Here is a 56786-nt window from a genome sequence, read left to right on the forward strand (position 1 = left end):
CCAGATACTCGAACTTGAACAGTTCCTGCGTCACGATCACGTCGCCTTCCATCCCGATCACCTCGGTGATGTTGGTGGTGCGGCGTGAACCGTCGCGCAGACGCTTTACCTGCACGATGAGATCGACCGATTCGGCGATCTGGCGGCTGATGGCTTCCTTGGGAATCTTGATGTCGCCCATCAGGATCATGTTTTCCATACGGCCAAGGCATTCGCGCGGGCTGTTGGCGTGGAGGGTACACATCGAACCATCGTGACCGGTGTTCATCGCCGCGAGGAGATCGAAACACTCCGCGCCGCGAATTTCCCCGAGGATGATCCGGTCCGGACGCATACGCAGAGCGTTCTTCACGAGGTCTCCGATGGTGATCGCGCCCTGGCCTTCAAGGTTCGGCGGGCGGGTTTCGAGCGGAAGCCAGTGCGGCTGCTGCAAGCGAAGTTCCGCCGCGTCTTCGATGGTCAGCACGCGCTCGCCCGGGTCGATCATCTTCGAAAGGGCGTTGAGCATGGTCGTCTTACCCGAACCGGTACCGCCCGAGATAACGATGTTCATCCGGCTCGCGCCCGCAATCTTGAGCGCGGTTGCCATCTTGTCCGACATCGAGCCGAAATCGCGCAGCATGTCGATGGTGATCGGCTTTTCGGAAAACTTACGAATCGAGATCGCGGTGCCGCGCAGGCTGAGCGGCGGCACGATCACGTTCACACGCGAACCGTCTTTCAAGCGGGCGTCGGCGAGCGGGGTGGTCTGGTCGACGCGGCGGCCGACCTGGTTCACGATCCGCTGCGCGATCTGAAACAGATGCTGTTCATCACGGAACCGGATCGGGGCGAGGGTCAGCTTGCCCTTCTTTTCGATGTAGGTCTGATCCGGGCCGTTGACCATGATATCGGTCACGTCGGGATCGTTCAGCAGCTCTTCGAGCGGGCCGAAGCCGAGCAACTCGTCGATCAGCACCTTTTCCAGCGCGAACTGTTCGCGCCGGTTGAGCGTGACCTTCAGCTCGGCCAGCACTTCCATGATGATCGGGCGGAATTCCTCGGACAGCTCCTCCTTCGAGAGGGTCGCCGCCGCTTCGGGATCGACACGTTCGAGCAGGCGCGGCAGCACCTGTTCCTTGATCTTGTGGACGCTGGCTTCAAAGCCGCCGACCTCGGAGTCGCCCGTATTGACGGCCGCCATGCGCTCGTTGAGGCGCTCCATCGCCTCGGCCGTGGACGTGGGTTTGGCAAGCGAAGGCGCCGGTGCCGGACGCGGGGGAGGGGCTTCACCCGGGATGGGCGGGAACTGTTCGCCCCCGCGCGGACCTGCGCCCGCACCCTTCATAGGCCGCGCGACACCGAAGGCGGGCCGTGAGCCCGGCTTCATTCCGCCAGCATTGCCCTTTTTTCCGAATGCGCTCATTCTCAGCCCCCGAGGCTCTCTAAAACCCTGCGCACCTCGCCTGAAGGAAGCGAAGGCTGCGTCTCGAAAAATGGTGAATAAGCAGGAAAGGTTGTTTTTTTCCTAAGCTCGCCCGGACTGCGCAATCGGGGGGCTTGCTGTTCACTTTAGGGCAGCTAGAGCGGCGGAAACGACAGCGAGGGAACAGCCAGGCAATGTGCGGCATTATCGGGATCGTGGGAAGTGCCAGCGTCGCTGACCGGCTGGTCGACGGGCTGAAGCGGATGGAATACCGGGGCTATGACAGCTCGGGGATTTGCACGCTGCATGACGGCGCCCTTGTGCGGAGGCGCGCGGAGGGGCGGCTTGGCAATCTGGTGACAGTGCTCGCCAACGATCCGGCACCCGGGGACGTCGGCATAGCGCACACGCGGTGGGCCACCCACGGGGCGCCGACAGCGGCCAATGCCCACCCGCACGCGACCGCCGAAGTCGCGATCGTTCACAACGGCATCATCGAAAACTTCAAGGAATTGCGCGCCGAACTCGCCGCCAAGGGCCGCGTGTTCGAGAGCGAGACCGACAGCGAGGTGGTTGCGCACCTGATCTCTGCCGAGGTCGAAGCCGGGGCCGACCCGGTCGCCGCCGTGCGCACTGTCTTGCCGCGCCTGCGCGGTGCCTTTGCCCTGGCGATTGCGTTCCGTGCGCATCCTGAGCTGCTGATCGGCGCGCGATTGGGTTCGCCGCTGGTGCTGGGCTATGGGCCGGAAGGCGAGGACGCAGAGATGTATCTCGGTTCCGACGCGCTGGCGCTCGCCCCGCTGACGCAGCGTATCACCTATCTCGAAGAAGGTGACTGGGTGGTGCTCCGGCGCGACGGCGCGCAGATCTATGACGTCCAGAACACCCCCGTCGCCCGCGAGATCCGCCCCTCGGGCGCTTCGGCGGCGGCGGTGGAGAAGGGCAATTACCGCCACTTCATGCAGAAGGAGATCTTCGAGCAGCCCACCGTGGTGGCCCAGACGCTCGCTTCCTATCTGCGGCGCTCGGACAATTCGGTGGCGCTGCCGCAGATCGACTTCGATCTGTCGAGCATCCGCCGCCTGACCATCGTGGCCTGCGGCACGTCCTACTATGCCGGGATGGTGGCGAAGTACTGGTTCGAGCAGTTTGCCCGCGTCCCGGTCGACATCGATGTCGCGTCGGAATTCCGTTACCGTGACCCCGTGCTGGAAGACGGCGGGCTGGCGCTGTTCATCTCGCAGAGCGGAGAGACGGCGGACACGCTGGCCGCGCTGCGTCACTGCAAGGCCAACGGGCAGACCATCGGCGTGGTCGTCAACGTGCCGACCAGCACGATGGCGCGCGAGGCTGATTTGCTGCTGCCGACCCACGCCGGGCCGGAAATTGGTGTCGCCTCGACCAAGGCCTTCACCTGCCAGCTGGCCGTATTGGCCGCGCTGGCGGCGCATATGGCGGTGAAGAAGGGCCGTCTCAGCCGCGATCAGGAATCCGAGATCGTGCGCCACCTGCTGGAAGCGCCCGCTGCGCTGAACGCGGCGCTCGATCATGATGATGATATTGCCGCTATGGCGCACCTGATCGCCCCGGCGCGCGATGTGCTCTATCTGGGCCGCGGGCAGGATTATCCGCTGGCGCTGGAAGGCGCGCTGAAGCTCAAGGAAATCAGTTACATCCATGCCGAAGGCTATGCCGCGGGCGAAATGAAGCACGGGCCGATCGCGCTGATCGACGATGCGGTGCCCGTGGTGGTGATCGCGCCTTCAGGCCCGCTGTTCGAAAAGACCGTCTCCAATATGGAAGAGGTGCGCGCGCGCGGCGGGCAGGTGGTGCTGATCTCTGACGCCAAAGGCATTGCCGAGGCGGGCGAGGGCTGTATCGCCACGATCGAGATGCCTGTCGTCCACCCGCTGATTGTGCCGATGGTCTATGCCGTTCCGGTGCAGCTGCTGGCCTACCATGTCGCTGTGGTCAAAGGCACGGATGTCGATCAGCCCCGCAACCTCGCCAAATCGGTGACGGTCGAATAGCCCCCTGCAAGGGCACAGGTGCGAGCGGCGGGTTAACTATTGTCAGGCGGCGGCTTCTCGCGCTCCTTTACCGCAATCTAACCATTGGCCGTTAAGCCTGCTGTCAGTGGCCAAGCAATCCGCCTCCTTATCGCCGCCTCCAGCGGTCGAATTGCCGATGTCCGATATTCTCGGATTATCGAGCAATCCGGCGTTCGATCCCACGCGCCTGCGGGGCGACGAATATGCCGAACTGGCGAAAGCGAGCCGTAACCGGATGCTCGCCAATGCGCTGGTGGTGGCGTTTGTCGCTTCGATCTTCGCGCCGCTGATCGGCTTGCTGATTGTCACACCTTGGGCGGCGCTGCTCGCCTTCATCCTCTACCGGTCGCGGCAGACCGATCTGCTGCTGGTCGATCCGACATACCGCGCCGGTCCCGCCGCCATTGCGCGCACGCAGAACGTCAACGCCATTGCCTCAGCCTTCTGCTGGGTGGCCGCACTTATCGCCTTTCCGCTGCTGGCCGATGGGGCCCAGGCGACCGCGATGCTGCTGATCGTGATGGTGATGATGGTCTCTTCGACCTTCGTTTTCTCAACCTCGCCGCTCAGCGTGCTGATCTACATCGGCATTCTCGGGGTCGGAGCGATTGTTTCGCTTGCTTTGCAAGGTGAGTGGCAGGCTGTCTGCGCGGCGATCCTGTTCACGATTGCGAACCTCGTGGCGACGGTTCAGATCCGTTCGACCTTCGTCAAGGCGCGGCTGGCCGAGGCGGCGGTGATCGAGAAAGAAGCCGTGGTTTCCTTGCTGCTGCGCGAGTTCGAAGAGAACGAGGCCGACTGGCTGTGGGAAGTCGATCCAGCGCGCCGTCTTCGCTCGGTTTCGCCGCGCTTCGCCTTCGCGCTGGGCCGCTCGCAGCCTGATGTCGAAGGCAAGCCGCTGCTTGAGATGATCTCGGGCCGCAACTGGGAAAGCGGGCAATTCCCGGCAAGCCTCCACGATCTGGCCGAGCGGCTGAAGAACCGCGAGAACTTCTCGAACATGCTGGTGCAGGTGTTGATCCTCGGCGAGGAGCGCTGGTGGGAGCTGTCCGGCACGCCGATGCGCGACGAGCAGGGGCGCTTCACCGGCTTCCGGGGCGTTGGCTCGGACGTGACCGAACAGCGCAAGTCCTCTGAAAAGATCGCCTATCTGGCGCGTTACGACACGCTGACGCAGCTGCCCAATCGCCTGCACCTGACCGAAGCGTTGGGCGAGGCGCTGCGTTACTCGGTGCAGTGGCGCACCCGCTGCGCGCTGCTGATGGTCGACCTCGACCGGTTCAAGGCGATCAATGATTCGCTCGGCCACATGACCGGTGACAAGCTGCTCGGCCAGGTCTCGGCCCGCCTGCAAGCCCTGATGGGCGAGAACCAGATGTGCGGGCGACTGGGCGGGGATGAATTCGCGATCGTGATCCGCGATGCGAGCACACCGGGCGTGATTCGCAATCTTGCCCGGCAGGTGATCGATCGCCTGTCCGAACCCTATCAGGTCGACCACCATACGCTCTATGTCGGCGCCAGCGTCGGTTCCGCCGAGGGGCCGCGCGATGGCAACAGCGTTGAGGAAATGATGCGCAACGCCGACCTTGCGCTCTACCGCGCGAAGGACATGGGCGGGGGCGAACATTGCCGGTTCGAGCAGGAGCTCCACGCCTCGGCTGAGGAACGCCGCTCGCTCGAAGCGTCGCTGCGCAAGGCCCTGGGCCGCGACGAGATGATCCTGCATTATCAGCCTGTGGTCGACGCCCGCAGCGAGAAGGTGGTCGGCTTCGAGGCTCTGGTGCGCTGGAACAGTGCCGAGCATGGCTTTGTCAGCCCGGGCAAGTTCATTCCGCTCGCCGAGGACACCCGCCTGATCGTGCCCATCGGGCAGTGGGTGATGCGACAGGCCTGCCACGAAGCGCGCAACTGGCCCGAGGACATCAAGGTCAACGTCAACGTTTCGCCCGAGCAGCTGCTTGAGCCCGGCTTCCATGAGGAAGTGGTGCAGGCGCTGGCGGTGACCGGCCTCCGCCCTGAACGGCTCGAGATCGAAGTGACTGAAAGCATCTTCCTGCGCGATGCCAGCGTGGCTCGCAACGCGCTCGAACAGGTGATGGCGCTGGGCTGTTCGGTCGCGCTGGACGATTTCGGGACCGGCTATTCCTCACTGGGCTACCTGCGCAAACTGCGCTTCTCGACCATCAAGGTTGATCGCACTTTCGTGCAGGGCGCAGCGCAGGGCAGTGCGGAAAGCCTCGCGATCATCAACGCGGTGGTGGCGATGGCCCAGAGCCTCAAGATGACCACGACCGCAGAGGGCGTAGAGACGGTCGAAGAGGCCGAACTCATCCGCAATCTCGGCTGCGACAAGATCCAGGGCTTCTACTTCGGCCGACCGATGACCGCAGACGATGCGCGCGGGCTGTTCCGCCAAATCAGCGAGCGCCGCGCCTGAGGCACGGCGTTACGCGGTGGCGAAGTTCGCCAGAATGTTCTCGAACAGGCGCCGCCCGTCAGCCCCGCCCAGCGCCGCCACGGCCGCAGGTTCGATCGCACGTTCGGGGTGGGGCATCATGCCGAGCACGCGGCCATTGGCGCTAAGCACCCCGGCAATATCGCGCGCCGATCCGTTGACAGCCTCGGCATAGCGGAAGGCGACGCGGCCTTCGCTCTCCAACTGATCGAGTGTTTCAGCGTCGGCGAAGTAATTGCCGTCATGGTGGGCGACGGGCACGCGGATCGTCTCACCCGCAGCAAAGCCCGCGGTGAAGGGCGAGGCAGTGTTCTCTACCGTCAAGGCCACGGTGCGGCAGACGAACCGCTGGCCGGCATTGCGCAGCAGAGCGCCCGGCAGCAGGCCGGCTTCGGTCAACACTTGGAAGCCGTTGCATACGCCGAGCACCGGCACGCCGCGCTCTGCCGCCGTAATGACCGCCCGCATGATCGGGCTGGTTGCCGCCATCGCGCCCGAACGCAGATAGTCGCCATAGGAAAAACCGCCCGGCAGCGCGATCAGATCGAGCCGGTCCGGCAGATCGGCATCGGCATGCCACACCCGCAGCGCGGGCTGGCCCGACACCGCTTCGAGTGCGCTGGCCATGTCCCGGTCGCAGTTGGAGCCGGGGAAGGTGATGACCGCCGCCCGGAACGCCATCAGCCTTGCGCTCCTGCGGTTTCGATCGTGAAGCTCTCAATCACAGTGTTGGCGAGCAGCTTTTCACACATCGCCTTGATCGTATCGTGATCGGTGCCGTCGGCCACATCGAGTTCGATCAACCGGCCGATCCGCACATCCTCCACCCCGGCAAAGCCGAGGCCTTCGAGTGCGTGATGCACGGCACGGCCTTGCGGATCGAGCACGCCGGGCTTCAATCGGACGAGGACGCGCACTTGCATGGCTGATGCTCCAATATGGGGGGCTGTCTTGGCGCCGCTATAGCGTTCCAGCCCGCACACGCAATCGCACTGATCGTGCTTGTGCACTACGCGCAGGGGCGAATCCCTGTCACAAGCCGGTCGTCAATAGCCTAGGATTGTAACCTTGGTGCAACATCTCGTCAGAGAACGCCTCGCGAGCGTCGTTTTGACGCAACATTGATGGCCACTCGCCTCGCGCGAATCGGACAAAAATGTCACGGGCAAGTCACCCACTCTCCATCCGATTACACCAAAAAGGGGGCCGTCTGATGTCTCACCGTTACTCCGCATTTCGTGCTGTCTGGGCCGGTTCGACCGCGCTCGCTGCCGCCGCTACTGTCAGCATTGCCGCTCCTGCCGCCGCGCAGGACAGCGAAACCGCCGAGGCCACCGAAGGCCAGCTGGCGACCATCATCGTCACCGCCAACCGCCGCGAGGAAAACCTCCAGGACGTGCCCGTATCTGCCGACATTCTGGATCAGGAACGCATCGGTGCGATCTTTAGCGGGGCGGGTGACATCACCGCGCTGGCCGGCACCGCGCCGGGCCTCAACGTCGAAAGCTCGAACGGCCGCGTCGCGCCGCGCTTCTACATCCGCGGCCTTGGCAACACCGATTTCGATCTCGCCGCCTCGCAGCCCGTGTCGGTGCTGCTTGACGATGTCGTGATGGAAAACGTCACCCTCAAGAGCTTCCCGATCTTCGATGTCGAGCGGGTTGAAGTCCTGCGCGGGCCGCAGGGCACGCTGTTCGGCCGCAACACCCCGGCGGGGATCGTCAAGATCGATTCGATCAAGCCGAGCCACGACACCAGCGTCGTTGCCGGCCTGTCGTTCGGCAGCCTCGATACGATCTCGCTCAATGGCGCGGTCGGCGGATCGATCGTCAAGGACGTGCTGGCGTTTCGCGTCGCAGCGCAGATGCAGAAGCGGGGCGATTGGATCAGCAACGGCTTCACCAATCAGGACAACGCGCTGGGCGGCTATGCCGATTTCGCGGTGCGCGGCCAGTTGCTGTTCACGCCGAACGACCGGACGAGCATCAATGCCGCGGTCAATTTCCGCGACCTTCAGGGTTCCTCGACCTTCTTCCGCGCCAATATTCTTGGCCCGGGCAACAACAAGCTGAACGCCAATTACGACCGTGACACGGTGTTCTATGATGCAGGCGGCGGCAACGAGGCGGATTACCAGCAGTTCGGTGCCACGCTGACTGCGGCCTATGAATTTGACGGCGCGACGCTGACCTCGATCACCAGCCACTGGACCAGCGAAGGCTCAAGCCGGGGCGATGTCGATGGCGGCTTCGGTGCGGTGTTTCTGCCGGGCGGGGGTGGCCCCGGCCTGATCCCGTTCCCCTCGGACACGCAGGATTCGATCGACCTCAAGCAGACAACCCAGGAAATCCGCCTCGCCTCGACCGGCGAAGGTCCGCTGAGCTGGCAGGTCGGCGGCTTCTACTTCGAAAGCGATTTCGATGTGACAACCGTCGGCTTCACCTTCCCGCCGCCGGTCACGGTCAACCACACCAACGAAGCCTGGGCGCTGTTCGGGCAGGTCGGCTATCAGCTGACCGAAAAGCTGCGCGTCACCGGCGGCCTGCGCTACACCGATGACCAGAAGGATTTCTTCGTCCGTTCGGGCGCGGCCCCGCAGCCGCGCAGTGTGGGTGACGACCAGTTCGATTGGGATATCAGCATCTTCGGCGATGTGTCCGAAGATGCCAGCGTCTATGCCAAGATCGCCAACTCGTTCCGCGGGCCGACGATTCAGGGCCGCGATGTCGCCTTCTTCAACCCGCCCTCGGTCGCGCAGTCGGAGAACATCACCTCCTACGAAGTCGGCTTCAAGAGCGAACTGGCGGATCGTACCGTGCGCCTCAACGGTGCGGCCTATTACTACACGGTTGAAGACCCTCAGTTCACCGCTGTGGGCGGTGCGGGCAACCTTGTGCAGTTGATCAACGCCAACAAGGGCGAGGCCTGGGGCCTTGAATTCGACGGTGCCTTCCAGGTGTCGCCGCAGTTCCTCGTGACCCTCGGCGTGGCTTACAACAACACCGCGATCAAGGATTCGACCCTTGCCGTCGGCATCTGTGCGCAGTGCACCGTCACCGATCCCACTCGTGTGATCAGCGGCAGCACCCGCGCGCTGATCAACAACAACCCCTTCCCCAACGCACCGGAGTGGAGCGGCGATTTCACCGCCCGCTACAGCATCCCGGTGGGCAATACGGGTGAGTTCTTCATCTTCACTGACTGGGTATTCCTCGGCGATACCAACTTCCTGCTTTACGAAAGCCGCGAATTCAACGCCAAGAGCCGCATCGAAGGCGGTCTCAAGGTCGGCTATTCGGGTGACGATGGCCAGTGGGAAGTCGCCGCCTTCGCGCGCAACATCACCGATGAAGACAACGTCCTTGGCGTGGTCGACTTCAACAACAACACCGCCTTCGTCAACGATCCGCGCATCATCGGCGTGATGTTCGGCGTGAAGTACTGACAGGCCTCGCGTCCCCGCCGCGCGCGGGGACCTCGCTGAACATGAAGGGGCTGGCAGGCGATGACCTGTCAGCCCCTTTTTTCATTCCGCGGCCACTGATGCTTCGGGCACGACCACGAACTCGACCGCGCCCTCGGGGACGAGGTATTTCAGGGCCATCTGGTGGATGTCTTCGGGTGTGATGGCCCCCATGATCCCCGGCGCGTTGAAGTAATCATCCAGCTCCGCCGGGTCGCTCTGGGCGTCTGCTGCCAAGGCCAGCCAGCCTCCCAGGTCTTTCAGGTAATTATTATAGGCCTCGAAATACGGCTTGCGGGCGCGCTCGATGATGTCGGCATCAAGCGGGGCCTGACGCAAGTCAGCCACCAGCTGTTTCAGCGCTTCGCGGCTGGGTTCGACCTGATCGACCGCCACTGACGTGCTGATCGTGAACGTCCCGAACCCGGGATAGTCGTCGCTGGTGTCGGACGCGGCCGAGGGCGAATAGGCCTGACCAAGCTTTTCGCGCAGACGGTCGGTCAGTTCGAGCCGCACGATTCGCGCCAAAAGGTTCAGTCGCATCGATTCGGCCAGGTCACTGTCATCGGTTGTTGGCCAGACCCAGTGGAGCAATGCCTGATCGGGCTCACCCTTGTGGGTCAGCACCCGCTGACCGCGTTCGGCGGTGAATGTCACCACCCGCGCTTCGTCACGAGGATTGAATTCAGCCTCGCGCGCGGGGAGGGCGCCGAAGGTTGAGGCGACCGCCGCAATCGCTTCCGCCTCGTCCAGATCGCCGACCAGCGCGATCTCGATCGCGCCGGATGCCAGACGGTCTCCGATCACATCGCGCAACTGCTGGAAATCGAGCGCGAAGAACGCCTCCTTGGGCTGGAGGGCGAAGCGCGGGTCATTTTCGTGAATGATGCCGCCCTGCGCTGCGGCGAGCGCGCGGCCCGGCGTGGAATCGAGCGTCTTGTAGAAATTCTCGATGCCCTTGCGGAACTGCTCGACCGCCTCAGGGCGGTATCCCGGGTCGGTGATCAGCGCGGCCATCACCTGCATCTGAAGCGTCAGGTCGCGCGGGGTGGTGACGGCGGATGCTGTGAAGGCATCGATGCCGCGCCCCAATCCGAACGCAACGCTGCGACCGGCAAGCATGGTGGTGAGCTCGTCCCGGCTGTGCTTGCCCAAACCGCCGGCTTCCAGCGACCCGGCCAGATAGGTGCGCAGCGGCGCTTCCTTGGTGTTCATCAGGTTGCCGCCGTCGAGCGCGAAGGAAAAGGCGATGCGATCCTTGCGCACATCGGTCTTTTTGAGCGTCAGCCTGACACCGTTGGCGAAACGGATTTGGCGCAGGCCGAGCCGCGGCTCGACGGTATCGGACACCACAGTCCCGGCGGGCCCGAAGTCGGTGTAGCCAAAGGCCAGCGGCCCTTTGTCGACCGGTGCGGTGATCGGCTGGGCCATCCCTTCTGCAAAGGCCATGCGCAACGCCGCCTCACCGCCTTCGGGTGCGGTGCGGCCCTCGAAGCGGATCAGCGGATCGGCCAGCGGTGCAGCATCGGCTGTCACCGCTTGCCACAGGGCCTGCGGGGTCATTTCCGGGGCAACACGCTCGAATTCGGCGAGCTGCCATTCGGGCGTGGTTGGCACGCGCTCATCGCTGGCCAGCGCCAGCGCCGCGCCAGCGAAGACGGCATTGCTGCGGGTGTCAGCGGACTTGACCCCATTCTCCAGCGATGTGCGGATATTGGCGAGCTGTTCGTCAACCTCGGCCTGCGTGAAGCCATAGGTGAGCGCCTGATTGACCTCGCGGGTGGCGGCAAGCACGCCCTTCTTCCACTCGCCATCAACGCTGCTGACGCTGAGGCTGGTGATCCGCGCCTCTTCGAAGATATCGCCCGAGCCGAAGCTGGCGCCCCGAAATGGCGCGTCGGCGCTGCGGGTCAGCCGCGCGAGCCGGCGGTTGATGATGGCGTAGCCGACGCCGCGCAGGAACGCTGCCTTGCGATTGGCGATCGTGTCGGGCTCGTCGCGCCACGGGGCGAGGCGGCTGATGGTGACGCTCTCGCTCAAGGCCGGATCGAGATGGATGTCGGTGATCCCCTTGCGGGTCACATCGATGGGCCCTGCCTCGGGCTCAGCCGGGGCGGGGGCAGGGGCCCAATCAGAAAAGCGGGTGCGGATCGCGGCCTCGACCACCTCGACCGGAAAGTCGCCGACCAACACCAATACGGTGTTCGATGGCCTGTATGTGCGTTGGTAGAGCGCGCGGATCTGGTCTGCGGTCGCGCCTTCCAGCACCTCAAGCGTGCCGATCGGGATGCGATCGCCATAGCGCGCCTCGGGGGCGAGGAAGGCGACATTGTCCTCGAAATTGCGCTGCTGGAATCCCGCGCGGTCACGCCGTTCAGCCAGGATCACCCCGCGTTCGCGCTCCACCGCGTCTTGCGAAATGGTCAGCTCGCTTGCCGTTTCGCGCATCAGCATCAGGGCCGTGCCAAGCAGCGCTTCATCATTGCGCGGCAGATTGAGCATGTAGGTGATATTGTCGAACCCGGTCGAAGCATTGGTGTCAGCGCCGAAGGCAAGGCCTTCGCGTTCGAGCAGCTTGATCATCTCGCCTTCGGGGATGCCCTTCGACCCATTGAAGGCCATATGTTCGAGATAGTGGGACAACCCGCGCTCGGTATCGGTCTCCTCCAGCGCGCCGGAATCGATCCGCATCCGCACCAGCGCGGTGCCGGCGGGCGTTGCGTTCTGGCGGATGATGTAGCGCATCCCGTTGGGAAGCTGACCGAAGGTGTATCCGGTGTCGACCGGGACGTCGCTGTCCTCGAAGGCCCAGACAGGCGCGGGCGCTTGAGTGGTGGCTTCGGCAGCGGGGGCATCCTGCGCGGCGAGCGCGGTGGTGAAGGCAAGCGGCGACAGCGCCAGCAAGAGGCTGGCAGCAAGGGGGAAATTCCGCATGGAAATCAGGCGTCTCTCTCAGGTCATTTGCGACGTCTGAGAGACTAGCGCGTCAATCCGGGCTGTCAGCCTATTTCTTGAGTGGCTTACTTCTTGAGTGGTGGCGGCCCACGCAGGCGCGAGCGGGCGTGGGACAGGTCGAACACTTCGCCCGGGCTATTGTCCTCACCATTGAGCAGGCCAAGCCGGCGCGCGACTTCGCGGTAGGCTTCTTCCTCACCGCCCAGATCGCGGCGGAAGCGGTCCTTGTCGAGCTTTTCGCCCGTCGCCATGTCCCACAACCGGCAGCCATCGGGGCTGATCTCGTCGGCGAGGATCACGCGGCTGTAATCGCCATCGTAAAGCCGCCCGAATTCGAGCTTGAAGTCCACCAGACGGATGTCGATCGCGGCGAACATCCCGCACAGGAAATCATTGATGCGGATCGCCATCGAGGAAATGTCATGCATCTCCTCGTTCGACGCCCAGTTGAAGCAGGCGATGTGCTCTTCGGCGACCAGCGGATCGCCCAGGGCATCGTCCTTGTAGTAATATTCGATCAGAGTATGCGGCAGCGGCTCGCCTTCCTCGATGCCGAGGCGCTTGCTGATGGAACCGGCGGCGACATTGCGCAGCACCACTTCGAGCGGAATGATGTCGACCTGCCGGATCAGCTGCTCGCGCATGTTGAGGCGGCGGATAAAATGGGTCGGGATGCCGATATGGGCGAGGCGGGTGAACACATGCTCGCTGATGCGATTGTTGATCACGCCCTTGCCGTTGATCGTGCCCTTCTTCTCGGCATTGAAGGCCGTCGCGTCATCCTTGAAATACTGGATAAGCGTGCCCGGTTCAGGACCCTCATAGAGGATCTTGGCCTTGCCTTCGTAGATCTTGGTGCGGCGGGACATCAGGTCGGCACTCCCAGCTCGCCTTTAGGCCTTTAGCGAATGGTGCCCGGGGGCGGATTTGAACCACCGACACGCGGATTTTCAATCCGCTGCTCTACCCCTGAGCTACCCGGGCATTCGCTGCGAGCGACGGGATCGAGCCATGTGGCTGCCCCGGCGAGCAAATGAGAGCGGCCCTATGGCGAAGGCGGCGGGGGTTGGCAAGTAGGTTTTGTGAAAGCCGCGCAGGATTATTGCGCCGCCATCAATCCTGCTCGCGCCAGTCTTCGGACGCCAGCGTTTCCGGGTCGGCTGGCGCACCGGGCAGGGCGTAGGAATCGGAGAACCAACGCGCCAGATCGCGGTCCTTGCAGCGCTGCGAGCAGAAGGGGTGGAACGTCTCCGACCGCGGCTTGCGGCAGATCGGGCAGGGCTTGCTGGCAGAGAAGGTCATCGCACGATAAGCTGGGCATTGGCGGCCTCGATGGCAAGAGCCGGATCGACCGCAATCTCCACCAGCCGCCCGGTGCGGCGGGCAAGTTCGTCGAGCCATTCGGGCTTGAGCTTGGCCTTGAGCGCCGGGTGCACGGTCAGTTGCAGGACCCGGCCCGTGCCGTCATCCGCTGCCAGCTCCGCGCGCCGCAGCGCCATGCGGGCCGCTGCCCCGAGCCGCGCGGTGGCAAAGCGGTGGAGCAGCGAGGGGCCTTCGAGCCGTGCGACCAGTTGCACGAAGCCGAATCCATTCATCGCGGTGCGTTCATGCGGCCAGCCTGCCAGTGCGGCCTCCAGCGCTTCATCGACCGCGCGGCGATCGGCCTTGGCGGCGAGCGTGGGGAAGTCGATCCCGATATTCCCGCCGATCTCAAACCACGCCAATGCGCGGGCAATCGCGGGCACTGCCGCGAGGGCCACGTCGCGCGGCGAGCCGATGCCGTCGATGTCGATCACGGTCATGGCCGGGGTGACGCTGACCAGCACCTCGCCGTTCGGAAAGTCGAAGCTGGCAGAGGAAGCCGCCTGCCACACCTCTTCCCACAGCCCGGTCGGCAAGCGGCGGACAGTGCGGCCTTCTGCGAGTGGTAAGGGCAAGGCGATGTTGTGCGCTCCCGCCACCCGGGCCTGCGCGCGCTTCAACCGGCCCCGTTCGGCGAGGGGCGCGCGAGTGATCACGAGGTCGAGCATCTGTCCTTCGGTGACGGCTGGCGGCAAATGATCGACCAGCGCCTCCCCGCCGCTTTCAAGCAGCGCCACACCGCGGCGGGAACCTTTGAGTTTGGCGGTAAGCTTGCCGCGCGCAGGCTGCCCGGCCCGCAACTCGCCCGGCCAGATCATTTTCGCTGCCAGCACCTGCTCGCCTGCGATCAGCAAGGCACGGGTTTCGCCGATGCCATCCTCGATCAGCCACTCGGGCGATGCTGGCCTAGCCAATGGCAAACCCGGCGGCTTTCAGCAGCGCGCGCGTTTCATGGAGCGGCAGGCCCATGACACCGGAATGGCTGCCTCTGATCCACTCGATCAGGCCCTCAGCCGCGCCCTGGATGGCATAGCCACCCGCCTTGCCCTGCCATTCACCTCCGGCGAGGTAGGCGGCGGTTTCCTCGGCGGAGAGGCGTTTGAAATGCACCACGGTCTCGGACAATCGCTCCCGCACCGAGCCATCGGGCGCCCGCAGCACAACGCTGGTGAGCACCTGATGCCGCCGCCCGCTCATCAGATCGAGGCAGGCGCGCGCTTCGGCTTCGGATTCGGTCTTGGGCAGGATGCGCCGCCCTACCGCCACCACCGTATCGCCCGCCAGCACATGGCCCGGTGCAACCACCGCCAGCGCTTTCTCCCGTCCCATACGCAAGGCATAGGCGCGGGGGAGTTCGCCCTTCAGCGGGGTCTCGTCGATATCGGCAGGGGTGACAGCGTCAGGCGCAAGCCCGAGCCGCCCGAGCAACTCGCGCCGCCGGGGCGATGCCGAAGCCAGGGTGAGGTGAAGCGTGCCCATCAGGGCCGCCCGCAATTATTGCGGGCCGGGGCCGCCGCGACCCGGCATGAAGCGATAGGTGATGCGTGCCTTGGTCAGATCGTAGGGCGTCAGCTCGCACAGCACTTCGTCACCCACCAGCACGCGGATGCGATTCTTGCGCATCTTGCCTGCGGTGTGGCCGAGCACTTCATGGCCGTTTTCAAGCTCCACCCGGAACATCGCATTGGGCAGCAACTCAACCACGCGCCCGCGCATTTCGAGGAGTTCTTCCTTGGCCATGTAATTCCTTTTGTCCGTTGCGGCGCACAATACGCCCGTCGATGTGGGGCTGCGCTTTAGCGATGCGGGAACCAAAAGGGAAGGCTCGTGCGTTAGGCCCTCGAACTTCGGGAATTTGCAGGTTCGGTTCAGGGTGTGTCGCGCATCCCTGGGCCGATCGACTGCGTAGTCAGTCTGCCCCCAAGGGAGCGGTAACAAGCCGCCCCGTCACAAGAATTGTCATTAAAGGGACTCCATGAACCTCTCCCCGCTTTCCCGCGCCGGCCTGCGCGCTGGCACCTGCGCTCTTGCCCTTGCCTTGACCCTGCCGCTGGCAGCCAAGGAAACGGCGACCGCGCAGCCGCAGCCCGAACCGGCCGCCCAGCCCGAACAGGAAGACCTCGACAGCGCCAGCGACACGACCACGGATGGTGGCGAGATCGTTGTGCGTTCGGGGCGACTGCGGGGGCAGCTGTTCGTCGATCAGGCCCCGCTGCTTGAGCTGGATGAAACCGCGATTGCTTCTGAGGGCGTCACCTCCATCACCGACCTGATCGCCCAGATCAGCGCGCGCACCGGTTCGGCGCGCGGGCGTGGCGGCGGCGGGCAGCCGGTGATTCTCGTCAACGGCATCCGGATCGGAAGCTTCCGTGAATTTGCCAACTATCCTCCAGAAGCCCTTGCCCGGGTTGAGGTCTTTCCCGAAGAAGTCGCCCAGCGCTTCGGCTTTCCGCCTGATCGCCGGGTGATCAATCTCATCCTCAAGGACAATTATTCCAACCGTCAGGTCGATCTGGAATATGAGATGCCGTCGCGCGGCGGCTATGCCCGCAACGAACAGCAGCTCGGCATCCTCAAGATCGCCAATGGCGGCCGGATCAACGCCAATATCGAGGTTCAGGACACTTCGATTCTGACCGAAGCCGAGCGCAACATCGAGCAGACCGATGGCTCGCAGTCCCTGGTCGCGGGCGATCCCGATCAGGCCGAATTCCGCAGCCTGCTGGCTGACACCTTCGGGATCGACGCCAATGTCTCGTGGGCCAAGGCGATTGTCGAAAGCGGGACGTCGCTCAGCGCCAACCTCAATTACGCTCGCAACGAAAGCCGCAGCCTCGACGGGCTCAACACCGTCACGCTGACCTCGCCGACGGGCACCAGCGCGCTGCGCACGTTCGGCGCGGACACTCCGCTCGCCCGGCGCTCCGCGAGCGACACGGTCTCGGCTGCCGGATCGATCAACCAGCCGATCAATGCCTTCCGGCTCACCACCACCTTCGACGGCTCCTTCAGCGAGACCGAGACCGAGATCGACCGGCGGCTGGGGACCGCGCAGCTCCAGGCCTTCCGCGATGCCGCGGCGGCAGGCACGCTGGCGATCACCGGTCCGCTGCCGACCAGCGCCGACAACGGCTTCGATGTCGCGCTGCGCCGGACGATTACCACGGAGACCCTGGCGACGCTCGAGGGCCCGCTCGCCGAGCTGCCTGCGGGCGAGGTGCTAGCGACCTTTGACCTCGGTCTCGACTGGCGCAGGATCGAAAGCAGCGACACGCGCTCGCTGACGGGCGCCGAGCTGACCCGCCGCCGCCTGTCGACCGGTGCCAATCTGGTGGTGCCGCTGACCAGTGTGCGCGAGGAATTCCTCGACGGATTGGGCGACTTCACCCTGAACCTTCAGGCCGGGCTCGAGGACCTCAGCGATTTTGGCCTTCTCGGTGACTGGAACGCCGGGATCACATGGAAGCCCACTGACGGTCTTGACCTGTCGGCGACCTATATCTTGCGCGAGGTTGCGCCCTCGCTCTCGGCGCTGGGCGATCCGCAGGTCACCAATTTCAACGTCCCCGTGTTCGATTTCGTGCGCGGCGAGACGGTGTTGGCCGAGGTGTTGACCGGGGGCAATCCGACCCTGCCGCCTGAGACCCAGCGCGACTGGAAGTTCTCGGCCAATTGGGAACTGCCGTTCTGGGAGAATTCGCGGCTGACGGTCGATTACATCATGAACCGCTCGGATGACGTGGTGAGCAGCTTCCCGCAGATCACTGCCGAGACCGAGGCCGCCTTCCCCGGCCGGGTGACGCGCGATGCGAGCGGCCGCGTGCTGCGGGTCGACCGTCGCTCGGTGAGCTTTGCCGAGACGCGGGCGGACCGGATCCAGTTCACCTTCTCGACAAATGGCAGCATCGGCGCCCCGGCTGAAGGCGCAGGCGGTCGTGGTGGTGGCGGCGGTGGTCGCTTTGGCGGTGGCGGCGGTGCGCCTCCTGCCGCTGCGCCAGCTGCGCCAACCACAGGTCCGGCCCCGCAAGCAGGCGCGGGCGGCCCTCCGGCGGGCGGCTTCGCTGCGCCGACAGCCGAACAGCGTGAGCAGTTCATGGCCTTCCGTGCGCGCCTGTGCGCCGACGATGGTCAGGCCTTCCTCGAAAAGCTCGTGGCGGCGATTGATAGCGGTGCGGATATCTCGGCGGAGTTCCCCGGCATTGACCCGGCGCGGCTTGCCCCGATGCTGGCGCGCATCCGCGGTGCGGACGGTAAAGTCGATCCGGCGCGGCTGGCGCAGTTCCGCACGCGGATCTGTAGCATCGATCCTGCCATGATGGGCGGCGGTGCACCGGGCGCTCCGGCAGGCACGGTTTCAGCGGCCATCCCGCCGCAGCTCGCCGCTTTCCGTGAGCGCGCTTGCGGCCCGGACGGTACGACTGCGATTGCCGAACTGGTCGCCAAGATCGAACGCGGCGAAGATGTTTCGGCCGAGCTGCCGGGCGTCGATCCCGCCTTCATCAAGATGGCACTCGACCGGTCGCGCCTCCCCGATGGTACCATCCCGCCTGAGGCGCTGGCGCAGTTCCAGCAGCGCTTCTGCGCGGCGGCTCCCCCCGCTCAGACTCCGGGCGGCGCTCCCGCGTCGGCTGGCGGTGCGCCTGCGGGTGGCCCGGCCTTCAATCCGCTGGGAGGGCGCAACTTCCAGGGCTGGCGGTACTTCTTCAACCTGACCCACACGATCGAGCTCGCCAATGAGATCCTGATCGCCCCCGGCCTGCAACCGCTCGACCAGCTTGACGGTCAGGCGACAGGCGCCTTCGGCCAGCCCCGCCATTCGAGCCGCCTCGAAGCGGGCCTGTTCGGCAAGGGCCTCGGCTTCCGCCTGTCGGGCATCTACACCGGGACAACCCGCCTCGACGGGGCCGTCGGCACCAGCGATCTGTTTTTCGACGACATTGCCACCTTCAACCTGCGCATCTTTGCCAATCTCGGAGAAGTGACGGGCAAGAACGAAGGCCTGCTCAAGGACTTCCGCGTGAGCTTGGTCGCCGACAACGTGTTCGACGCGCAGCGCAAGGTGCGCGATTCGGCGGGTGAGACGCCGATCAACTACCAGCCCTTCGTGATCGACCCGCTGGGGCTGTATCTCGGGATCGATCTGCGAAAGTTGTTCTAGGATCGCGCTTGGGCGAGCGCTTCGGCGCAGGCATAACCGCTCGCCCAAGCCCATTGGAAGTTATAGCCGCCGAGCCACCCGGTGACGTCCACGGCTTCGCCAATGGCGTAGAGGCCGGGGACCTTGCTCGCCTCCATCGTCCGGCTGGAAAGTTCCGCCGTGGCGATGCCGCCAGCGGTGACTTCGGCTTTGGCGAGACCCTCGGTGCCGTTGGGGGCAAAGCGCCAATCGCCCAGCTTTGTCTGCGCGGCGCGCAGGTCCTTGTCCGACAGATTCCCCAATTCCCGCTCCAGCGCCAACCGATCCGCGAGCGCATCCGCCAACCGTGCGGGCAGGCGTTCGCGCAGCAGGGTGCGCAGGTGCGTGCGGGGGCGATCGCGCTTGGCCTCGACCAGCCAGTCACTGGCAGCATCGGGCAGAAAGGTGATGCCGACCTCCTCGCCATGCCGCCAATAGCTTGAGACTTGCAGGATCGCGGGGCCGGAGAGACCCTTGTGGGTGAACAGCGCGGCCTCGGCGAATTCGGCCTTGCCTTTGCCGCTGCCAGCCCGCGCGCGGACCGGCGCGGCGACGCCGGACAGTTCACGGAACAGCGCATCCTCGCCCCCCAGCGTCAGCGGGACGAGGGCAGGGCGCGGCTCAACCACCTTCAGCCCGAATTGCCGTGCCAGACCGTAGGCGAAGTCGCTCGCCCCCATCTTGGGGATAGAGGGCCCGCCCGTGGCAATCACCAGCGCGGGCGCGCGCCACGCGCGGCCATCACCGGCCGTGACGCTGAACACGCCGTCCTCACCGCGCGCAACGCTCGCCACCTCGACCTCGCAGGTGAGGGTGACCTTATCAGGCGGGCATTCGTCCAGCAGCATCGCCACGATCTGCTTGGCCGAACCGTCGCAGAACAATTGCCCCAGCGTCTTTTCGTGCCACGCGATCCCGTAGCGTTCCACCAACGCAATGAAATCGGCAGGCGTGTAGCGCGCCAAAGCGCTCTTCGCGAAATGTGGGTTGGCCGAGAGGTAATTCGCTGGCCCCGCGCCCAGATTGGTGAAGTTGCAGCGCCCCCCGCCCGAGATCAGGATCTTCTTCCCCGGCGCCTCCGCCTTCTCCAGCAGCGCCACGCGCAATCCGCGTTGCCCCGCCTGACCTGCGCAAAACAGCCCGGCCGCGCCCGCGCCGAGAATGATGACGTCATGCTGATCCATCCCGGTGCGGATAGGCGTGCTTGCGGCAATTGCCAATCGCCCCCCGCAGTCCCTATCTGCACCTGATGTCAAAGACCCCCGCAGGCACCCCCCACGATCCGCGCGGTGGCGATCGCTTCAATGAGGAGCGCGCCGCCTACACCGTGTCGAGCGCCAAGCCCGATCTGGAAGGCGGGGTGCAGGCGATCCGTGAGGTGGTGAAGGTGCTGAAGCCTTCGCCGGGCGTCTACCGGATGCTCGATGCGCGCGGCGAGGTGCTCTATGTCGGCAAGGCGCGGAGCCTGAAAGCGCGGGTCGCGAATTACACGCAGATCGCGGGGCTATCGGGTCGCTTGCAGCGCATGGTCAGCCAGACCCGCAGCATGGAAATCATCACCACCAATTCCGAGGCCGAGGCGCTGCTGCTGGAAGCGCAGCTGATCAAGCGCTTCCGTCCGCCGTTCAACGTGCTGCTGCGTGATGACAAGAGCTTCCCCTTCATCCTGCTGCGCGCCGATCACGCCTTCCCGCGTATTCAGAAGCACCGTGGCGCGCGGCGGGCGAAGGGCAACTACTACGGGCCCTTCGCCAGCGCTGGCAGCGTCAACACCACATTGAACGCGCTGCAAAAACTGTTCCTGCTGCGGAGCTGCACCGACAGCTTCTTCAACAACCGCGACCGGCCCTGCCTGCTGTATCAGATCAAGCGCTGCTCGGCCCCCTGTGTCGGGCGGGTCAGCGAGGCGGATTATGACGCGCTCGTCAGGCAGGCCAAGGACTTCCTCTCGGGAAAGTCGGGCGCGGTGCAGGCCGATCTTGAGCGGCAGATGGCCGAGGCGGCGGACAACCTGCAATTCGAGACCGCGGCGATGCTGCGGGACCGGCTGCGGGCGGCGACCTTCATTCAGGGTTCGCAGGCGATCAATGCGCAAGGGCTTGGCGATGCGGATATCTTCGCGCTGGCGTCCAAGAACGGGCAGATGAGCGTCCAGTCCTTCTTTATTCGCGGGGGGCAGAACTGGGGCCACCGCGCGCTGTTCCCGCGCCACACCAATGATGTGGAAGAGGCGCAGGTGCTCGCCGATGTGATGCTGCAATTCTACGAGGAAGTCCCGCCGCCGGCCACGATCCTCGTCGACCGCGAGCTGCCCGAAACCGAGTTGATGGAAGCGGCGCTGTCCGAAGTCGCGGGCCGCAAGGTGCGCATTTCCGTTCCCGAACGCGGTGATCGGCGCAAGCTGATGGCACAGGCGCAGCGCAATGCGATCGAGGCGTTGGAGCGCAGGCTGGCCGAGACCGGCACCAAGGCCAAGCTCAACCGCGAGTTGGCCGAGTTTCTGGAACTCGACGCGGCGCCGCAGCGGATCGAGGTCTATGACAACAGCCACATTCAGGGCACCAAGGCCGTTGGTGCGATGGTGGTCGCCGGGCCGGATGGGTTCGAGAAGGGCCAATACCGCAAGTTCAACATCCGCGAGGCGCAGACCAATGATGACTTCGCGATGATGCGCGAGGTGATGGCGCGGCGGTTCCGCAACTTTGCGGATGGCGAGGAGAACCCGGAGGCCAAGCCGGGCGGGCACGAAACCGTGCTCCCCGATCTGATCCTGATCGATGGCGGGAAGGGGCAACTGTCCAGCGTCATGCGCGTGCTGACGGAGATCGGCATCGCCGACGAGATTGCCGTCGTCGGTGTCGCCAAGGGTCCGCATCACGGGCGCGATGGGCGGGAGGTGTTCCACTTCCCGGACGGGCGCGAGAAGATGCTGCCGGTCAATTCACCGCTCCTGTTCCACTTGCAGAACCTGCGCGACGAAGTGCACCGCTATGTCATCGGCGCGCACCGGGCCAAGCGCTCCAAGGCGATCACCGCCTCGCCGTTGGACGAGATCGCGGGTATCGGCCCGGCGCGGAAGCGTGCGCTGCTGCTGCATTTCGGCACGGCATCGAAGGTGCGTGCGGCATCACTGGAAGACCTTCAGCGTGCCCCCGGCGTCAGCGCCACGGTGGCGCGCAAGGTCTATGATTTCTATCATGCGGGCGGCTAGAGAGAGAGGGCATGATCCTCCCCGATGCCTCCATCACGGTCGAACGGCTGGGCCGTGAGGGCGAGCCGCTTGTGATCATCGACAACTTTACCGGCCAGCCCGAGCGGCTGCGCGCAATGGGGATGGCGGCGCAGTATCATCCCGCGGGGGTCGATTATCCGGGCCGACGCGCGCTGGCTGATCCGTCCTATCTCAGTCTCAGGCGCGAGTTGATGATGCAGGTTATGGGGCGGGTGTTCGGCCTGACGCACACAATCAGTTGCGAAATCGCCGCGTTCTCGCTGGTGACCCTGCCGCCGGAGCGACTCTCACCCCGCCAGCGCATCCCGCATCACGATCATTCAGACGCGGGGCGGGTGGCGATCATGCATTATCTCGACGGGCCGAAGAGCGGCGGCACCGCGTTCTACCGTCACCGCCGCACCGGGTTTGAAGCCATCACGCCTGAGCGTGAGGCCGCCTATGCCGCGGCGCTGGCTGAGGACGAACGCGAATATGGTCCGCCGCCGCCAGGCTACCCCTTGGGGGACAGTGATGCGTTCGAGCAGATCGGCGCGGTCGAGGCGCGGCCTGACCGAATGGCGCTGTATCGCGGGCGGCAGCTGCATTCGGGCATCATTCCCGATCCCGCGGCCCTGTCTGATGATCCGGCGCAGGGGCGGCTGACGGTCAACATGTTCCTCTACGGGCAGTAAGGGGCAGACCAGCGAAGGCCTGCCCCTTTGCGCACCTCTTACTGGCCGTCGAGCGCCTTGCTCACCAGCACGTTGACCGACACGCGGCGGTTCTGCGCGCGGCCGGCGGCGGTGGTGTTGTCGGCAGCTGGATCAGACGTGGCCATGCCCGTCGGGGTCAGCATCCGGTAGGGCTTCCACTTGCAGACCTGCTGAAGGTGGTTGACCACCGCCGCTGCGCGCTTTTCCGACAGCGTCTGGTTCACTTCCTGCGACCCGGTCGAGTCGGTGTAGCCCAGCACCAGCATCAGCGAGTTTTCGTTGGCGCCTGCGGTTTGCGCTGCGGCGCAGAGTTCCGACTTGGCACCGGGCGTCAGCACGGACTTGCCGGTGTCGAAATAGACGTTGGTGGTGCTCTTGAGGTTGTACTTGTCGATATCGCCAAGGCGGCCGCGCAGGGCTTCGGTGGCGGCGGCGTTCTGCTTGATCGCAGCGCCCTGTTCGCCGAACTGCTGTTGGGTGCCGCCGCGGATCATCGCTGCGATCTGGCGATCATCGCTGGTGAAGCGGACTTCGCTGGCCACCAGACCTTCGCCGTACTGGCCGGTCTTCACGATCACCGGCAGGCCGTTGATCAGCGCGCTCTGATCGAACGCCTTGTTGCCGATGCCGAGGAACCCGCCGCGGGTGCGGATTTCGGTTTCGGGGTGGAGCGTGATCATGGTGGTCGTGCCATCGTCAGCCGTCACTTGCAGACGCGAACCCTTGCGCGCCGAGATGATGCCGGTGACCTTGGGCCCCTCGGTCATTTCGGCAAGCGGGGGCAGCGAGCCATAGACGGTGGTCAACACCTCGCCCTGGTCTTCGACGGGTACCTGCGTCTGGGCGGCAAGGCCGGTGGCAGATACAGCGCCCAAAAGGGCGATCAGCGCGAGGTTACGCGCCTTATGCTTAGTGGTGGTCACAGTGGTATTGCTCCTGTGGTGCGGGCCGCGATCCCGTGCGATGCCCTTGTTGAATTAAGTGCGCGAGGCGTGGTTGTTCAGCCACACCTTGCTCGCAGGTTAACGTCAATTCCCCGGCTGCCACAGGAGCGGGCAACCGGGGATAGGATGCGGTGAGTTGAGGCGCGAGGGGCTCCCGCGCGCTCGATCACTTACCGGATTGGGCGGTGATCCAGCGGTCGATCTTGGCTTCAAGCACCGCCAGCGGCAGGCCGCCGGTGTTCAGAACCTGCTCGTGGAAGGCCTTGATGTCGAACTTACTGCCCAGCGTGGTTTCGGCCCGCTGGCGCAGTTTCTGGATTGTCAGCGCCCCGATCTTGTAGGCGAGCGCCTGCGAAGGGATGGCGATGTAACGATCCACCTCGGCCACGACTTCGGTGCGGGTCATGCCCGAATTGTCCATCATGAAGGCAATCGCCTGATCCCGGGTCCAGCCCTTGGCATGGATGCCGGTGTCCACCACCAGCCGCATCGCGCGCAGCTGTTCGTCCTGCAAGGTGCCGTAACGGTTCCACGGGTCCTTGTAGAAGCCCATCTCGTAACCCAGCGTCTCGGCATAGAGCGCCCAGCCTTCGACATAGGCGGTCGTCCCGCCATAGCGCATGAAGGCGGGCAGCGCCTCGTTCTCCTGCGCCAGGCTGATCTGGAAGTGGTGCCCCGGTGCGCCTTCATGCAGGTACAGCGTGACATTGCCCGGCGTCAGGCGGCTCGGCAGGTCATAGGCGTTGAAGTAGAACACGCCCGGACGCGCCCCGTCAGCTGAGCCGGACTGGTACGACCCGCCCGCTTCGAACTCCTCGGTCGAAGGATCATAGGGACGGATTTCCAGCGGCGACTTGGGGATCAGCGAGAAGTAGTCGCCGATCTTGGCATCGACCTGCTTGCCGATGTCGTAATAGGACTGCGTCAGCGCTTCGCGGGTCTTGGGCTGGAACTTGGGGTCGGTGCGGACATAGTCGAAGAACTGGGTCAGCGTGCCCTTGAACTTCACTTCCTTCTTGAGCTTTTCCAGATCGGCCTTGATCCGTGCGACTTCCGACAGGCCGAGCTGGTGGATCGTCTCGGGGTCCATCGGCAGGGTGGTCGAATCCTCGACCAGACGGGCGTAAAGCTTGTCGCCGCCCTTCATCTGGGACAGGCCGATGCTGTCGCGCGCGGCGGGGAGATATTCGTCGCGCAGGAAATCGCGCAGCCGCGTGTTGGCGGCATAGAGTTCGGCGGTCTTGGCCGCGTAGGCTGCGGTGAGGCGGGTGCGGTCAGCCTCGGCAATAGTGTCGGGGAAGGCCTTAGTCGGGGCCATGAACATCGAGTCTGCCAGCGGGGTCTTCAGCTGCGTGTCGAGCTGGGTGACCATGATGCCGACGGTCAGCTTGGTTTCCACCACGCCGCTCGCCATGCCTTCGCGGAACTTGGCAATCGCGCGGTCGATGAAGTCGATATAGTCATTGTGGCGTGAGAGGTTGTCCTCGTAATTCGCGAGCGTCTTGAACGGGGCGACCCCGGTGCCGCTGGCGAATTGCGGGTAGAAGGTGTGCAGGCCGAAGAAGTGGTTGAGCGGGCGCACTTCGGTCAGCGCGCGCATTTCGTCACTGACGCCGTCAAGCGCGCGCTGCTGCGTGTACTGGAACACGTCATAGGCGAGCTGGTCGGTCTCGGACAATTTGCTGCGGTCGATCTGGGCCAGCAGCGCGAGGTTCAGCTTGATGTCGGTGCGGCTGGCGAGAAAGCTGGAATCGGTCAGCAGGTCGCCAAGCCGCCCGGCATTTTCTTCCTCACCCCGGAACAGGCGGCTGAGCGGATTGAGCGCCAGCTCGCGCGCGTCGGCATCCGCGAACAGCGCGAACAGCTTGTCGTGTTCGGACTGCTCGGCAGAGGTGGTGGCTGCGGCGGGTGCAGCAGCCGTCTGAGCGAGCGCCGGGGCAGCCGTCAGGAACAGCGCGGTCGAGGCGGCAAGAGCAAGGCGAAAGGTCATATGAAAAGTCCCCGGGAACGATAGTCCAAGCCCGGGGCGCTAGGCGTGGGGGCGGTCAGGCGCAAGCGCGCGCGCGACGAGCGTTCAAGTCACCTCGACCGGTGACGTCATGCCGCCGCGAAACGCTGCGCGTGGAACGCCGCGTCGGAGCGCAGTTGAGCGTGTTCGACCCACACCGAGTGCGTCCCTGAACAGATCTTGTGCGGCAGCGCGAGGCGGCAGATCGGGCCCTTGGTCACGTCGCTCGCATCCATGATCGCACATTCGGAGGTGCCGGTGTTCTCGTCGATCAGGAAGGTGACGAGGTAGCCATCATCCTCCGACGTTGCACCCTTTCTCGGGATCATCGGGCTTTCGCTGGCATAGACACCCTCGGGAAGCTGGAACACCTGCTCCTCGCCCGTCTCAGTGTCGTGCCGGACATAGCCGTTGAACAGGAACCAGCCGGGGCGGGTGGTGGTGGACCAGACGTAGCGGCTCTTGCGCATGGCGTATTGCGGGTTGATCATCCCGAATTCGACGATGCGGTCGGTCAGCCGCTCCTCGCGCGTCTCGCCGGTCTTTAAGTTGAAGCGCCAGCGGTGCAGGCGGGACTGGAACGAGTGTTCGTCCACATAGGCCATCATGTGGCTGTAGCGGCCCATTTCCTCCAAGGGATCGGGCATCGGCTTGGCCTGATGATAGCCTTCGAGGATCACCTCGTCCCCTTCTTCCCAGGCATTGGTCCAGTGGAGCACATAGGTCGGCGCGGCCTCGAACCAGCGGATGTCCTGCGGTTGCCCGTGACGCGGGATCAGGGCGAAGCGGGTCGGTACGCCATCGTGAATGCGCGCCGCATGGATGTTCCGCCCGAGCAATTCTTCGTCCCAATAGAGCGGCATGTCGTTGAGGATCGACCAGTTGGGCGTGATCGCCATGTCATGCGGCAGGCGCGGGCCGGGCAGGGGGATGGGAACGTAATGCACCAGCTGACCGGTGCGATCGACCACGCCGTAATGCATGAACGGGGCGTGCTTGGAGTAGTTGAAGAACATCAACTCGCCGGTCGCCTCGTCCACCTTGGGATGGGCCGAAATGCCGTCGAGCGGCACCCACGGCGCCTTGCCCCGGCTGCCGAGCGTGACGGGGTCGAGCATCCACGCCTCGCCGCATTGGTAGAGCGTGGCATAGGCCGTCCCGGCATGAACGATGATGTCGGTCGAGCCGGTATCCTTCAGCCCGCCATGCGCGCCAAAGCCGGGCCGTACGCTGGTGCCCCACGGGTCCATCAGCCCGCCCCATAGCGAACGCCCGGCAATCTGCTCGGCCTCGAAACAATGGGTGCGCACGAAGCGGTTGCGATAGCTCGCCTTGCCGCCGGAGATATTGACCTGATGGATCATCGCGTCGCCATCGAAGGGGTGATGCCGACCCAATGGCTGGTGAACCTGGTTCTCGGTGTTGCGCAGGTAAATGCCGTCAATGTCTGCCGGAATCGCGCCCTCAATCACCGGCAGTTCGGCGACGTCGGTCTCTTCGTGCAGCGGCGTCCACGGCCCGGTGAGGTAGGGGTGGTTCGACGGTTCCAGCGACGTCTTCACCGGCGGATGGCGCGTGATCTGCATGATGGTCTCTCCCTGTCCGCAGAATGAGCGCGCGCTCTGGTTAAGGCAAGATGCTATGGAGACCGCAGGGGCGCGGGCGAGAAATTGATCTCTGTCAAAGCCAGTTCCGATGATCGGGGCGATTATCCGCATCATGAATGGGAGACACGCCATGAAATCGATTTTGCTGCACATTGACCATGACCGCGCCATGACGGCGCGCCTGCAAGTGGCGCTCGATATTGCCCGCGCAACCAACGGTCACCTCACCTGCCTTCAGGCGGTCAGTTACGAGGTCTTCGCGCCGGGCGATTTCTATGGCTCGGCGATCGCGGCCGCGATGCCCGTAATCAAGGAAAACGCCGAGAACCTGCGCGCGCAGATCGAGAAGGAATTGGAGCATGAAGGCGTGCCGTGGGACTGGCGCTTTGTCTATGGCATCGCCCCGCACCGCCTGTTGGAAGCGTCCCCACTGGCCGATATCGTGATCCTCGGCCCGGCTGAGGCTGGCACGGATGGGCGCGGGCCTTCGGCCTTGGTGGGCGATGTGGTGATGAAGGCGCCGGTGCCGGTGCTGGTGGTGCCGGAGGGCGCCAAGAGCTTCGATATCGGCGCGCCGATGCTGGTGGCGTGGAACGGGTCGTCCGAAGGCGCCCACGCATTGCGCGCGGCGGTGCCGCTGCTCGCCTGTTCGTGCAAGGTGACGCTGGCGAGCGTCGTCGAAGAAGCGGACAAGGCGCGCTTTGACCTGCCTTCGACCGACGGAGCCAAATACCTCAGCCGCCACGGGATCGAATGCGAGATCGTCGAACTTCCCCGCGGGGAGGCCAGCATCGCCGACACGCTGTTTTCAGCGGCGCAGATGCGCGATTGTTCGCTGATGGTGATGGGCGCCTATGGCCACTCGCGCCTTGCTGAGCTGCTGCTGGGCGGGGTCACGCGCCGGATGCTAAGCGAACCGCAGATGCCGGTGTTTCTGGCTCACTAGCCTTGTCATTGCGAGGTGCGTAGCGACGCGGCATTCCATGGAGGAACGTCACCGCACGCGGATGGCTCGGTTCATGGATTGCTTCGCTACGCTCGCAATGACGACGGGGTGGTTTAACCCTTCACCCTTTTCCGCATCATCCCCTCTTGCGCGACGCTGGCCACCAGCTTGCCGGAGAGGTTGAAGATCCGCCCGCGGTTGAACCCGCGCCCGCCGCCGCTCCAAGGCGCGTCGGTGGCGTAGAGCAGCCATTCGTCAGCGCGCGCATCGCGGTGGAACCACAGCGCGTGATCGAGGCTCGCGCCGACCAGTTCGTTGCGCATCCAGCTGAGCCCATGCGGGAGCGCGCTGGTGCCGAGCAGGGTGTAGTCGCTGGCATAGGTGATGATCGCGCGGTGGAGTTCGGGCGTATCGTCCGCGCCGGTGATCGGTGCGCAGACCCGGAACCACGAATGCGCGCGCGGTTCGCGCGGTTCGCTGCTCATCCAATGAAGGCGATCAGTGGTGCGCATCTCGATCGGACGCGGGCGCAGCATCATACGGCGTTGCTGATCGTTCAAACGGTCGGCCCATGCCTCGGCAATTTCCCGGCGCTGCTCCCTGTCAGAGCGCAGATCATCGGGGAAGGGCACATCCGGCATCGGCGAATCGATATGCTCAAGGCCATCTTCCGGTTGTTGGAAGCTGGCGGTGAGGTTGAAGATCGGCACCGCGATGCCGTCTTCATTCTCCTGCGCAGCGACCACCCTGCGGTTGGCGAAGCTGCGCCCATCAAAGTCGCGCTCAATGCGATATTCGATCGGCACACCCTCACGCCCACCGCGCAGGAAATAGGCGTGGAGCGAGTGCGCGCGCTTGCCATCGGTGACGCTGGCCTGCGCCGCCTGAAGCGCCTGGGCGAGCACCTGCCCGCCAAACACGCGCCCGATGCCATCAGCCTGAGGCGGCCCGGCGTAAACGTCTGCGGCGCGTTTTTCGACGGTCAGCAGCCGGATCAGGCTGGCGACCAGTTCTTCAGGGGTTGGTGTCTCACTCATGGCGCAGGGCCATGCGAGGCGCTTACGAACCCGTCAAGCCAAGCTTGCGCATGATGCGGAAGGCATAGGCCTTGCCATAATTCTGATGCGGCCAGCGACCGGGGGCGGCAGGCTTGAACCCGCGCTCCCGCAGGATCGCGTTGAAGATGCGCGCGTCGCTTTCGCGGTAGCTCCATTCTGAGCGCCAGGTGATCGACAGCGAGACCGACGGGGCGGGGCCGTTCTTCACGAAATGCGGCGCCATTACCGGCACAAACAATGCCTCGCCGGGGTTGAGCGGGAATTCGCGCCCGTGGGCCAGGAAGCTGTCATCCCACTTCAATTCGCGCGGACCGCCCGAATGGTAGGTCTCGTGGGCTTCATCGGGCACGAAGCGGGTGTCGCCGGCCGGGAACTGCGTCATCACCTTGCTGCCCCGGATCTGGAGCAGGATGTTGTGTTCCGGATCGAAATGATAGGGCGTGACCGAATTGGGGCTGGAGACGAAGATGAAGCCCTGCGGGGTCAGCATCGCGCCGGTCGCGGCTTCGATTTCGGGGCGGATTTCTTCCAGCAAGCCATGCAGCAGGTCTTCATAGGCCGGCACCTGCTCGATATTCTTGAGCACCGCCCAGCTTTCCGCCTCGGCTACGCGGCGGATGGTTTCGGCGATGGTCAGCCCGTTGGAACCGGGTTTGCCATCGACCCCGATCGGCAGGTCGCCGCGGTTGTATTCGACGCTGGTGATCGGCAGTCGCTCGGCCAGCTGCGCCAACGCCTCGATTTCCAGCAGCGGGTGGCTGGTGAGGCTGTGGGCGAGGATATGCGGCTGTTCGGGATAATGCGCGGCAAAGCGAGTGCGCGATGCTTGCGCGAACACGGGTGCGGACAGCGCGTCGGCAAAGTGGGCGGGGGCGTTCATGAAGACCTCCTCGGGCGGGTTTCGTAAGCCATCAGCAGGCGGAACAGGCCGCGCCGCATCGGTCCGCCAATGGCGATGTTGCGGCTGATCATGCGGCGCTTGTCGCGCCACAGGCGTTCGATCATCGGGTGGCCTTCCACCGCGCAGCTATCGGCCCATTGGATTGCAGGCCGTTCCAGCAGCGCGAGATTTTCGAGCTGCAACAGCATCCCGGGCGAAAAGCGCGCGTAATCCTCGTCAAAGGCGGTCTTGAAGCTGTAGGCGCCCGGGGCGGTGACGAAGTTCACCAGCATCGCAATCGCCCGGCCATCGAGCCGGAGCGCAAGCCGTTCCAGACGCCCCGCCGCCGCAGCGCCTGTCAGCGATTGTTCGAACAGGCTGCGCGTGTCCGGCGCGCTGGAGAGGGCCGAACCAGCCTCGCCCTTCCATCCGGCCGCTTCCAGCGCGAGGAATTCTGCGGTCCATTCTGCGAGGCCGGCGTCGTCTTCCAACCGTTCAAAGACGAGAGCACCTTCCTCGGCCAAACGGTTGTGCTGGCGGCGCAATTCCTTGCGCTTCTTGGCGCTCATCGCGGCTGCGAGATAGGCTTCGGCCGAGGTCTCGCCGGTCAGGAGCGCACGATTTTCCTCGGTGACGGTGTAATGCGCGCGGGGCCAGGCCGCGAGCACGCGGTCAAGCGCGGCGTTGGCAGGGTCATCGGCGGGCAGCAGCGGCAGGTGCAGGAACAGGGCCCGCCGCGCCCGGCGGTCGAAATGGGCGAGCATGTCGCGCCAGAAAGCCTCCTCGTTCCCCGCCGCAATCAGGGGCACGCCGCAGAAGGCATTGTCGTGGAGCCACCCGGTCGCATGGGTGATGATGTGGCTGTAATACTTGGCGCTGCGGACCACGGGCAGCAGGCCTGCAAGCCGTCCGTCGTGGAACCACGCCTTGGTGACAACCCGGTCCGTTCCGCCCCACTGGCGCAGGGCTGGCAGCAGGAACCACGGTTCGAAGAAGGGATTGGGCTCAGCGGCGCGGGCGACGAGGCGCTCCCACGCGGTGAGGAAGGCGGGATCGGCCAGTTCCTCGGTGGTCAGCAGTTGCAATCGGCCATGCGGAAGCGCGGCGGGCGCAGAGCCGGTTTCGCCGGTGCGAAAGCTGTCCGCACGTGCCATGTCCATTGCCGTTAACCCTGCCTTGCCGCGCCGATCCGGGCGCTGTGGCAGGGTCATGCCACAGGGCCGTTAAGAAAGCCTCAGCGCGAGGCGCGGCTGTCCGATGCAGGGACAGGGCGCCGGGCAAAATTAAACCCCGCCGGAATTGCTCCCGGCGGGGTTTGTGATCTTCAACGATTAGGCTGGATCAGGTTCAGCCCGCCGCCAAAGCCGCCAGCAGCAGCAGGGCGACGATATTGGTGATCTTGATCATCGGGTTGACCGCCGGGCCAGCGGTGTCCTTGTAGGGATCGCCGACCGTATCGCCTGTCACCGCCGCCTTGTGCGCGTCGGAACCCTTGCCACCGTGATGGCCGTCCTCGATGTACTTCTTGGCATTGTCCCATGCGCCGCCACCCGAGGTCATCGAGATCGCGACGAACAGCCCGCCGACGATCACGCCGAGCAGCAGGGCGCCCAGCGCGGCAAAGCCGTTGGCCTGCCCCGCAACAGCAGTGATCACGAAATACACCACGATCGGTGCCGCCACCGGCAGCAGCGAGGGGATGATCATCTCCTTGATCGCCGCCTTGGTGACGAGATCGACGGTACGGGCGTAGTCGGGCTTGACCTCATAGGTCATGATGCCCGGGTTCTTGGCGAACTGGTCGCGCACGTCCTTCACCACTTCGCCCGCAGCCCGGCCCACTGCCGTCATGCCCATCGCGCCGAACAGGTACGGCAGCAAGGCGCCGAGCAGCAGCCCGACGATGACGTAGGGGTTTTCGAGGCTGAAATCGACCGTTACACCCTCGAACAGCTCGCGCAGGTCGGCGGTGTAGGTGGCGAACAGCACGAGTGCGGCAAGGCCCGCCGATCCAATGGCATAGCCCTTGGTCACGGCCTTGGTGGTGTTGCCCACGGCGTCGAGCGCATCGGTCTTTTCGCGCACGCTTTCGTCCAGCCCCGCCATTTCGGCGATGCCGCCGGCATTGTCGGTGACCGGGCCATAGGCGTCGAGCGCCACGACCATGCCCGCCAGCGCCAGCATCGACGTGGCCGCATAGGCGATCCCCATCAGCCCAGCGAGTTGGAAGGCGATGATGATGCCGCCGCAGATCACCAGCGTCGGCAGTGCGGTCGATTCCATGCTGATCGCAAGGCCCTGGATCACGTTGGTGCCGTGGCCCGTTTCCGAAGCCTTGGCGATCGAGCGCACCGGGCGGTAGTTGGTGCCGGTGTAGTACTCGGTGATCCAGATGATGAGGCCCGTGATGACGAGGCCCAGGAACCCGCAATAGAACAGGGTGCGGCCATTATAGGCCTGCTCTGCAATCGCGCTCTCCATATCGCCCAGCGTGGCGCTGATCGCGAACCAGATCGCCGGAACCGAAAGGACGGCGGTGACAAGGAAGCCCTTGTACATCGCGCCCATGATGTTGGTCCCGCCGCCGAGGCGCACGAAGTATGTTCCGATGATCGAGGTGACGATGCACACGCCGCCAATCAGCAGCGGCAGCACCATCAGCGCGAAGAGGTTCTCAGCCCCGCTCAGCAGCAGTGCGGTCAGCACCATCGTAGCGCCGACGGTGACGACGTAGGTTTCGAACAGGTCGGCCGCCATCCCGGCGCAGTCGCCGACATTGTCACCGACGTTGTCGGCAATCACGGCGGGGTTGCGCGGGTCATCTTCGGGGATGCCTGCCTCGACCTTGCCGACAAGGTCGGCACCGACGTCAGCCGCCTTGGTGAAAATCCCGCCGCCGAGGCGTGCGAAGATCGACACCAGCGAAGCGCCGAGCGCCAGCGCGGTGAGGCCGATCACCACCGGACGGCTATCAGCCGCAAGGCCCGCAGGGCCGGTGAGATACCAGAAGAAGCACGCAATCGCGAGGAGCGCGAGGCCAGCCACCAGCATTCCGGTGATCGCCCCGGCGCGGAACGCCAGCGTCAGGCCCTCTTGCAGCCCCTTCATCGCGGCGGCCGCTGTGCGAACGTTGGAGCGCACCGACACGTTCATGCCGATAAAGCCCGCCACGCCCGAAAGCACCGCGCCGATCACAAAGCCCACCGCCGGGATCGCGCCCAGCGTGACGGCGACGATCACCGCGACAATCACGCCGACAATCGCAATCGCGGTATATTGGCGCTTAAGATAAGCCTGCGCGCCTTCCTGAATGGCGGCGGCAATTTCCTGCATTTTGGCATTCCCGGCGTCTGCGCCGAGCACCTGCCGACTGGTGATGAAGCCATACACAATGGCAAGCAGCCCCAGCCCAATTGAAATGAGCAATAGATTCACGAGCAATCCCCTCTCGTCTTATGTTGCTTCCCCTTGCGGGGCGCGTGCGCCTCGTTTTGATCCCGCGGGCGCAGGGGTGCCAGTCATAGGCGCTCGCAGGGTGCTGGCAAGCCTCCCGCCCGCCGGAGGCGCGGTTTTGCGCCGCTTTCAGCAGTTTTGGCAGGCAGAGCGGGGTGTCAGCCGTGCTGGTAGCCGAGGGAGGCGGGGTCGCGGAGCGGCTCATCGCCCAGCACCAGCGGCGCATCAGCGCGTTCGATGACGGTGCCGATGCGGTGCACTGCAACCGGCAAGCGGACAGCGGGCGGGGCGGTGAACAACAGCTCGTAATCATCGCCCCAGCGAATGCAGGCATCGCGCTGGGCAGGATCAGCGACCGGGATGGAGGCCGGTTCAAGCGCGAAGGTCACGCCGCTCGCCTGCGCCATGCGCCAGCTATCGAGCAGCAGCCCGTCCGACACATCCATCATCGCGCTGACATGGGGAGCGAGGGCTTGTCCTTCGGCACAGCGCGGCTGTGGGCGATTGAAGGCAGCGAGGTGCTCGGCATCGCCTGTGAAGCCCAGCATCGCGCGTCCGACCGGGCCGGTGAGGTAGATGGAGTCGCCCGGTCGCGCGCCTGATCGCGACGGGAGAGGCTGGCAGGTCGCCCGCCCGATTGCGGTGAGGCCGAAACTGCGCGCGCCTTGCGCCGCGACCGTATCCCCGCCGAACAGCGGCGCGCCAAAGGCAGCGAGCGCCTCATGCAGTCCTGCCAGAAAGCGCGCATCATCGCGGCCCAGCATATGCCCGAGCAATACGCCGACCGGCTCTGCTCCCTTGGCAGCAAGGTCCGAAAGGTTAGAAGCGACCAGCTTCCACGCGACATCGGCCATGTCAGCGTCGGCACGGAAATGCGTGCCCTCGGCCATCATGTCGTGGGTGATGACCAGCGTTTCGCTTCCGATGGTCAGCACCGCGCAATCATCCGCCAGCTCCCGCGCACCGGGGTGGAGCGGGAGCAAGCGCAGGGCGGCAATGAAGTCGGGTTCGTTCATCAAAGTCCCTCACCGTTGCGCAGCAATGGGGAGGTGGCAGCCCGCAGGGCTGACGGAGGGGTGTGCGGAGAAGGCCTAACCCCTCCGACCGCGCTCACGCGCGGCCACCTCCCCATTCGTTCCGAACGGAGAGGGACGTTACCGCGCATCCCTCGCCACAGCATCCAGAATGCCATTGACAAACTTCGCCTGCCCATCATCGAAGAACGCCTTGGCGACCTCGACATATTCGTTGATCGTCACCGCTGCGGGCACATCGACGCGGGCGATCAGTTCATAGGTGCCGGCGCGCAGCACTTGCAGCATGGTCTTGTCGAGCCGCGCGATGCTCCATCCGGCGGCCAGCTTGTCCGCCACCAGCGCGTCGATCTCGTCCTTCCGGGCGTCCACACCGCGCACGACATCATCGAAGAACGGCACTTCGGCGTCGGCATATTCGGCATCGTCGAAGTCGTCATCGTCGATGGTGCGGCCCAGCCGGTGCTGGTGGAATTCGTCGAGCAGCCGCACCACTGCGGTGCCTTCCATATGCTGCTGATACAGCGCCTGCACGGCGGCGAGACGCGCAGCCGAGCGGGCTTTTGAACGGGCGGGATGGTTCATGTGATCCTCAGTTCCACGGACTTGGCGTGGGCAGGCAGCCCCTCGGCATGGGCGAGGGTTGCGGCGGCGGGGCCAATCGCAGCGAAAGACGCCGCATCAAGCCCCAGAAAGCTGGTGCGTTTCATGAAATCGAGCACCGACAGCCCGCTGGAAAAGCGCGCGCGGCGCCCGGTCGGCAGCACGTGGTTCGGCCCGGCGACATAGTCGCCCACGGCTTCGGGCGTCATCCGGCCGAGGAAGATGCTCCCGGCGTGACGGATCGCCTTGAGGTAGGGCTCGGGATCATCGACCGCGATCTCGACGTGTTCGGCAGCAAGGCGGTTGGCGAGGGCGGGGGCTTCCGCCAGCAGATCATTGACCACGATCATCACGCCGTGCGCATCCCAGCTGGCGCGCGCGGTCTTGGCGGTCGAAAGCTGGCCGATCTGCAAATCGATGCAGTCCTCCACCTGCCGCGCAAACCCGGCATCATCAGTGATCAGGATCGACTGCGAGGTCGGGTCGTGTTCAGCCTGGCTGAGCAGGTCGGCGGCGATCCAATCGGGATCGTTCTTGCCGTCTGCGATCACGAGAATTTCGGAAGGCCCGGCGACCATGTCGATCCCGACGACGCCGTAAAGCTGGCGCTTGGCTTCGGCCACCCAGGCATTGCCGGGCCCGGTGATGACATCGACCGGGCGAATACGCTTGGTGCCATAGGCGAGGGCACCCACGGCCTGCGCCCCGCCGACGCGCCAAATCTCGTCCACGCCGGCGATGTGGGCGGCGGCGAGCACCATCGGGTTCGACTGGCCCTTGGGCGTCGGAGTGACGACCACCAACCGCTCGACGCCGGCAACCCGCGCGGGGATCGCGTTCATCAGCAGCGAGGAGGGATAGGCCGCGCGGCCGCCGGGAACATACAGCCCCGCTGCATCCACCGGCCGCCAGATCGCCCCAAGCCTGACGCCTGCGGCATCCACATAGTCGCGGTCCTCGGGCAGCTGCGCCTCGTGATAGGCGCGGATGCGCGCCGCCGCGAGTTCGAGCGCGTCGCGCAGATCGGGGGCGAGTTCGTGATAGGCCTGCTCGCATCGCTCGCGCGTGATCAGCCAGTCACCATCGTCCGCCAGCGTATAGCCATCGAAGCGCTGGGTGTAATCCGACAGCGCTGCATCGCCGCGCAGCTTCACCGTCTGGAGAATATCGGCGACCTGCCCTGCGACTTCGCTGTCGGATTCGCGGCGGGCATCGACGATGCGGTCGAACACCTTTGCGAAATCGGGCTGGAGGGTGGAAAGGATCGGGATCATGCGGCGGCGGCCTTGTCAGTACGGTCCTGCGCCTCGCGCCGGAACGCGTCGACCAGCGCGGCCACGCGGGCGTCGGTCTTGAGCGCGGTGCGGTTGACGATCAGGCGGGCCGAAATGTCGAGGATCACATCGGTTTCGACCAGCCCGTTTTCCTTCAGCGTCTTGCCGGTGGAAACAAGGTCAACGATCTGCCGCGCCAATCCGAGCGAGGGGGCAAGCTCCATCGCACCGTTGAGCTTGACGCATTCGGCCTGCACCCCGGCAGCTTCGAAATGGCGGCGGGTAAGGCTGGGATACTTGGTCGCGACCCGAAGGTGGCTGGCGCTGCCCGGCTCATCAAGGTCCGAAGCGAGGCGGGCGACCGACAGGCGGCACAGGCCGATGCCAAGATCGACCGGCGCGTAGAGATCGGCGTAGTCGAACTCCTCGATCACGTCCGAACCGACGATCCCGATCTGCGCTGCGCCATGGGCGACGAAGGTCGCCACGTCGAAGGCCCGTACGCGGATCATCCGCATGTCGTTGCGGGTGCATGCAAAGGCGAGCGCGCGGCTTTTGGGATCGTGGAACTCGGCGTCAGGCTCCACGCCGGCGCGCGCCATCACTGGCAGCGCTTCATCAAGAATGCGCCCCTTGGGGACAGCGAAGGTCAGCTGTCCGGGATTGTCGTGGGTTCCATTGGTGGTCATGATTGGCCGCGCACTTAAGGACGAGCGGGCAAAAGGGCAATGGTGATGGCGATGGGTGAGCCTGGAATCATGGGGCTGGAGGACTTTACCACGGCGCTCGACTGGCAGGCCCGTCATGCCGAAGAAAATGGCGCGCCTGCCACCGCCCGCGTGATCCGGGCGCTCGCAGGGGTGCGGGCTAGCGATACGGCGACCGGCAGGCGGATCGCCGATTGGCCGGGGCTGACACTGAAAGATGCGATGCCCTTGCGGCTGGCCGGAGGCTTTCACCACCTGTTGCTGACGGGGGCGGATGACCGATTGGCTGCGGTTTACGCGGGGGCGATCACCGATCAGACGGCGGTTGACGCGCTAGTGCTCGATCTGACGCACAGGTTCGATACGCGGCTCTTGCCGTGGCTCGACGGCCCGCCGCAGACCAACGAAGCGGGGCGCTCCGCCAGCATCATGGCCGGATTGCTGTGGCTGGCACAGCGGGTGCGCGCGCCGCGGTTCGATCTGTTCGAGCTGGGAGCAAGCGCCGGGGTCAACACGATGATTGATCGCTATTTCTTCCGGTTGGGCGAGACCGAGGTTGGTCCGCAGGACTCGCCCATGCGGATCGTGCCCGCATGGCGCGGAGCCTCGCCGCCCGCGCCGCCCGCCGGGTTCGGCATCACCTCGGTAAAGGGCTGCGACATTGCCCCGATCAATCTTGCCGATCCTGACGCGGCCTTGCGGCTCAAGGCCTATGTTTGGCCTGATGCAGGGGAACGCATGGCGCGGATTGACGCCGCGATTGCGCTGGCAGGCGTGCAGCCGCCCGATCTCGTGGCTGCCGACGCTGGCGACTTCGCCGAAGCCATGCTGGCCCGGCCTGCACAGCAGGGTGTGGCGCGGGTGATGTTCCATTCGATCATGTGGCAATACATGCCCGCCGCCACCCAAGCGCGGATCACTGCCGCGTTTGAAGCATCGGGTGCCGAGGCGACGCCTGACACCCCCCTCGGCTGGATCGCGCTTGAAACCGACCCCGCGACTTTCCGCCACGAATTGCGGGTGCGGCTGTGGGACGGGAAGGCGCATCACGGCGAAGAACACCTGCTCTCCCACGCCCACCCGCACGGGGCATGGGTTGAGTGGCTGGCGGGTTAGTCCCTCCCCGTTCCGCAGGAATGGGGAGGTGGGCGAGGCCGCAGGCCTCGGTCGGAGGGGTAAGCCGGCCGAGCGATGACCCCTCCGTCAGCCCTGCGGGCTGCCACCTCCCCATTCGCTGAGCGAACGGGGAGGGACGTGCACGTTTTAACCCCCCAGAAACGCCTCCATCGCCGCATTCACCGCGTCCGGCGCCTCCCACGGCACGAAATGCCCACAGTCTGGCACCCGGACGATAGTGAGCGGGTCGATGATGTGCTCCAGCCCGTCAAGGTTCTCAGGCGGCAGAGCGAGGTCGTCCAGCCCCCAGATCACCAGCGTCGGGATCGTCAGCTTGGGCAAGGCTGGGGGCGTCCAGCCTGCGGGGATTGCGAAAGGCGCGTCCATGGTCGGCACGTCGATCGGGCTCGCCCGGTAGTAGTTGAGCATCCCGAAGGCGGCATCGCGGTTCTGCCAGTCGAGCAGCAGCGCGTCGCGTTCCTCCGGCTCCATGGCGCTGGGGCGATCCCACTTTACTTCCTTCAGCAGCAGGCCGGTGAGGCCGTGCTCCTTCACCAGCGCATCGTTGGCGGGATCACGGAAACCGCGGATATACTGGCTCGCCTCGCGCTGGCCGGGGTGGGTGTAGAGCAGGCGCTGGAAGGTCACGGGGTGCGGGGCATTGGCGATGATAGCGCGCGTCACCCGACTGTGCTGCCCGCCAAGTGCAACGCCCCAGGCAATCGCGCCGCCCCAATCGTGGCCGACGATGGTGAAATGCGCGATCCCCAGCGCGTCCGCCAGCAGGAACACATCGCCGATCAGCTTGTCGGGGGTGTAGGCGGCCACCTCTTGCGGCTTGGACGATCCGCGATAACCGCGCTGGTCGGGCGCGATGCAGCGGAACCGATCCTTGAAATGCGCGATCTGGTGACGCCAGGTGCGGTGGCTTTCGGGAAAGCCGTGGAGGAAGATCAGCACCGGCGCATCGACCGGGCCCTCATCGACGATGTTGAGGCTGATGCCGTTGGGCAATTGCACCCGCTTGAGATCGAAGCTCATCACTGCTGCTCCAGCTTGTCCATGTAACCCTTGGCGACCATGCCGGCGACCTGATCGAACAGCGCCTCGGGAGTGCGGCGCGCCTCGCCCATGGCGAGTTCCATGCCTTCCGCGACGATGATCTCACGCTCCCCATTGGCGATCCCGTCGAGCATCTGGCGGGCCGCGACGTCGGCGGGGATGCCTTCGTCAATCGCCTTGTCCGAGCGCCCGCGCTGGGTGCCGTCAGCGTTAAGCGCGTTGCGCGAGACATTGGTGGCGACCGATCCGGGGTAGATGGTGTGGACGCTGACGCCGTTGATCGACAGCTCGGCCCGAAGCGCATCGGCATAGCCCGCAAGGCCGAACTTGGCGGCGCTGTAAGCGGTGCGCATCGGCACCCCGACCTTACCCGCGATCGACGAGATGAACCCGAGCGCCCCCGACCCGCGCTCCGCCATGTGACCGATCAGCCCTTGGGTGAACGCGATCTGGGCAAGGAGGTCGACTTCGATAATGTCGCGATAGACCTGCATCGAGGTCTTGAGCGCGCGGCTGCGCTGCGAAATGCCCGCATTGGCGAAGGCGAGGTCGACATGGCCTTTCCACGCGATCGCCTTGGCCGTGGCTTCGGCGAGCGCGGCGTCGTCACGTACATCGAAAGCGAGGATCAATGTCTCGCCGCAGGTTGCCGCCACTTCGGCCAGACGGGCTTCGTCCCGACCCGACAGCACCACGTGCGCGCCGCGTGCTGCCAGTTCCTGCGCCAGCGCGGCGCCGATGCCCGATGAAGCCCCGGTGATCCAAGCCACCTTGCCCGCATAATCCATTGCTCTCTCCCTTTGCGAAAGAGGACTAGCGAGCAGGCGACCGGCGCGCAATCAGGTTGCGGTTTGCGACCTAATCATGTCGGCAAGGTTCACCGGAAACACGGCTTCGGGCCAATCGTTGAGCTCGTCCAGCGTGAACCAGCGATGCTGCGTCATCAGCGCCTGTTCGGTTTCTGTATGGCGGCTGGTATCGATCACCGCCTCGGCCACGCGCACCAGAAAGAAGCGTTCATCCGCCTGCACCGGCTCGCCTTCGACGGTGATGAACTCCGGTGTCATCCGGGCGATCTGCGGCCCCGGATCGGCGGTGAAGCCCGTCTCCTCCAGCAATTCGCGCCGTGCGGCATCTTCGAAGCTTTCGTCCGCCTCGCACTCGCCGCCCGCCGTCACCCAGAAGGGATCGCGCCCCGGCACGTCATAGCGGAACATCAGCGCGCGGCCTTTCGGGTCGAGCACGATCAGACGCGCCGCGCGGCGCAGGCGCAGGTCGGGGTTGATCGTGTTCACGCCTCCGGCACGCCCGCCTTGATCGCCACGGCATGGACCCGCTGGCCGACGATATCGCCCAGCACCGCAATCACCGCGCGCTGGCGGGCGAGGCGGTTCATGTCGGCAAAGGCCGCCGCGTCGATTTCGATGGTGAAGTGCGATTCGCCCGAGCCATCGTCGCCCATATGGCCCGAATGCTTGGCGCTATCATTGATGATCGCCAGCCGTGCGGGCGCGAAGGCCTCGGTCAGCAGAACGTGCATTTCCTCGGCGACACTCATCGGGACTTTCCTTCTTTGCAAGCTGATCGGCCAAATTCAGGCTTGGAACTTGGGAGCCTGATCGCCATTCTCAAGGGCTATGCCTTCACCACGATTTCACGGCCGCGTCGAGAGCGAGGGACGCCCATGCGAAGCGCCCGGCTGCCGTGAGGCGGGTGAGTTCCGCGCGCCCGGACGCCGCCCCAACGGGTTCGACGGGCCGGGTGAGTGGCGCTGGTTCTGCCTTCAACATGTGCGCGAATTCAACGCGGGCTATGACTGGTTCGAGGGCATGAGCGCCGAAGAAATCATTGCCGCACAGTCGCCCATTGCCGGATGGCGCACCGAAACCCGCGCCTTCCGCCCAGACGCGGGCGTGGACGGGGTACCGCGCTGGGCCGACTATGCCGACCCATTGGACGCAATCGCTGCTCGCGCACGCGGTATCCGCAACCGGGCCGAAGGGCGCGCGCGGGACGCTGCGGCGCAGGTGCGCTTCTCGGCCGATGAAGCCCGCGCGCTTGAGGTGATGGGGCTGGGCAGCGACATTGATCGCACCCGGCTGCGGCGGCGCTATTCCGAGTTGGTGCGGCGGTATCACCCCGACCGGAACGGCGGCGATCGGCAGCATGAGGCCAAGCTGGGTGCGGTGGTCGAAGCCTATCAGCTGCTCAAGGGCAGCGCCGCGCTGGCTTAGGCGCTACCAGCTACCTGCTTCGATCCGCGCTTGCCGCGCCAATTCGCGCTCGCTGATGATCGGGATCGGCGCTTCGGGCGGATAGGGCGGCAGCGCGCCGCCGGGCGCGTAGCTTGCGATCACCGTTCCCTTGGCCGTCACCCGGTGCTCTGTCATCGTCAGGGTTGCAACCGGGGTGCCTTCGCCGAAGATGCGTTTGCCCGAGCCGATGATCACCGGATAGGTCATGGTGATCAGCTCGTCGATCAACCCGGCGGCGAGCAGGGCGGGATAGAGCGTGCTTGATCCCTGGATGATCATCTTCGGCCCATCGCCAGCCTTCAGCGCAGCGACATCCTCTACCGAGGACAGCCGGTGGCTGTTCTCCCATTCAAGCGGCAGGTCACCGCGCGTCAGGACATATTTGTTCGCAGCATTGAAAGCGTCGCGCATCGGGGCATTGTCGCCCTCGGCATAGGGCCAGTAGGCGGCGAAAATGTCATAGGTTCTCCGCCCCAGCAACAAATCGTAATCGCCCGCAAACAGCGTGCCGAGCGTTGCCTCGACCCCTTCATCCCAGACGCTGAACACCCAGCCGCCCTGATCGAACCCGCCGGTCGGGTCTTCGGTCGGGCCACCGGGGGCCTGCATCACCCCGTCGAGTGACAGGAAAGCGGCAGCGACGATGTGGCGAGCCATAGCCTTAACCCTCCTGTGCTGCCTTGATGATCGCTGCGTCGATCGCGTTGGCTTCTATGTAGGCGGGGCGCTGGGTGATCCGGTCGACATAGGCGCGGAACGAGGGCCGTTCGGGAATCGAACCGAAGCGCAGGCCCCAGACGAACTGGCTGCCGACGTAAGTATCGGCCATTGTGAAACGGCTGCCGGCGATAAAGTCGTTGGCCGAAAGCCAGCCGTCGAGCGCGTCGAGCGCCAGTTCAAGGCTGCCAAAGCCCGCCATGTCGGTCTTGCCCTCGGGCACTTCCCAGCCCATCGCCTTGCCGACCACCGCCTGTTCGAGCGGCCCGGCGGCGAAGAACAGCCAGCGGAAATAGGACGCCTTTTCGTGCGCGTCCGGCAGCAGGCCTTTGTCCGGGTGGGTTTCGGCGAGGTAGTGATTGATTGCGGCGCACTCGGTGATGACGTGATCGTGGCCGCCATGATGATGCACCAGCGTGGGCACCTTGTTCATCGGGTTGATGGTCTTGAACGTGTCCGGCCGGGTCGCCCAGTCGAACACCACATGATCGTAGTCGGCGCCCGCCTCGTGCAGCGCCCAGCGCGATATCTGACCGCGGCTCATGGCGACGGTGTAGAAGGTGAATTCGGCCATGTTTTACGCCTCACCGATGAACAGGGGATCAAACCCGCCGATGATCATGCGCTTGCCATCGAAGGGCATGTCGCTGCCGTCGGGATTGCCGAATTGTTCGGCCATGCGCGGATCGGCCATGATCTTTTCCTGACTGGCCTCGGCGGTTTCGCGGTCTGGCCAGGTCATCCAGGCAAACACGATCTTCTCGCCCGGCTCGGCTTTGACCGCCATGCGGAAATCGGTGCTGGTGCCGTCCTTGATGTCAGCTTCCCAGCATTCGATCTGTGAAAGCGCCCCGTAATCCTTGGCGATCGGCCAGAATTTCCGGGCGACCTCGCGATAGGCTTCCTGCTTGCCTGCGGGCACGGGAATGACAAAACCTTGAACATACATCGGCACTCTCCCTCCATCGCCGAACATGCCTCACGTTCAGGACCGAGGGAAGGCGCTATTGCCGGAACGCCCAACGCAGCGTCCGGCCCATGCCCCAAGTCGCCGCACGCGCGGGCAGGGCGGTCAGCATCGGGCGCTGCAACCGCAGCATCTGCCGTGCCCAGTCGGGCAGCATCGCGACGGCATCGGCGGTGACCATGGTCTGCACCGCCTGCGGGGTGCCTTGCGGGCGCTGGCTGAGGACCAGCTGCGCAACTTCGCGCGCGGCGGGTGAGGCACTGAGATCACGGCGCAATTCGCGGAAGATGGCGTCTGCCTCGGCGCGGGTCTCAGGCACCGGATCGGCACCCAGCGCGCGGGCGATGACCGCGAACTGGCGGTAATATTCGTCCTGCTCGGCGCCGGGCATATTGGGCCGCACATGACGGAGGTAACCGGCAAGGAAACTCTGCGCTTCAGTGACATGAACCCAGGCGAGGGTGCGCGGATTGGTCGCCTCGTAGCGCGATCCATCAGGCAATGTCCCGCCGACCTTGGCGTGGATACGGTTGACCCGGTCGATCGCCTTCATCGCCTCCTCGTGGTGGCCGAAGGTCGTCACCGCAATGAAGCGCGCGGTGCGCCGCAGCCGCCCGTGCATATCCTCGCGGAAATTGGAGTGGTCGAGCACGCCTTGCAACGCATGGGGGTGGAGCATCTGGAGCAGCAGCGCGCGCACGCCGCCGGTCATCATGCCCACGATATCGGCGTGCACCTGCCGGATCGGCGTATCGCGTTCAAACAGCGCTTCGTCTGACGGCGGGGTCGGCGTCTGGCCCGCGCTCGCATCGTGAAACACGCCGCGCACCTGAGAGACCAGTTTGAGGCGCAGCGATTCGACGGGATCGGGCATGGGTAGGATATAGGCGCGCAGCGGAGGCGAGGGAAACGAACTCGCCAAATTGCCAGCGATTTGCTGCAAACCACTGCTTGCGGCCAAGCGACTTGCGCTCTAACCGAAATCCACGATGACTGCACCCTCCAGAACCAATGTCACCGGCGATAGCGCCATGCCCAATCAGCCCGACACCACGGTCGACGTCCGCGAGATGTTCGGCATTGATGTCGATTGGCAGGTTCCCGCGTTCAGCCAAGCCGAAGAGCATGTGCCTGACACCGACGGCGCCTATGTGTTCGATCCGGACACGACCTTGGCGATCCTCGCAGGTTTTGCGCATAACCGCCGGGTGATGGTCCAGGGCTATCACGGCACGGGCAAATCGACGCACATCGAACAGGTGGCCGCGCGCCTCAACTGGCCGAGCATCCGGGTGAACCTCGATGCGCATATCAGCCGTATCGACCTGATCGGCCGCGATGCAATTGTGCTGAAGGACGGGTTGCAGGTCACCGAGTTCAAGGAAGGCATCCTGCCGTGGGCGCTCCAGCACCCGGTCGCGCTGACCTTCGACGAATATGACGCAGGCCGCCCGGACGTGATGTTCGTGATCCAGCGCATCCTCGAATTTGATGGCCGTCTGACCCTGCTCGATCAGAACCGGGTGATCACGCCGAACCCGTGGTTCCGCCTGTTCGCCACCACCAACACCGTCGGCCTCGGCGACACCAGCGGCCTCTATCACGGCACGCAGGCGATCAATCAGGCGCAGATGGACCGTTGGAACATCGTGGTGGCGCTCAACTACCTCGCGCCCGAGGTTGAACAGCAGATCGTCAAGTCCAAGACCCCGGCGACCGATGACAAGCTGATCGCCGACATGGTCAAGGTGGCCGAACTGACCCGTCAGGGCTTTATCAATGGTGATATCTCGACCGTGATGAGCCCGCGCACGGTGATCACCTGGGCCCAGAACGCGACCATCTTCAAGTCTGTCGGCTTTGCCTTCCGTCTCAGCTTCCTCAACAAGTGCGACGAGGCGGAGCGTACGCTGGTGGCCGAATACTACCAGCGCGTGTTTGGCGAAGACCTGCCCGAAGGCGCAGCGAAGAAGCGGTAAGCAAGTCGCTTGCAGGTCAGTGTCCTAGGCTGGTAACACAGCAGGTACGATGGCGCTGTTCGACCGATTCTGGAAAGGCTCACGCTCCGGCGCTCCCGAGGGGGATGGCACGCCTGCGGGGTTCTTCCCGCTCTACGAATCGACCCGTCCCTTGGACGACGAGGAAGACGACAGACCGCGCCCGCGCGCCGCTGCCTCGCCTTCATTCGATGAATGGGACGCGAAGCTCGCCAGCATTGATGACGCGCTGGTCGTCGAGGAGAAGCGTCGCCTGCGCTGGTGGCAGCGCGATTACTGGCGCGCGCGGTCGAAATGGTGGTGGACCGGACGCAGTGTCATGGCGACGGTGGCGGTTCTCGCGCTGCTGATCGGCTGGCTGACCATCACCGCGCCGCTCTCCAAAAGCCTTGAGCCTATTGCCCCGCCGCAAGTCACCCTGCTCGCCAGCGACGGCACGCCGATTGCGCGGCAGGGCGCGGTGGTCGAGGCGCCGGTCAAGGTCGCCGATCTGCCGCCGCATGTCACCCAAGCCTTCCTCGCGATCGAGGACCGGCGGTTCTATTCGCATTGGGGCATTGACCCGCGCGGGATCGCCCGGGCGGCGTGGACGGGCTATGGTGGCGGCTCGACGATCACCCAGCAGCTCGCCAAGTTCACCTTTCTCACCCCCGAACAATCGCTCACCCGCAAGGCGCGCGAGGCGCTGATCGCGGTGTGGCTGGAAAGCTGGCTGACCAAGGACGAGATCCTCGAACGCTATCTCTCCAACGCCTATTTCGGCGACAACCAGTATGGCCTGCGCGCGGCGAGCCTGCACTATTTCTACCGCCAGCCCGAAAAGCTGCGTCCCGAACAGGCGGCGATGCTGGCGGGACTGTTGCAGGCGCCCTCGCGCTATGCGCCGACCAAGCATTACGACAAGGCCAAGAAGCGGATGGAGCTGGTGATCCAGTCGATGGTCGATGTCGGCTATCTGACCGCTGCCGAAGCCGCGGCCCTGCCCGATCCGCGTGTCGATGTGCGCAAGCGCGATGATAACCTGCCGACGGGCACCTATTTCGCCGACTGGGCGCTGCCGCTCGCACGCGAGGGGATGGACGCGAGCTACTCGCAGCAGGTGCTCACCACCACGCTCGATTCCCGGCTTCAGGCGCTGGCCAATCGCATCGTTGCGCGCGCGCCCTTGGGCGGGGCGCAGGTCGCGCTGGTGGCGATGCGGCGCAATGGTGAGGTCGTGGCGATGGTCGGCGGGCGCGATTACGCCAAGTCGCCCTTCAACCGGGTGACGCAGGCCCGCCGCCAGCCCGGATCGACCTTCAAGACGATTGTCTATCTGACTGCGTTGGAGGCCGGGTGGGAGCCGGATGATACCATCCCCAACACGCCGATCACCCAAGGCAGCTATCGCCCGAAGAATTCGCGCGAGCAGTATTCCGACCAGATCACGCTCGAAAACGCCTTCGCCCAATCGAGCAACGTCGCCGCGGTGCGCCTGTTTCAGGCGGTGGGCAGTGACAAGGTGATCCGCACCGCGCGCAAGCTCGGCATTACTGCGCCCATGACCGAAGGCGATCCCAGCCTTGCGCTCGGCACGTCATCAATGACGCTGATGGAGCTGACCGCGGCCTATGCCGGGATTGCGGCCAACGATTATCCGGTCGAACCCCATGCCTTTGCGCGCGGTGAGCAGGGGTGGTGGGAGTGGCTGACCACGCCCAAGGATTCCATGTCATCGGACACCCACGAAGACCTTGAAGGGATGCTGCGCGCCGCGATCAATCGCGGCACCGGGCGCAATGCGGTGCTGCCGGTCGCCAATTTCGGCAAGACCGGCACAACGCAGGATTACCGCGACGCGCTGTTCGTGGGCTATGCGGGCGATCTGGTGGTCGGCGTGTGGGTGGGCAATGACGACAACACGCCGCTCAACGGCGTCACGGGCGGCAGCACGCCCGCTCGCATCTGGCGCGATTTCATGCGCGGCGCGCTCAAGGTTGAAGCGGCGCCCAAGCCCCAAGCGTCAGACACGCCCGATCCCGAAGGGCCGGTGCAGCCGCTCGACGTGCTCGAAGGCGAGGAAATTCCCTTGGGACAGGACGGCACCAGCCTGCGGATCGAGGAGGGCGGCGTCACCATCCGGCAGGACGGCGTACCGGTGGAAGTCCGGCTGAACGAGGGCGGGGTGGTGGTGCAGCCCTCAGCATCGCCATCACCGGGTCAGCCCCCGCTTTAGACCATCAGGATATTCATCACCGCCGTTGCAATCGGGCGGGACCGGTCATTCTGCCACGCCTCGACAGTGACATTGGCATTGCGCCGCCCCAATCGAGTGATGCGGCCCACAGCGAAACTGGCCTGGGATTTGCCTGCGGCGAGGTATTGCACGGTGATGTTGATCGGCTTCAGCTGCGGATCGCGGCCCGCCGCCAGCAACGCGGCACCGAGCGCAGCATAGCCCGCCGCCTCCAGCAACCCGGCGGTCGCCCCGCCGTGGAAATGCTGCGGGCGGCCTTCGACCATCGGCCCGAAATCGACCGAGAGGACGGGCATTTCACCCTCGACCTGGCCCGTCGACACGATCCCCAATGAGCGGGCATAGGCGGGCAGTTCCAGTGCGTCAGCCATGATCGCCGCCCTTCAGCGCCGGGTTGGCTTCGCGCGGATCAGCCGCAATTGTCATGAACACGCCCGCGACATGGGCGACCGGATCGTCCGGATCGCCATCATGCGCAATCCCGCGCACAAATGCCGCCGAGCGCGTGCGGCGATAGCATTCGACCCGTCCGCGCACGCTCGCCCGTTCTCGCGCAGGGCGCTGGTAATCGACTCTGAGATCGAGCGTCGCGACCGGATTGAAGCTGCCGCTCGCCTGCCAGATCGCCATGCCGCTCGCCATGTCCATCAGGCTGATGATCGGACCGGAGGCAAGCACGAGGCGGCTGGCATCGCCCAGCAAATCCTCACGCCAAGGCAGTTCGAGCTCGACCCAATTGTCGCCCTGATCGGCGAATTTGAGTCCGAGCCAACCTGTATGGCCATGACGGAAAAACCAGCGCGAGGCTTCGCGGGCGTCGAACCGGGCAGGGGGCGTGGTCATGGCATCGCGCATAGGGGCGAGGAGACGGGGGTGGCAACGCACAAATTTGCCGGAACGGCACCACATCCGTTTATGTCGAGCGAAGTCGAGACACCCGGACAGCGCCTCTCGACTTCGCTCGATGCGAACGGATCGCGTTAGAGCACACCCCCCGCTAGCCGGTCGATCGCGCCTTGCAGGATCACTGCTGCGGCATGGGCGTCGATTGCGGCGGCGCGTTTGGCGCGGCTCATGTCCTGCCCGATCATTGCGGCTTCGGCGGCCTGGGTCGACCAGCGTTCGTCCCACAGCAGCAGCGGCAGGCCGAACGCCTCGGCGCAATTGCGGGCATAGGCGCGAGATGCCTGCGCACGCGGACCTTCGCTGCCGTCCATGTTGCGCGGAAGGCCGAGCACGATCCCCTTGATGCCGCGCGCCTTGATCAAGGTGGTGAGCGTTTCGCGATCACGCCCCCACTTGCCGCGCTGGATCGTGGTGCCGTTGGTGGCGAACCGCCATCCGGCATCGCAGGTCGCCGTGCCCAACGTCTTGGTGCCAAGGTCGAGCCCGAGCAGCACGCCGCCGCTCTCTCCGACAGCGTCGGCAAAGCCGCGTGCGTCCTCGAAGATCAGCTCTGCGGTTTCCACGCATTCGCCCGGTTGTTCACGTCAGCCTTGGTGTTCGCCCAGAACAGCGGCAGGTCATAGACGTGGTAATTGTTCCCCGGCAGCACATAGGAGCCCATTTCGGGCGGCGGGCCGATCAGCAGCAACCCACGCGCATCGCATGTGGCGGGGACGAAGCCGGGGCGCAATTCGCCCTTTTCCATGCTGTCTTCGGGCACCAGCGTGCCGAGATTGGCGCTGGCCGGGGCCTTGCCGCCGATCCGGCCTGTGAGGGGATTGGAGCACATCATCGGATCCTTGCCGGGCGCCTTGCCATCAAGCGCGGGCGTGCTGCCATAGGCGTTCAGAACCGGCGCCGGATCGGCCGGTTCGGCAAAGCTCGACCAGCTGATGATGCACCCGGTCTGGCCCGGTGCGGCGCAAGCGGGAAATCCGATGACAGGCAGATCATGGGTCATCGATACCGGCCAGCCGATCAGATAGGCCGCCACCAGCCGCTTTGCCACGGGCGATCCCTTGACCTCTTCGGCAAGCAGGCGCTTCAAATGCAGCGCGCCTTGCGAATGGCCTGCCAGCACGATCGGCGTGGCCGGGTCAACGCTGGAGAGGAAAAAGCGGTAAGCTTCGCGCACATCGGCATAGGCGGCCTCGATCGCCTGCCTGCCTTGGGGCGCATCGGTCAGGAAGGCGCCCATCGTGGCCTGGCGGTAACGCGGCGCCCAGATTTCGGTCGCGGCGTTGAACGGGCTGGCCATGCCGCGCAGATAGACGCGGGCGATCCGCTCAGCCTCAGGATCGCCGCCGTTTTCCAACGGGGCGTTCCAGCGTGTGCGGTTGAGATAGCTGGTGGGATGGACGAAAAAGACGGCGAAGGGCCTGGCGGTTGTGGTGAGCGCCGGCACCGGTTCCGCGTCACCGCTCCACGCCGGCTGCCAGCGTGCCGGGTCGCTCACGCCGATGCCGGGCCGCGAGTACCACAGCGTCGGGTCTTCATAGGCATTGGCCTGAAGCGGTGGGATCGGCGTAAACTCAGCCGAGGGCACCAGCGCGATCTGGGCCAATTCTTCCTGAAACAATTCGTAGGCAATCCGACCGCTGATCACCAACACGATGCAGAACGCAATGAAATAGAGGAACTTGCGGGCCATTCTTGTTGCCTCAGTTCACGTTCGCACAGGTCACTTGGCCGCAGCGCCTTCGGCCAGCGGCGGACGCAGGGTGGTCCACGCCCGGTCACCGCGCAGGCTGGAGAACCAGCTTGCCGGGTTCCAGGTGGTCGACCCGTCGAGGCTGAAGGTGATGAACTCGGCTCGCCCGCCGATATTGGCCATTGGCACCGGCCCGCCCAGCCCGTCAGCAATCGCCAGCGCGCGGCTGTCAGCGGAAAGATCGCGGTTGTCGCCCATCACGAACACGCTGTCTTCGGGCACCGTGATCGGGCCGTAATTGTCGAGCTCCTGATCGCGATAGTCGATGGTGAGATAGGTCGCGCCATTGGGCAGGGTTTCGCGCCAGGTCGGCGGATCGAAATAGTCGCGCCCGTCGGGGCCGGTCTTGCGGAACGCTTCGAAGGCCTGGAGGCAGGGACGCTCACCCGTGCCATCCTCACACATCAGCTCAGGCTCGAACGGGAGGCGCACCGAGGGCACCGCTTCGCGCTTGATGGCCTTGCCATTGAGGATGATCTGACCGCCGCGCACTTCGATGGTATCGCCCGGCAGAGCGACCACGCGCTTGATATAGTCCACGTCCTGATCCGGGTGCACCGGGATCACGATATCGCCATATTCCGGGGTCGAAGGCAGCACCCGCCAGCTGGCACGCGGCAGAATATGGAAGCTCGCCGACGCCCATGACCAACCGTAGGGATACTTGCTCACCACCAACCGGTCCCCCACCCACAGGCTCGGCATCATCGAGGTCGAGGGAATGTAGAACGGCTTGGCGACCAGGCTGTGGAACGCCAGCACGGCGAGCAGCATCAGCCCAAGACCGCGAATTTCGGCGAGCCAATTGACCTTGTCCGGAGCGCTGCTGTCAGTCACGTGCGGGCTTTCGATTGTTGTCACGGGGGGTGCCATGGGGCGGCCTGTCAAAGGGGGATGGCTTCGATGATCACAAAGGCCTGCGCCCACGGGTGATCGTCAGTGAGAGTAAGGTGAATGCGCGCCTCATGGCCCTTTGGCGTGATTTCTTCAAGCCGCAAAGCCGCGCCGCCGGTCAACGCCAGCGTTGGCGCGCCCGAGGGTGCGTTCACCACACCAATGTCCTTCATGAACACGCCGCGCTTGAACCCGGTGCCGACCGCCTTGCTGAACGCCTCCTTGGCAGCGAAACGCTTGGCGTAGGTGCCCGCGATGGTGAAAGGGCGGCGGCGGGCCTTGGCGATTTCGGTTTCGGTGAAAACGCGGTTCTCGAACCGCTCGCCATAGCGGGCGAGCGAGTTGGCGATCCGTTCGATATTGCAGAGGTCGGAGCCCATGCCGATTATCATTTGAACGCTCTCAGTATAACCGCGACCAGCAGCCCGACAGCAACGACATGAAGCATCACCTGTGACTTGAACAGCGGGTGCGCAAAGTCGCCCTTGGCCATTTTCAGCGCGCCGACATAGCCGAAGATCATCAGCGCCAGCCACCCAACCGCGAAGACCACCATCACCTGCGCATTGAGCGCAAAGCCGAGAAAGCCAACCGCCAGCAGAAACAGCGCCGCCGCCGCAAAGGCCCAGCGTTTCTGTTCGCCGGTCAGGGGAGGCAGATCAGGGTTACTCAACGCACGTCATCCATCAGTTCGCGCATCCGGCGGATCGCGTTTTCGAGGCCGACGAAGACTGCCTCTCCGATCAGGTAGTGACCGATGTTGAGTTCTGCAATTTGCGGGATAGCGGCAATCGGCTGGACGTTTTCAAACGTGAGGCCGTGGCCCGCGTGCGGCTCGATCCCGTTCTTGGCGGCAAGCGCAGCCATATCGGTGATGCGGCGCAGCTCGCGCTCCACCCGTTCACGGTCACCGTCAAGGAAGGCATGGGCATATTCGCCGGTGTGGAACTCCACCACCGGCGCGCCGAGACGCAGCGCGGCGTCAAGCTGGCGCTCGTCCGCCTCGATAAACAGCGAGACGCGAATGCCCGCCGCGCGCAATTCCTCGGCAATCGGGGCGAGGGTGTTGTGCATTCCCGCGGCATCGAGCCCGCCTTCGGTGGTGCGCTCCTCGCGCTTTTCGGGGACGATGCAGGCGGCGTGCGGTTTGTGACGCAGGGCGATGGCGAGCATTTCGCGGGTCGCGGCCATTTCGAGGTTGAGCGGGAGGTTGGTCGCTGCCTGAATGCGCGCCAGATCCTCGTCGCGGATATGGCGGCGGTCTTCGCGCAGGTGCGCGGTAATGCCGTCACCGCCGACCGCCGCGACAATCTCCGCCGCGCGCACCGGATCGGGATGATCCCCGCCGCGCGCATTCCTGATCGTGGCGACGTGATCTATGTTCACGCCGAGGCGCAGGGGACGGGGATGGAGGGTCTGGTTCATGGGGTTCCTTGCGGGCAAGCGGCGGCAGCGAGCAGGTCGTGACTGAAGCCGCTTCCTTGCCAGACCTCACCAAAATCGAACGGCTTTTCCTGGCTGAAGGCGACCACCGCCATCTGCTTGTCGGGCAGGATGAAGTTGCGCACCTGCACCGCGCCGACATCGCCGCGACGCTCAACGATCCGCACCGGCTCGGCACAGCCCTTGAGCGGTACCTCGAACACCCATTGGCCCAGCGCCATGTAGCCCAACGCCGGATCGCCCTTCCACATCTCGGCAAGCGCCTCAGGGCCGAGCAGGTCGCCGCGCATCAGGGCGTTGTCGATGGCGAGGATATCGTCCGGCTCGCCATAAAGTCCGGCGGATGCGCCATAGGCTGACAAGTCGGAAGGTTGCTCCCTCACGCCGTCGATGACGCCCCAGCGGGTGAATTGCTCACCGGGATAGGCACCCGCGAACTCGAAGCCGAGCGGCCCGGCAATGTCGCGGATGAAGAGCTTGTCCCAGCTGAGGCCTGCCACGGCTTCGAGCACCGCCCCCAGCACCATGTAGTCGCAATTGTTGTAGGCCCAGTCGCCCCCGGGCGCGCCGGTGACGGGGCCGGCACAGAATCCGTTCAGCGGATCGCGGCTGCCTTTGAACTCGGCACTATAGAACTCCGGCACGTCGGCGGGATTGGGCAGCCCTGCACGGTGCTGGAGCAGGTTGCGCACCGTCGCCGTACCCGCGTTGGCCGAGCGGAAGGCGGGCAGGTAAGTCGCGACTGGCTGGTCCAGATCGATCGTCCCGCGCTCGACCTCGCGCATGACGAGGATCGCTATGACCTGCTTTGTGACCGACGCCCAGCGCCACGTCAGCCCGTCCGGCCAACCGCGGTCAGGTTCCGGAAGCAGGCCTGTCCATGAAAAGCGCGGGCCGCCAATCTCCAGATCGTCAAGGCCCGACGAGATCACGATGTCGCCTTCGAACTTTGCGGCATTAATGACCGCGCCGACCTGATCGATCGGAAATTCCTCCGCCACCGCTGCAACGGGCAGGCTCAGAGCCAGAAGGGCGGCGAGGGGGCGGATCATGCGGCGCTATTCCTTCCGGCTGCCGGGTTTGGTTACCTCTACGCGGGCCAGAGCTTCAGGGATGTCGTTTTCGTCATAGGTGGGGAAATCAATGGCGAGCAGCGGGTAGAACGGCACGCCCAGATCGACCGACCCGCAAGACCGGTCGATGATCGCGCATTCGGCAATCACTTCGCCGCCCTCACGCGCGACGGCGGCGATGGCTTCGCGGCTGGAGAGGCCGGTGGTGACCACGTCCTCAACCATCAGCACTTTTGCGCCCTTAGCCAAAGCAAAGCCGCGGCGCAGATGAAACACGCCATCGGGCCGCTCAAGGAACAGCGCATCCTTGCCCAGCGCGCGGCCAACTTCGTGGCCGATGATGATCCCGCCCATCGCCGGTGAGACGACAACATCAATCTGATCAAGCACTTCGGCAGGAATGCCTGCCACGACGGCTTCGGCCAGCCGCGCAGCCCGTGCGGGGTTCATCAGCACCCGGGCGCATTGTAGGTAATGTCCGCTATGCCGACCGGACGAAAGCTTGAAATGGCCTTCGAGCAGAGCGCCCGAGGCGCGGAATTCGGCCAGAACTTCATCTTGCGTCACGGAGGAACCCCTTAGAAAACATGAAAGAAAGCGCCGACTTGCGTTGGCGACATGGAGCCTTGCATAATTTTCTCCCTAGAAGCGCTTGAGGCCCTCGGCAAGCGGGGCTAAGGGCAGGATTGAAGCTGGCCCTAGGGCTAGCCAAACGCTGTCTGCACCGGGTCTCGAGGGGGCTGAGTGGTGGGCGGTATGGGATCAGATTAGAACCACTTGGACACATGTGATGGGTCAAAGGCACACCCGTATGAAAAATGCTATTCTGGCGGCGATTGCTGCCGGGCTCGCGGCGTTCGCTCCGCTGAGCGTTGCGGCGCAGGACGCGCCGACGACCACTCCGGTTGAAGCGACCGCTCCGGCGGCTGAAGCTGCGCCTGCCGCAGCCGCGCCCGCTGATGCTGCGCCCGCCGAAGCGGCAAGCGCCTACACCCCGATGGCTCCGACCAAGGGCAAGGGGATGCCGACCTCTTACGAAGATGGCGCGCTTAAGAGCATGACCTTCCAGGACCAGTATTCCGAAAACGGCAAGTACGCCCAGTGGATGCACGACGGCATTCTGATGCCGGTGATCACCGCGATCAGCCTGCTGGTGCTCGGCCTGCTGCTCTATGTGGTGGTGCGGTTCAACCGCCGCCGCAACCCGGTCGCCTCGCGCACCACGCACAACACCGCGATCGAAGTGATCTGGACGATCGTTCCGGTGATCATCCTGGTCGTGATTGCTGTGCCGTCCATCACGCTGCTGGCCCGCCAGTACGAAACTCCGCCCGCTGACGCCGTCACCATCAAGGCGACCGGTTATCAGTGGTACTGGGGCTACACCTATCCCGACCACGGCGAGATCGAAGTGATCTCGAACATGCTCGATGAAGGTGAGGCTGTGCGCCGGGGTGAGCCGGGTCAGCTGGCCGTCGACAACCGCATGGTCGTCCCTGCCGGCGTGCCGCTGCGCATCCAGACCACCGCGAGCGATGTGATCCACGCCTTTGCCGTGCCGTCGCTGTGGTTCAAGATGGACGCCGTTCCGGGTCGCCTCAACGAAAAGCTGCTGACCATCGAGGAGCCGGGCGTGTACTACGGCCAGTGTTCCGAGCTGTGCGGCGCACGTCACGCCTACATGCCGATCGCCATCGAAGCGCTTCCCCCGGCTGAATTCGCCGCTTGGGTGAAGGCCCAGGGCGGCTCGATGCCGGGCGAAGAAGCGGCGGCTCCGGCTGCTGCGCCCCCTGCCGATGCTGCCGCCGCCGCTCCGGCTGCGGCGCGCTGAGACTGAACAAGAAATAGAAGCAGAAGAGTAGCTGACCATGGCAACCACCGCAGAAGGCTTCGACGCCCACCACGACCAAGGGCATGGGCACGGGCATGACGCCCACGACCACGCGGACCACAAGCCGGGCTTCTTTGCCCGGTGGTTCATGTCGACCAACCACAAGGACATCGGCACGATGTACCTGATCTTCGCGATCATCGCGGGGATCGTGGGTGGCGCGATTTCGGGCATCATGCGCGTCGAACTCGCCGAGCCGGGTATCCAGTACCTGCAATGGTGGGCGCAGTTCATGGGTGGCGGCAATGATCTGAACACCGCGCTCCACATGTGGAACGTGTTCATCACTGCACACGGCCTGATCATGGTGTTCTTCATGGTCATGCCCGCGATGATCGGCGGCTTCGGAAATTGGTTCGTGCCGCTGATGATCGGCGCGCCGGACATGGCCTTCCCGCGCATGAACAACGTGTCGTTCTGGCTGACGGTGGCGGGCTTCTTCAGCCTGCTGTTCTCGCTGTTCGTTCCCGGCGGCACCGGCCCCGGTGCGGGCACCGGCTGGACGGTCTATGCCCCGCTGTCGACCAGCGGTTCGGTTGGCCCGGCGGTCGACTTCGCGATCTTCTCGCTCCACCTTGCGGGCGCAGGCTCGATCCTGGGTGCGACTAACTTCATCACCACCATCTTCAACATGCGCGCGCCGGGGATGACCCTGCACAAGATGCCGCTGTTCGTGTGGTCGGTGCTGGTCACCGCCTTCCTGCTGCTGCTGGCGCTGCCGGTTCTGGCAGCTGCCATCACCATGCTGCTGACCGACCGTAACTTCGGCACGACCTTCTTCAACCCGGCTGGCGGCGGCGATCCGGTGCTTTACCAGCACCTGTTCTGGTTCTTCGGCCACCCGGAAGTCTACATCATGATCCTGCCGGGCTTCGGCATGATCTCGCAGATCATCGCAACCTTCTCCAAGAAGCCGGTGTTCGGCTACCTCGGCATGGCCTACGCGATGGTCGCGATCGGTGTCGTCGGCTTCATCGTCTGGGCGCACCACATGTACACCGTGGGCCTCGACGTGAACACGAAGATGTACTTCACCGCGGCGACGATGGTGATCGCGGTGCCGACCGGCGTGAAGATCTTCAGCTGGATCGCGACGATGTGGGGCGGCAGCCTCAGCTTCAAGTCGCCGATGGTCTGGTCGATGGGCTTCATCTTCCTGTTCACCGTA

52 protein-coding genes and 1 tRNA gene (2 of these 53 running past the window's edge) are annotated in these 56786 nt (G+C 64.9%); 13 read left to right on the forward strand and 40 right to left on the reverse strand.

Annotation, left to right across the window (positions count from 1 at the left end; translation table 11 throughout):
* Positions 1-1405 carry the 5' portion of a TadA family conjugal transfer-associated ATPase gene (locus tag GVM20_RS01870; protein ID WP_199799404.1) on the reverse strand. It extends 119 nt beyond the left edge of the window, so only the first 1405 of its 1524 coding nucleotides appear in the window; it begins with the start codon at positions 1403-1405; its stop codon lies beyond the left edge, outside the window.
* Positions 1406-1599: 194 nt separating this feature from the next.
* Here GVM20_RS01870 and glmS point away from each other — a divergent pair, with 194 nt between their 5' ends.
* Complete coding sequence (gene glmS, locus GVM20_RS01875) at positions 1600-3435, forward strand: glutamine--fructose-6-phosphate transaminase (isomerizing) (protein ID WP_166545610.1); 1836 nt, start codon at positions 1600-1602, stop codon at positions 3433-3435.
* A 157-nt stretch (positions 3436-3592) separates the two neighbouring features.
* Entirely contained in the window at positions 3593-5896 is a 2304-nt protein-coding gene (locus GVM20_RS01880; RefSeq protein ID WP_166545611.1) for a putative bifunctional diguanylate cyclase/phosphodiesterase, read from the forward strand.
* A 9-nt stretch (positions 5897-5905) separates the two neighbouring features.
* Here the strand turns inward: GVM20_RS01880 and purQ are convergent, their stop codons facing one another.
* Together purQ and purS are read right to left on the reverse strand one after the other, a co-directional pair.
* Positions 5906-6595 (reverse strand): phosphoribosylformylglycinamidine synthase subunit PurQ, encoded by a 690-nt coding sequence (purQ, locus tag GVM20_RS01885; RefSeq protein WP_166545612.1) that lies wholly within the window; start codon positions 6593-6595, stop codon positions 5906-5908.
* Complete coding sequence (gene purS, locus GVM20_RS01890; RefSeq protein WP_166545613.1) at positions 6595-6837, reverse strand: phosphoribosylformylglycinamidine synthase subunit PurS; 243 nt, start codon at positions 6835-6837, stop codon at positions 6595-6597. The genes purQ and purS overlap by 1 nt, the downstream gene beginning before the upstream one ends.
* 290 nt (positions 6838-7127) lie before the next feature.
* Here purS and GVM20_RS01895 point away from each other — a divergent pair, with 290 nt between their 5' ends.
* Positions 7128-9359 carry a TonB-dependent receptor gene (locus GVM20_RS01895; protein ID WP_166545614.1) on the forward strand — a complete coding sequence of 744 codons (2232 nt, stop codon included), beginning with the start codon at positions 7128-7130 and terminating at the stop codon, positions 9357-9359.
* Positions 9360-9440: 81 nt separating this feature from the next.
* Here GVM20_RS01895 and GVM20_RS01900 read toward each other — a convergent pair whose 3' ends face one another.
* From GVM20_RS01900 to infA, 7 genes are all read right to left on the reverse strand, one after another.
* Positions 9441-12311: a M16 family metallopeptidase gene (locus GVM20_RS01900; RefSeq protein ID WP_166545615.1), complete on the reverse strand. Its 2871-nt coding sequence runs from the start codon at positions 12309-12311 to the stop codon at positions 9441-9443.
* An 86-nt stretch (positions 12312-12397) separates the two neighbouring features.
* Complete coding sequence (purC, locus tag GVM20_RS01905) at positions 12398-13201, reverse strand: phosphoribosylaminoimidazolesuccinocarboxamide synthase (protein ID WP_166545616.1); 804 nt, start codon at positions 13199-13201, stop codon at positions 12398-12400.
* A gap of 40 nt (positions 13202-13241) precedes the next feature.
* Positions 13242-13316, reverse strand: a tRNA-Phe gene (locus GVM20_RS01910).
* A gap of 129 nt (positions 13317-13445) precedes the next feature.
* A complete protein-coding gene (locus tag GVM20_RS01915) occupies positions 13446-13634 on the reverse strand; it encodes a DNA gyrase inhibitor YacG (protein ID WP_160760524.1) in 189 nt (62 codons plus the stop codon).
* Positions 13631-14608, reverse strand: coding sequence for an Rne/Rng family ribonuclease (locus GVM20_RS01920; RefSeq protein WP_166545617.1), 978 nt, complete (start codon positions 14606-14608; stop codon positions 13631-13633). The genes GVM20_RS01915 and GVM20_RS01920 overlap by 4 nt, the downstream gene beginning before the upstream one ends.
* On the reverse strand, positions 14601-15173 hold the full coding sequence (locus GVM20_RS01925; protein ID WP_166545618.1) for a Maf family protein: 573 nt from the start codon (positions 15171-15173) through the stop codon (positions 14601-14603). Before GVM20_RS01925 ends, GVM20_RS01920 begins: the two co-directional genes overlap by 8 nt.
* A 15-nt stretch (positions 15174-15188) precedes the next feature.
* Entirely contained in the window at positions 15189-15434 is a 246-nt protein-coding gene (gene infA / locus GVM20_RS01930) for a translation initiation factor IF-1 (protein WP_007163491.1), read from the reverse strand.
* Between the two features lie 235 nt (positions 15435-15669).
* On the opposite strand from infA, the gene GVM20_RS01935 reads away from it, so the two are divergent.
* Complete coding sequence (locus GVM20_RS01935; protein ID WP_166545619.1) at positions 15670-18852, forward strand: TonB-dependent receptor domain-containing protein; 3183 nt, start codon at positions 15670-15672, stop codon at positions 18850-18852.
* Here GVM20_RS01935 and GVM20_RS01940 read toward each other — a convergent pair.
* On the reverse strand, positions 18849-20054 hold the full coding sequence (locus GVM20_RS01940) for a BaiN/RdsA family NAD(P)/FAD-dependent oxidoreductase (protein ID WP_166545804.1): 1206 nt from the start codon (positions 20052-20054) through the stop codon (positions 18849-18851). The two genes, GVM20_RS01935 and GVM20_RS01940, sit on opposite strands and share 4 nt — an antisense overlap.
* A 65-nt stretch (positions 20055-20119) precedes the next feature.
* Between GVM20_RS01940 and uvrC the strand changes: the two genes are divergently transcribed.
* The gene (uvrC, locus tag GVM20_RS01945; RefSeq protein ID WP_166545620.1) at positions 20120-22081 is read left to right on the forward strand and encodes an excinuclease ABC subunit UvrC; all 1962 of its coding nucleotides are present in this window, start codon (positions 20120-20122) and stop codon (positions 22079-22081) included.
* Positions 22082-22092: 11 nt separating this feature from the next.
* The gene (locus tag GVM20_RS01950; protein ID WP_166545621.1) at positions 22093-22776 is read left to right on the forward strand and encodes a DUF6445 family protein; all 684 of its coding nucleotides are present in this window, start codon (positions 22093-22095) and stop codon (positions 22774-22776) included.
* A 38-nt stretch (positions 22777-22814) separates the two neighbouring features.
* On the opposite strand, the gene GVM20_RS01955 is transcribed toward GVM20_RS01950, so the two are convergent.
* The 3 genes from GVM20_RS01955 to GVM20_RS01965 form a co-directional block, all read right to left on the reverse strand.
* Entirely contained in the window at positions 22815-23720 is a 906-nt protein-coding gene (locus GVM20_RS01955) for an OmpA family protein (RefSeq protein WP_166545622.1), read from the reverse strand.
* A 187-nt stretch (positions 23721-23907) separates the two neighbouring features.
* Entirely contained in the window at positions 23908-25731 is a 1824-nt protein-coding gene (locus GVM20_RS01960; RefSeq protein WP_166545623.1) for a DUF885 domain-containing protein, read from the reverse strand.
* Between the two features lie 107 nt (positions 25732-25838).
* Entirely contained in the window at positions 25839-27335 is a 1497-nt protein-coding gene (locus GVM20_RS01965) for a carotenoid oxygenase family protein (RefSeq protein WP_166545624.1), read from the reverse strand.
* A 151-nt stretch (positions 27336-27486) separates the two neighbouring features.
* On the opposite strand from GVM20_RS01965, the gene GVM20_RS01970 reads away from it, so the two are divergent.
* Complete coding sequence (locus GVM20_RS01970) at positions 27487-28302, forward strand: universal stress protein (protein ID WP_166545625.1); 816 nt, start codon at positions 27487-27489, stop codon at positions 28300-28302.
* 113 nt (positions 28303-28415) lie between these two features.
* On the opposite strand, the gene GVM20_RS01975 is transcribed toward GVM20_RS01970, so the two are convergent.
* The 8 genes from GVM20_RS01975 to hisG all read right to left on the reverse strand — a co-directional run bounded on the left by GVM20_RS01975 (position 28416) and on the right by hisG (position 37293).
* Positions 28416-29339 carry an acyl-CoA thioesterase gene (locus tag GVM20_RS01975; RefSeq protein WP_166545626.1) on the reverse strand — a complete coding sequence of 308 codons (924 nt, stop codon included), beginning with the start codon at positions 29337-29339 and terminating at the stop codon, positions 28416-28418.
* 22 nt (positions 29340-29361) lie between these two features.
* Entirely contained in the window at positions 29362-30240 is an 879-nt protein-coding gene (locus GVM20_RS01980; RefSeq protein WP_166545627.1) for a cupin-like domain-containing protein, read from the reverse strand.
* Positions 30237-31400, reverse strand: coding sequence for a GNAT family N-acetyltransferase (locus GVM20_RS01985; RefSeq protein ID WP_234031800.1), 1164 nt, complete (start codon positions 31398-31400; stop codon positions 30237-30239). Before GVM20_RS01985 ends, GVM20_RS01980 begins: the two co-directional genes overlap by 4 nt.
* Positions 31401-31587: 187 nt before the next feature.
* Entirely contained in the window at positions 31588-33675 is a 2088-nt protein-coding gene (locus GVM20_RS01990) for a sodium-translocating pyrophosphatase (protein WP_166545628.1), read from the reverse strand.
* A gap of 176 nt (positions 33676-33851) precedes the next feature.
* Entirely contained in the window at positions 33852-34709 is an 858-nt protein-coding gene (gene thiL / locus GVM20_RS01995) for a thiamine-phosphate kinase (protein ID WP_166545629.1), read from the reverse strand.
* A 138-nt stretch (positions 34710-34847) separates the two neighbouring features.
* Complete coding sequence (gene nusB, locus GVM20_RS02000; RefSeq protein ID WP_166545630.1) at positions 34848-35312, reverse strand: transcription antitermination factor NusB; 465 nt, start codon at positions 35310-35312, stop codon at positions 34848-34850.
* Complete coding sequence (hisD, locus tag GVM20_RS02005) at positions 35309-36604, reverse strand: histidinol dehydrogenase (RefSeq protein WP_166545631.1); 1296 nt, start codon at positions 36602-36604, stop codon at positions 35309-35311. The genes nusB and hisD overlap by 4 nt, the downstream gene beginning before the upstream one ends.
* Positions 36601-37293, reverse strand: coding sequence for an ATP phosphoribosyltransferase (gene hisG / locus GVM20_RS02010; RefSeq protein ID WP_166545632.1), 693 nt, complete (start codon positions 37291-37293; stop codon positions 36601-36603). Before hisG ends, hisD begins: the two co-directional genes overlap by 4 nt.
* Before the next feature lie 51 nt (positions 37294-37344).
* Here hisG and GVM20_RS02015 point away from each other — a divergent pair, with 51 nt between their 5' ends.
* Complete coding sequence (locus GVM20_RS02015) at positions 37345-38427, forward strand: DUF2332 domain-containing protein (RefSeq protein WP_353653089.1); 1083 nt, start codon at positions 37345-37347, stop codon at positions 38425-38427.
* 147 nt (positions 38428-38574) lie between these two features.
* On the opposite strand, the gene GVM20_RS02020 is transcribed toward GVM20_RS02015, so the two are convergent.
* The 4 genes from GVM20_RS02020 to GVM20_RS02035 are packed head-to-tail and all read right to left on the reverse strand — an operon-like array spanning position 38575 to position 41047.
* Positions 38575-39468 carry an alpha/beta fold hydrolase gene (locus tag GVM20_RS02020; RefSeq protein ID WP_166545634.1) on the reverse strand — a complete coding sequence of 298 codons (894 nt, stop codon included), beginning with the start codon at positions 39466-39468 and terminating at the stop codon, positions 38575-38577.
* Positions 39468-40277, reverse strand: coding sequence for an SDR family NAD(P)-dependent oxidoreductase (locus GVM20_RS02025; protein WP_166545635.1), 810 nt, complete (start codon positions 40275-40277; stop codon positions 39468-39470). The genes GVM20_RS02020 and GVM20_RS02025 overlap by 1 nt, the downstream gene beginning before the upstream one ends.
* 51 nt (positions 40278-40328) lie before the next feature.
* The gene (locus GVM20_RS02030) at positions 40329-40784 is read right to left on the reverse strand and encodes an NUDIX hydrolase (RefSeq protein ID WP_166545636.1); all 456 of its coding nucleotides are present in this window, start codon (positions 40782-40784) and stop codon (positions 40329-40331) included.
* Entirely contained in the window at positions 40781-41047 is a 267-nt protein-coding gene (locus GVM20_RS02035; protein WP_166545637.1) for a BolA family protein, read from the reverse strand. The genes GVM20_RS02030 and GVM20_RS02035 overlap by 4 nt, the downstream gene beginning before the upstream one ends.
* Before the next feature lie 79 nt (positions 41048-41126).
* Between GVM20_RS02035 and GVM20_RS02040 the strand changes: the two genes are divergently transcribed.
* A complete protein-coding gene (locus GVM20_RS02040; RefSeq protein ID WP_166545638.1) occupies positions 41127-41723 on the forward strand; it encodes a J domain-containing protein in 597 nt (198 codons plus the stop codon).
* Between the two features lie 3 nt (positions 41724-41726).
* On the opposite strand, the gene GVM20_RS02045 is transcribed toward GVM20_RS02040, so the two are convergent.
* From GVM20_RS02045 to GVM20_RS02060, 4 genes are read right to left on the reverse strand one after another with little or no spacing between them, the layout of a single operon-like run.
* Positions 41727-42401 (reverse strand): dihydrofolate reductase family protein, encoded by a 675-nt coding sequence (locus tag GVM20_RS02045; RefSeq protein ID WP_166545639.1) that lies wholly within the window; start codon positions 42399-42401, stop codon positions 41727-41729.
* Between the two features lie 4 nt (positions 42402-42405).
* Positions 42406-43035: a glutathione S-transferase family protein gene (locus GVM20_RS02050; protein ID WP_166545640.1), complete on the reverse strand. Its 630-nt coding sequence runs from the start codon at positions 43033-43035 to the stop codon at positions 42406-42408.
* Positions 43036-43038: 3 nt separating this feature from the next.
* Complete coding sequence (locus GVM20_RS02055) at positions 43039-43410, reverse strand: DUF1428 domain-containing protein (RefSeq protein ID WP_166545641.1); 372 nt, start codon at positions 43408-43410, stop codon at positions 43039-43041.
* 55 nt (positions 43411-43465) lie between these two features.
* The gene (locus GVM20_RS02060; RefSeq protein WP_166545642.1) at positions 43466-44302 is read right to left on the reverse strand and encodes an oxygenase MpaB family protein; all 837 of its coding nucleotides are present in this window, start codon (positions 44300-44302) and stop codon (positions 43466-43468) included.
* Positions 44303-44417: 115 nt separating this feature from the next.
* Here GVM20_RS02060 and cobS point away from each other — a divergent pair, with 115 nt between their 5' ends.
* Both cobS and GVM20_RS02070 read left to right on the forward strand, forming a co-directional pair.
* On the forward strand, positions 44418-45407 hold the full coding sequence (gene cobS, locus GVM20_RS02065; protein ID WP_166545643.1) for a cobaltochelatase subunit CobS: 990 nt from the start codon (positions 44418-44420) through the stop codon (positions 45405-45407).
* A 49-nt stretch (positions 45408-45456) separates the two neighbouring features.
* The gene (locus GVM20_RS02070; RefSeq protein WP_166545644.1) at positions 45457-47640 is read left to right on the forward strand and encodes a transglycosylase domain-containing protein; all 2184 of its coding nucleotides are present in this window, start codon (positions 45457-45459) and stop codon (positions 47638-47640) included.
* On the opposite strand, the gene GVM20_RS02075 is transcribed toward GVM20_RS02070, so the two are convergent.
* From GVM20_RS02075 to pyrE, 10 genes are all read right to left on the reverse strand, one after another.
* Entirely contained in the window at positions 47637-48032 is a 396-nt protein-coding gene (locus GVM20_RS02075; RefSeq protein ID WP_166545645.1) for a PaaI family thioesterase, read from the reverse strand. The genes GVM20_RS02070 and GVM20_RS02075 overlap by 4 nt on opposite strands.
* Positions 48025-48504, reverse strand: coding sequence for a PaaI family thioesterase (locus tag GVM20_RS02080; protein ID WP_166545646.1), 480 nt, complete (start codon positions 48502-48504; stop codon positions 48025-48027). The genes GVM20_RS02075 and GVM20_RS02080 overlap by 8 nt, the downstream gene beginning before the upstream one ends.
* 137 nt (positions 48505-48641) lie before the next feature.
* Positions 48642-49130: a Holliday junction resolvase RuvX gene (gene ruvX / locus GVM20_RS02085; protein ID WP_166545647.1), complete on the reverse strand. Its 489-nt coding sequence runs from the start codon at positions 49128-49130 to the stop codon at positions 48642-48644.
* Positions 49112-50257 (reverse strand): DUF3089 domain-containing protein, encoded by a 1146-nt coding sequence (locus tag GVM20_RS02090; protein WP_166545648.1) that lies wholly within the window; start codon positions 50255-50257, stop codon positions 49112-49114. Before GVM20_RS02090 ends, ruvX begins: the two co-directional genes overlap by 19 nt.
* A gap of 30 nt (positions 50258-50287) precedes the next feature.
* Positions 50288-51190 carry a signal peptidase I gene (lepB, locus tag GVM20_RS02095; protein WP_166545649.1) on the reverse strand — a complete coding sequence of 301 codons (903 nt, stop codon included), beginning with the start codon at positions 51188-51190 and terminating at the stop codon, positions 50288-50290.
* Positions 51191-51201: 11 nt separating this feature from the next.
* Positions 51202-51603, reverse strand: a complete 402-nt coding sequence (gene acpS / locus GVM20_RS02100) for a holo-ACP synthase (RefSeq protein WP_166545650.1) — start codon at positions 51601-51603, stop codon at positions 51202-51204.
* Positions 51600-51884, reverse strand: coding sequence for a pyridoxal phosphate biosynthetic protein (locus tag GVM20_RS02105; protein WP_166545651.1), 285 nt, complete (start codon positions 51882-51884; stop codon positions 51600-51602). Before GVM20_RS02105 ends, acpS begins: the two co-directional genes overlap by 4 nt.
* Complete coding sequence (locus GVM20_RS02110; protein WP_166545652.1) at positions 51881-52636, reverse strand: pyridoxine 5'-phosphate synthase; 756 nt, start codon at positions 52634-52636, stop codon at positions 51881-51883. The genes GVM20_RS02105 and GVM20_RS02110 overlap by 4 nt, the downstream gene beginning before the upstream one ends.
* Positions 52633-53706 (reverse strand): serine hydrolase domain-containing protein, encoded by a 1074-nt coding sequence (locus tag GVM20_RS02115; RefSeq protein WP_166545653.1) that lies wholly within the window; start codon positions 53704-53706, stop codon positions 52633-52635. The genes GVM20_RS02110 and GVM20_RS02115 overlap by 4 nt, the downstream gene beginning before the upstream one ends.
* Before the next feature lie 6 nt (positions 53707-53712).
* On the reverse strand, positions 53713-54294 hold the full coding sequence (gene pyrE, locus GVM20_RS02120) for an orotate phosphoribosyltransferase (protein WP_166545654.1): 582 nt from the start codon (positions 54292-54294) through the stop codon (positions 53713-53715).
* A 244-nt stretch (positions 54295-54538) separates the two neighbouring features.
* Here pyrE and coxB point away from each other — a divergent pair, with 244 nt between their 5' ends.
* Both coxB and ctaD read left to right on the forward strand, forming a co-directional pair.
* Positions 54539-55558, forward strand: coding sequence for a cytochrome c oxidase subunit II (gene coxB / locus GVM20_RS02125; protein ID WP_166545655.1), 1020 nt, complete (start codon positions 54539-54541; stop codon positions 55556-55558).
* Between the two features lie 37 nt (positions 55559-55595).
* Positions 55596-56786, forward strand: the 5' portion of a protein-coding gene (gene ctaD, locus GVM20_RS02130) for a cytochrome c oxidase subunit I (RefSeq protein ID WP_166545656.1). It continues 534 nt past the right edge of the window; only the first 1191 of its 1725 coding nucleotides appear in the window; its start codon is at positions 55596-55598; its stop codon lies off the right edge, out of view.

It is taken from the genome of Porphyrobacter sp. SLTP (assembly GCF_009905735.1).
Lineage (GTDB): Bacteria > Pseudomonadota > Alphaproteobacteria > Sphingomonadales > Sphingomonadaceae > Erythrobacter.

Bases quoted from the DNA above. Each gene is read 5' to 3' on its own strand.
- glmS (WP_166545610.1), top strand. From the start codon at position 1,600: ATGTGCGGCATTATCGGGATCGTGGGAAGTGCCAGCGTCGCTGACCGG.
- GVM20_RS01880 (WP_166545611.1), top strand. From the start codon at position 3,593: ATGTCCGATATTCTCGGATTATCGAGCAATCCGGCGTTCGATCCCACG.
- purQ (WP_166545612.1), bottom strand. From the start codon at position 6,595: ATGGCGTTCCGGGCGGCGGTCATCACCTTCCCCGGCTCCAACTGCGAC.
- purS (WP_166545613.1), bottom strand. From the start codon at position 6,837: ATGCAAGTGCGCGTCCTCGTCCGATTGAAGCCCGGCGTGCTCGATCCG.
- GVM20_RS01895 (WP_166545614.1), top strand. From the start codon at position 7,128: ATGTCTCACCGTTACTCCGCATTTCGTGCTGTCTGGGCCGGTTCGACC.
- GVM20_RS01900 (WP_166545615.1), bottom strand. From the start codon at position 12,311: ATGCGGAATTTCCCCCTTGCTGCCAGCCTCTTGCTGGCGCTGTCGCCG.
- purC (WP_166545616.1), bottom strand. From the start codon at position 13,201: ATGTCCCGCCGCACCAAGATCTACGAAGGCAAGGCCAAGATCCTCTAT.
- GVM20_RS01915 (WP_160760524.1), bottom strand. From the start codon at position 13,634: ATGACCTTCTCTGCCAGCAAGCCCTGCCCGATCTGCCGCAAGCCGCGG.
- GVM20_RS01925 (WP_166545618.1), bottom strand. From the start codon at position 15,173: ATGGGCACGCTTCACCTCACCCTGGCTTCGGCATCGCCCCGGCGGCGC.
- infA (WP_007163491.1), bottom strand. From the start codon at position 15,434: ATGGCCAAGGAAGAACTCCTCGAAATGCGCGGGCGCGTGGTTGAGTTG.
- GVM20_RS01935 (WP_166545619.1), top strand. From the start codon at position 15,670: ATGAACCTCTCCCCGCTTTCCCGCGCCGGCCTGCGCGCTGGCACCTGC.
- GVM20_RS01940 (WP_166545804.1), bottom strand. From the start codon at position 20,054: ATGGATCAGCATGACGTCATCATTCTCGGCGCGGGCGCGGCCGGGCTG.
- uvrC (WP_166545620.1), top strand. From the start codon at position 20,120: ATGTCAAAGACCCCCGCAGGCACCCCCCACGATCCGCGCGGTGGCGAT.
- GVM20_RS01950 (WP_166545621.1), top strand. From the start codon at position 22,093: ATGATCCTCCCCGATGCCTCCATCACGGTCGAACGGCTGGGCCGTGAG.
- GVM20_RS01960 (WP_166545623.1), bottom strand. From the start codon at position 25,731: ATGACCTTTCGCCTTGCTCTTGCCGCCTCGACCGCGCTGTTCCTGACG.
- GVM20_RS01965 (WP_166545624.1), bottom strand. From the start codon at position 27,335: ATGCAGATCACGCGCCATCCGCCGGTGAAGACGTCGCTGGAACCGTCG.
- GVM20_RS01970 (WP_166545625.1), top strand. From the start codon at position 27,487: ATGAAATCGATTTTGCTGCACATTGACCATGACCGCGCCATGACGGCG.
- GVM20_RS01975 (WP_166545626.1), bottom strand. From the start codon at position 29,339: ATGAGTGAGACACCAACCCCTGAAGAACTGGTCGCCAGCCTGATCCGG.
- GVM20_RS01980 (WP_166545627.1), bottom strand. From the start codon at position 30,240: ATGAACGCCCCCGCCCACTTTGCCGACGCGCTGTCCGCACCCGTGTTC.
- GVM20_RS01985 (WP_234031800.1), bottom strand. From the start codon at position 31,400: ATGGACATGGCACGTGCGGACAGCTTTCGCACCGGCGAAACCGGCTCT.
- thiL (WP_166545629.1), bottom strand. From the start codon at position 34,709: ATGAACGAACCCGACTTCATTGCCGCCCTGCGCTTGCTCCCGCTCCAC.
- nusB (WP_166545630.1), bottom strand. From the start codon at position 35,312: ATGAACCATCCCGCCCGTTCAAAAGCCCGCTCGGCTGCGCGTCTCGCC.
- hisD (WP_166545631.1), bottom strand. From the start codon at position 36,604: ATGATCCCGATCCTTTCCACCCTCCAGCCCGATTTCGCAAAGGTGTTC.
- hisG (WP_166545632.1), bottom strand. From the start codon at position 37,293: ATGACCACCAATGGAACCCACGACAATCCCGGACAGCTGACCTTCGCT.
- GVM20_RS02015 (WP_353653089.1), top strand. From the start codon at position 37,345: ATGGGTGAGCCTGGAATCATGGGGCTGGAGGACTTTACCACGGCGCTC.
- GVM20_RS02020 (WP_166545634.1), bottom strand. From the start codon at position 39,468: ATGAGCTTCGATCTCAAGCGGGTGCAATTGCCCAACGGCATCAGCCTC.
- GVM20_RS02025 (WP_166545635.1), bottom strand. From the start codon at position 40,277: ATGGATTATGCGGGCAAGGTGGCTTGGATCACCGGGGCTTCATCGGGC.
- GVM20_RS02035 (WP_166545637.1), bottom strand. From the start codon at position 41,047: ATGAGTGTCGCCGAGGAAATGCACGTTCTGCTGACCGAGGCCTTCGCG.
- GVM20_RS02040 (WP_166545638.1), top strand. From the start codon at position 41,127: ATGCCTTCACCACGATTTCACGGCCGCGTCGAGAGCGAGGGACGCCCA.
- GVM20_RS02045 (WP_166545639.1), bottom strand. From the start codon at position 42,401: ATGGCTCGCCACATCGTCGCTGCCGCTTTCCTGTCACTCGACGGGGTG.
- GVM20_RS02050 (WP_166545640.1), bottom strand. From the start codon at position 43,035: ATGGCCGAATTCACCTTCTACACCGTCGCCATGAGCCGCGGTCAGATA.
- GVM20_RS02055 (WP_166545641.1), bottom strand. From the start codon at position 43,410: ATGTATGTTCAAGGTTTTGTCATTCCCGTGCCCGCAGGCAAGCAGGAA.
- GVM20_RS02060 (WP_166545642.1), bottom strand. From the start codon at position 44,302: ATGCCCGATCCCGTCGAATCGCTGCGCCTCAAACTGGTCTCTCAGGTG.
- cobS (WP_166545643.1), top strand. From the start codon at position 44,418: ATGACTGCACCCTCCAGAACCAATGTCACCGGCGATAGCGCCATGCCC.
- GVM20_RS02070 (WP_166545644.1), top strand. From the start codon at position 45,457: ATGGCGCTGTTCGACCGATTCTGGAAAGGCTCACGCTCCGGCGCTCCC.
- GVM20_RS02075 (WP_166545645.1), bottom strand. From the start codon at position 48,032: ATGGCTGACGCACTGGAACTGCCCGCCTATGCCCGCTCATTGGGGATC.
- GVM20_RS02080 (WP_166545646.1), bottom strand. From the start codon at position 48,504: ATGACCACGCCCCCTGCCCGGTTCGACGCCCGCGAAGCCTCGCGCTGG.
- GVM20_RS02090 (WP_166545648.1), bottom strand. From the start codon at position 50,257: ATGGCCCGCAAGTTCCTCTATTTCATTGCGTTCTGCATCGTGTTGGTG.
- lepB (WP_166545649.1), bottom strand. From the start codon at position 51,190: ATGGCACCCCCCGTGACAACAATCGAAAGCCCGCACGTGACTGACAGC.
- acpS (WP_166545650.1), bottom strand. From the start codon at position 51,603: ATGATAATCGGCATGGGCTCCGACCTCTGCAATATCGAACGGATCGCC.
- GVM20_RS02110 (WP_166545652.1), bottom strand. From the start codon at position 52,636: ATGAACCAGACCCTCCATCCCCGTCCCCTGCGCCTCGGCGTGAACATA.
- GVM20_RS02115 (WP_166545653.1), bottom strand. From the start codon at position 53,706: ATGATCCGCCCCCTCGCCGCCCTTCTGGCTCTGAGCCTGCCCGTTGCA.
- coxB (WP_166545655.1), top strand. From the start codon at position 54,539: ATGAAAAATGCTATTCTGGCGGCGATTGCTGCCGGGCTCGCGGCGTTC.